Raw genomic sequence first — 55076 nt, 5'->3', positions numbered from 1 at the left:
TCGCGCCGTGGAATCCCGAGCGTGATGGCGATGACGCGCAGTTCGAAGTACGGGCCTTCATCTCCGGTGACGGCATGCCGGAAGACCCGGCTACCGGCAGTTTGAATGCCGGGATTGCGCAATGGTTGCTCGCCGAGGGGCTGGCGCCAGCGTCTTATGTGGTCAGCCAGGGCCTGACGATGGGCCGGGCGGGGCGCATTCAGGTGGATCAAGTGGGCGATGAAATCTGGATTGGCGGTGCGGTGGTGACGTGTATCAGCGGCACCCTGACGCTATAACCCGCCCTGTAGCAGCTGCCGAGCCCGCGAGGCTGCGTCCGGCCGCGAAGCGGTCGCAGTCCGGTTACCGCGGCTTGACTGAAGAATACGGTGGCAGGTTTAGCGACCGCTTCGCGGCCGGACGCAGCCTCGCGGGCTTGGCAGCTGCTACAAGATGTGTATTGCAGGTGGGGATTATTGCCGAAGCGGTAAGGGTTTTTTCCGCGCACCGGGTTTGTGCCTTGCGCCTTGCAGGGCATAAGCTTCGCCCCCTACGACGAACGTCTCATCCTCCGATTTTCAGGAATGCCCATGTCCAGTCAGTTCCCCGAAGCACGTCCTCGTCGCTTGCGCCGCAACGCGAGCCTGCGCAGTCTGTTCCAGGAAACCGAGTTCAATCTGAACGATCTGGTGCTGCCGATTTTTGTCGAGGAAGAGATCGACGATTTCGTGCCGATCAACAGCATGCCCGGTGTGATGCGTATTCCGGAGTCGAAACTGGCCGGCGAGATTGAGCGCTACGCCCGCGCCGGCATCAAGTCGGTCATGACGTTCGGCGTGTCGCATCATCTGGACAGCAGCGGCAGTGACACCTGGAGCGACAACGGGCTGGTGTCGCGCATGTCGCGAATCGCCAAGGATGCCGTGCCGGAGATGATTGTGATGTCCGACACTTGCTTCTGCGAATACACCGACCACGGTCATTGCGGTGTGATGCACAACCTCGAAGTCGATAACGACCAGACCCTGATCAACCTCGGCAAACAAGCCGTGGCTGCGGCGCGGGCTGGCGCCGATGTGATTGCCCCGTCAGCGGCCATGGACGGGCAGGTCCAGGCGATTCGCCGGGCGCTGGATGATGCGGGTTTCAGTCAGACAGCGATCATGGCCTATTCGACCAAGTTTGCTTCGGCGCTCTACGGCCCGTTCCGTGAAGCCGGCGGCAGCGCGCTCAAGGGCGATCGCAAAAGCTATCAGATGAACCCGATGAACCGCCGCGAAGCGGTGCGCGAATCGCTGCTGGACGAACAGGAAGGCGCTGACGCGCTGATGGTCAAGCCGGCCGGCGCCTACCTGGACATCATCCGCGACATCCGTGAGGTTTCGCGTTTGCCGCTGTCGGCGTATCAGGTCAGCGGCGAGTACGCGATGATCAAATTCGCGGCGCAAGCGGGGGCGATTGATGAGGGTCGCGTGGTGCGAGAAAGCCTTGGCGCGATCAAGCGAGCGGGGGCGGATTTGATCTTCACTTACTTCGCGATGGACCTGGCCCTGGCCGGGATCTGATCCCCAACACATTCCCCCTGTGGGAGCGAGCCTGCTCGCGATAGCGGTGTATCAGTTGTTAGAAATGTCGACTGTCACGACGCCTTCGCGAGCAGGCTCGCTCCCACAGTTGATTTGAGTTGAATCAGGTAGCGCCGAAGTAAGGCCGAATCCCGTGATGCTGAAAATACCGCTCAATCACCTTCGGATCGGAACACGTCTCGGCAATCGCCACATACGTATCCGGCCGCAACAGGTAAAACCCGTTGCGTCCCAACCCCGCCGCTTCAAACGCCGGCCGCCAGTAGAACACCTGCAACGGCAGATGATGCTCATTGCACCAAGCGATCATTTCGTCGCTGGTGTCGCCATAAACATGCACCTGCCAGACCGGATTTCTCAGCGATTCAAAGTTGTCGCCTTCACCATCATGCGCCCAAGGCAGGCGATCGCCGCCGTGAACGTGTCCGGCGACACCGGTGCTTAATGGCATACCACGATAGTTCAAGGTGATCTGCGAGACAGTGCGGAACAGGAACTCGCGGGACGTCTCGAACGAAGCCATTTTGGGGATTAAAAACGGTGCCAGCCGTGTACGCAGTACATCGGCCATGCGCCCTTCGGCGGTGACGAAAGTGAACACCCGGTCGGTGGTGGCGACCAGCTTGCGCGCAAAGGCGATGCGTTCGGTTTCGTAGGTGTCGAGCAGATTGGCCTCGGCGCCGCCACTCAACACCGCCGCGAGTTTCCACGCCAGGTTTATCGCGTCGCCAATCCCGGTGTTCATGCCCTGGCCACCGGCCGGGCTGTGAACGTGGGCCGCGTCGCCCAACAAAAACGCATGCCCGGTTCGAAAGTGGTCGGCGACCCGGTGATGTACGCGATAGGTCGAGAACCAGTTCACCTGTTCGATCTGCACGTTCAGGTGTTCGATGGCCCGGCTGCTGACGTCTTCAAAGCGCAGGGTTTCAGCCTGGTCCGCGCGCTCGTCGCGCACCGTGCCGATCAACCGGGCGCGACCCGTACCAGCGAGGGGGAACACGGCAAGGAAGTCCGCTTCATCAAGGTCCACATGCAATTCGCCATTGAACGTCGGCCCGCTGGCTTGTACGTCGGCGACATAGAAAATCTGCTGATAGGTCCCGCCCGGGAACCCCGTGTCCAGTGTCTTGCGCACCACTGACCGGGCGCCGTCGCAACCCGCCAGGTAGCAGGTCTGGCAGATTTCCAGTTGACCGTCGGGCAAGCGTAGTTGGACGGTGACGCCAGCGCCGGAGTCTTCGAAATACTCCAGCTCAGTGTTGCGCTCGACGTGGATGCCAAACGCCTCAAGGCGTGTTATCAGCAGTCGTTCGTGCTCGTCCTGCGGGTAGATTTCGAGGAAGGAGTAAGGCGTCAGGCCTTCGCCAATGCGGCTCAGGGGCAAACGCGCCACCGGTTCACCTTTGACCCAGAAATTCGCCGCCGCCACCCGATGACCGTTTTGCACCACGGCCTCGCTAAGGTCGAGCTGGCGATAAAGCTCCAGCGTCCGCGCCTGGACCGCGAGTGCCCGGGACGTAGTGCCGGGGGCGGAAGTCTTGTCGAGAATCCGCACGCGGATCCCCAGTTTGCTCAACCACAGCGCCAGTACCAGCCCGGTCGGACCGGCGCCGACGATCAGTACGTCGCTACGAGTCATCAGCCTGTTCTCCTCGGTGCCTGGCTCAAGTATGGTCCAGTCGCAAAGCGCGGGCAGGCTGGCTGCCCAACGGAAAATGCCCCGACAGGCGTGTCGATGGAACAGGCTGCGACGGCCGCAGTCATAGCCTGCGCCATGCCATTGATCGTATGGTTAACCCGGCTCAACGGATTTGATGGAGCACCATGCAAGCCAATCGATTGATTACCGGTGTTGTGGCGCTGTTGCTGCTGGCCGGTTGCGGCACTCAGCGGACACAGGAACCGCCAGTGCGCAAGCCCGCCGAGGTCAAGGCCGAAATCGTGCGCCTGCTGCCGGCCAGCACCACGGATCGCCAAGGCTGGGCCACGGACATCTACGCCGCATTCGCCGCGCAGAGCATTTATCCGTCCACGCAAAACCTGTGCTCAGTGCTCGCCGTTACCGAGCAGGAATCCACCTTCCAGGTCGACCCAGCTGTGCCGGGCCTGGGCAAGATCGCTCGGGAGGAAATCGACCGTCGCGCCGAGAAAGCCCACATTCCCGACCTGCTGGTCAGCGCTGCGCTCAAGGTGAAATCACCCAATGGCAAGAGTTACAGCGATCGTCTCAACGCAGCGCGCAGCGAAAAGGAACTCAGCGCGATTTTTGATGAGTTCATTGGCATGGTGCCCATGGGCAAAACCCTGTTTGGTGGCTTCAACCCGGTACACACCGGCGGACCTATGCAAGTCAGCATCGATTTCGCCGAGCAGCAATCGCGGGGTTACCCGTATCCGGTGAAGGGTTCGATCCGGCATGAGGTGTTCACTCGACGCGGTGGCATGTACTTCGGCATTGCCCACTTGCTCGGTTATCCGGTGAGCTACACAGAACCGCTGTATCGCTTCGCGGACTTCAATGCCGGTTGGTACGCCAGCCGCAATGCGGCGTTTCAGAATGCGGTGAGTCGGGCATCAGGCATCCCGTTGACGCTGGATGGCGATCTGGTCCGCTATGACTCGATCATGGCCGGCACCACCGAACTGGCGGTGCGCAGCCTCGGCAAGCAATTGGGGATGCGCAATATGACCATTCGCAATCAACTGGAGGAGGGCAAAAGTCTCAGCTTCGAGGAGACCGAACTCTACCAGCGCGTGTTCGCGTTGGCCGATCACGCCGAGGGCCGGCCATTGCCCCGCGCGGTGTTGCCGGGGATCGAGCTGAAGAGCCCGAAAATCACCCGAAAACTCACCACCGCGTGGTTTGCCAATCGGGTCGACGGGCGTTATCAGCGCTGCATGGTGCGGGCTGGCAAGTGACCCGATGCAAAAAACAGGCATAAAAAAACCCGGCGGGTGAGGCCGGGTTTTTCGTTGAGTACTGCGGTAAAACCCTTCATTTACACCGCGCGGCTTTCGATCAGACGGTCGGAGCCACCTTCGGCAACGCGGTTCTGCATCAGGTGATCGGAGCCATCAGCGGCAACACGGTTTTCGATCAGGCGGTCGGAACCGTCAGCGGCAATACGGTTTTCGATCAGACGGTCGGAACCATCGGAGGCAACACGGTTTTCGATCAGGCGGTCGGAACCGTCAGCGGCTACGCGGTTTTCGATCAGTCGGTCGGAACCGTCAGCGGCCACACGATTTTCGATCAAACGATCCGAACCCCCTTCAGCCACACGGCTTTCAATCAGACGATCCGAGCCGCCTTCAGCGACTACAGGTTGAGCAGAGGTAGCGGCAAAAGCGTTAACTGCAAAGACCGAGAAAGCGATGCTGAGGAGAGTTTGGCGTTTCATGATGGTGTGCTCCGGGGTGTTTATTGGTTGGTATGGAGCGGATGTTACGCCGAGGAATTTTTATGAGAACTTCATTGATGTGATGGTGAACATCGACGGTATTGATAGGCGGCGTGAGTGGCCCCACGCGGGCGGGATGGTTCAGTCGACGGAAGGTGCGGATGGGGTCAGCCGCCGCTTCTACACTGGGAGCGTGACCAGCAGATGACGCCTCTTATGACCCCATTCTTGTCTCGCCAGGAGGCCGCACCATGTACCAGCTTTACGGACACCAGAACTCTGGCGCGGCGGCGATAGAAGCGGCGCTGGAGTTGTGCGACATTCCTTACCGCTTTATCGACGTCGAGCTGTCCTCGGAGGCCGCCCAGACACTGGAGAAACTCAACCGGCTCAAGCAGATTCCGACCCTGCAACTGCCCGATGGCAGCGTTCTCACCGAAAGTGCGGCGATTCTGATTCATCTGGGGCTGACGTTTCCCAAGTCGAATCTATTGCCGAAACTGCCCGCTGACCGTGATCAGGCGATCCGGGGACTGGCGTACATCGTCAGCAATTGTTATGTGGCCATCGGCATTATCGATTACCCCGAACGCTGGTTGGCCGAGACAGATGAGGCGTCCAGGCAAAACCTCTTGGCCGGCGCCCGCGCGCGATTGCACTGGAGCTGGGAGGTGTTTGCCGATCAGTTTTCCGGCGAGTTGTATCTGGGCGATGAAGCGCCGGGCGCGCTGGATGTGCTGGCGGCGGTAGTGTCTCGATGGGCCGGCAGTCGAGAGCATTTACGCAGCGCCCGACCCGGTTTTTTCGCGTGGCTGGAACGCATCGACCGACACCCGACATTGGCACCGGTCTTCGCCCGGCATTGGCCGCCTGAGCACTGAAGATAAGGAGATAAACTGTGGGGCTTTTGTGGGAGCAGGGGCAAGCCCGGCTCCCACAGGGTTTTTCGGTGGGTACTAGTTATTCGCCGCGGATGTATTGCTCCAACTGGCGAATCAGTTCTGCCTGTTCAGCAATGGCTTCCTTGACCAGGTCGCCGATGGACAGCAAGCCAATCAGCTTGCCGTTTTCCACCACCGGCAGGTGGCGCAGGCGGCGATCGGACATGATGCCCAGGCACGTATCGACGGTTTGGTGGGTGTCTACGGTGATGACCGGGGACACCATGATGTCGCGAACCGGCGTGCCCACCGAAGAGCGGCCATGCAGCACCAGTTTGCGTGCGTAATCGCGTTCACTGATGATGCCCAGCACTTCATCATTTTCCACCACCAGCAAGGCGCCGACGTTTTTCTCGGCCATCTTCATCAACGCTTCCAGCACCATGTGATCAGGTTTGATCTGGTGCACTTCCTGATTTTTCTGATCTTTGAGCTTGAGCAGTTGGGCAACGGTTTTCATGGTGGCTTCTCGGGTGTTGTCGTTGTTCTTGAAGAATCGTAGACCCTGACGCGCAGGGCAAGGAAGAAAGCGGCAGATAACACTCAAAAAACGCCATTCAGCGGTTTTTCTTCGGTAAACCGCGTGGAAACCGCAGAGAGAAGTCGAAAGTGGCGTGCATGACCCGCTGACCCTTGATGACGCGTAGAATTGCAGCCTGAATCAATACGTGAGGTTGCAGTGGTGGATTTACAGCAGGGCTTCGTCCTGACCCGGCATTGGCGCGACACCCCGGCCGGCACGGAAGTCGAATTCTGGCTGGCGACCGATACGGGTCCCCGGCGTATCCGCCTGCCTCATCAACCGTCGGTGGCGTTCATTCCGGCCGTCCAGCGCGAGCAAGCGCAACAGGTGCTGTACGGCGAGAAAAACGTCGAGCTAAAGCCCTTGGCCCTGCTGGATTTCGAACACCGCCCGGTTCTTGGCCTGTATTGCCAGCAGCACGGTCAGTTGATGCGTTTGGAAACCGCGCTGCGCAAGGCCGGGGTCGATATGTTCGAGGGCGACGTTCGCCCGGCGGAGCGCTACATGATGGAGCGCTTCATCACGGCGCCGGTGATCTTTGGCGGTACGCCTGATGGCGAGGGCCTGCTGCTCGACGCGCAGATGAAACCTGACCCGACCTACCGGCCCAAGTTGCGGCTGGTCTCACTGGACATCGAAACCACCGCTCAAGGCGAGTTGTATTCCATCGCTCTGGAAGGCTGCGGCGAGCGCCAGGTGTACATGCTCGGGCCACCCAACGGCGACGCCAGCGCGGTGGATTTCCAGCTCGAATACTGCGACTCGCGAACCGTATTGCTGAAAAGACTCAACGAGTGGTTTGCCCGCTACGACCCCGACGCGATCATCGGCTGGAACGTGGTGCAGTTCGACCTGCGTATACTGCATGAACACGCCCGGCGCCTGGCGGTACCGCTCAAGCTTGGACGCGGTGGCGAAGAGATGCAGTGGCGTGAGCATGGCAGCCGCAATCATTACTTCGCGGCAGCGGCGGGACGATTGATCATCGACGGCATCGAATCCTTGCGTTCGGCGACCTGGAATTTTCCCTCGTTCAGTCTGGAAAACGTCGCGCAAACCCTGCTGGGCGAGGGCAAGGCCATCAGCACGCCGTATCAGCGCATGGACGAAATCAACCGCATGTTCGCCGAGGACAAACCGGCCCTCGCCACCTACAACCTCAAAGACTGCGAATTGGTGACCCGGATTTTCGCCAAGACCGAACTGCTGACCTTCCTGCTGGAACGCGCCAGCGTCACCGGTTTGCCGGCGGACCGCAGCGGTGGGTCGGTGGCGGCGTTCACCCACCTTTACATGCCGCTGATGCACCGTCAGGGCTTTGTGGCGCCGAACCTGGGCGGCAAGTCACCACAGGCCAGCCCCGGTGGTTTTGTCATGGACTCGCAACCGGGCCTGTACGAATCGGTGCTGGTACTCGACTACAAAAGCCTTTATCCGTCGATCATCCGCACCTTCCTGATCGACCCGGTCGGGCTGATTGAGGGTTTGCAGCATCCTGATGACAGCGACTCGGTACCGGGTTTTCGCGGGGCGCGTTTTTCCAGATCCCGGCATTGCCTGCCGGCCATCGTCGCCCGGGTCGCCGAAGGCCGCGAAACCGCCAAGCGCGAACACAATGCGCCGCTGTCCCAGGCGCTGAAGATCATCATGAATGCCTTCTACGGCGTGCTCGGCTCCAGTGGCTGCCGATTCTTCGACACACGCCTGGCATCGTCCATCACCTTGCGCGGCCACGAGATCATGCTGCGCACCCGACAGCTGATCGAAGCCCAGGGCCATACGGTGATTTACGGCGACACCGACTCCACGTTCGTCTGGCTGCGCCGCGCTCACGGCCAGGAAGAGGCCGCGCGAATCGGCCACGCGCTGGTGGACCACGTCAACCAGTGGTGGAGTGAACATGTGCGTGAGGAATACGGGCTGGAAAGCGCGTTGGAATTGCAGTTCGAAACCCATTACAAGCGCTTTCTGATGCCGACCATTCGTGGTGCGGAGGAGGGCAGCAAGAAGCGTTACGCTGGCTTGGTCACCCGCGCCGATGGCACGGATGAAATGGTCTACAAAGGCCTGGAAACCGTACGCACCGACTGGTCGCCCCTGGCCCGGCAATTCCAGCAAGAGCTGTATTCGCGGATCTTCCATCGCAAGCCTTATCAGGATTACGTACGCGATTACGTGCAAAAGACCCTCGCCGGCGAGTTCGACGAGCGTCTGATCTACCGCAAGCGTCTGCGGCGCACCCTCGATGATTACGAGCGCAACGTGCCACCCCATGTGCGCGCCGCGCGCATCGCCGATGACTTCAATGACCGGCAGGGCCGCCCGCGTCAGTATCAGAACGGCGGCTGGATCAGCTACGTGATCACCGTCGCCGGGCCCGAACCACTGGAGATTCGCAGCGCGCCTATCGACTACGACCACTACGTCACCCGGCAACTGCAACCGGTGGCAGACGCGATCCTGCCGTTCGTGGACGACGACTTCTCAACCCTGATTGGTGGGCAATTGGGCCTGTTTTAAGTCCAGCAACGACAGCGTCCAGGCATCCGGTATGCCGTGAAAATACTGCGCAAGGGCCTGATGAAAAACGCTGTTTTCTGGGGTGACCTGAGCAAACAGGGTCATTGACGAGTGAAACTTGAGGTCATCGGGATGGCCGAAAATCTCGGCGATCGAGCGCTGTTTGATGTTCAGGACCATTTCCGTGCAGGTTCGCAGTCGTGGACCCAGCAACGGATGTTCCAGATACGCCACGGCTTCCTCGTCGGAGCTAATGGCAAAGTATCGGGACATTTCGCTCCCGCCCAGGCCGGCCAGTTGCGGAAAGATGAACCACATCCAGTGACGACGTTTTTTACCGGCACTCAGTTCTTCCTGGACCCACTCGAATACCGGCTCTTGAGCCTTGATGAAACGTGGCAGGTTAAAAGCATCGAGCGCATCGGTGCTTCTCATGCAGAAACCCTCTGACAATACGTCGATGGGCTCAGACCATGGCCAATCGCTGTTTGCGTTGTGGCGCGTGAAACGCGTGGTCCAGCGCCTCCAGATCCCCGGGATCGAGCTGCAATTGCGGGGCTTGTGCATTTAAGTGTAGATGTTCAGGTTTGACCGCCTTGGGGATGGCAATCACACCGGTCTGCCGCAGAATCCATGCCAGCGCGACCTGGCCGGGTGTCACCCCGTGACGGGCGGCAATTTTTTCAAGCGCAGGATGGGCCAGCATTTCCCCGCCCTGACCGATGGGACAATACGCCATCAATGGCTGCCGCTGCTGTTGGCTCCAGGGCAGTAAATCAAATTCGATGCCGCGCTCTTCCAGGTTATACATCACCTGATTGGTGGCGCAGGCCGGTGAATTCAGTTCGTGCAGGTCGTCCAGATCAAAATTGGACACGCCCCAACGGCCAATCTTGCCGTCTTCACGCAGGCGTTCGAAGGCTTCAACGGTTTCCTCCAGGGGAAACTGGCCGCGCCAGTGCAGCAGGTACAAATCGATGTAATCGGTCTTCAAGCGCCGAAGGCTGCGCTCGCAAGCCAGGGGAATGCCTTGGCAGCTGGCGTTGTGCGGGTAGACCTTGCTGACCAGAAAGACCTTGTCGCGCAAGCCGCTAATGGCTTCAGCGACCACTTCCTCGGCACCGCCTTCTGCGTACATCTCAGCGGTATCGATCAGTGTCATGCCCAACTCGATGCCCAGGCGCAGGGCCGAGACTTCACGCGCTTGCGCCGAGGGATCCTCACCCATACGCCAAGTGCCTTGGCCGACGACCGGTACATTGACGCCGGCCAATTCAAGCGTGCGCATGTAAACCTCCTCTCTGTGCCTCGGTGAATACTGGATTGGCGGACCGTTGGCACCGCACTTTTTTGCTTTTGGTGGCTCTATCCTTGGGCAGCCGATGGCGATCCCCTCCGTTGGCCCATGCCAAGTTCAAGAACCCATGGCTCAAGTTTTACCCCTAATCACCCGAGCGATCCACCGCTGTTGCTTGCTCCTGGCTTACCTGGCGATGCTCTTTGTCACCGGTTGCAGCCAGCAGCAGGGCAATGACATCGTCAGCCAGTTCCGCGAAGGACGCCCCCAGGAGTTTCTCCAGACCAGCGTTGACCGCATGGCCACGCTGGCGATGCGTGACAACCTCAACAGCCTCTACGTGCTGATGAGCAAGCTCTACCTGCGCAATCCCGATGAGCTGAAGAAATCCGGCTTCCTCGACGCCCGAACGGCGGGGAAGCAAGTACGCATGGCCATCGAAGAGCAACAGCCACTGCCCACCCTCGGCGGCAAAAAAGACTTGGCGGCGCTCAGGTATGCGATGAGTCCGGAGTTTCTCGGTGACCGGGTCGGTGCCTTCATTTATGCCATCGGCAGCATGTTGGTGACCGCTCACGGCAATCGTCTGGAGTTCTACATGACGGATGCGATCAACCCGACGTTCGTCAGCAATGCCGCGCGCAACATCGAGATCGCCACGTGGATTCTCAGCCAACGACAAAACAAACAAGGCGAACCGTTGCTGTTTTCCAATGAGATCTCGGAGGAGGGCAGTAACCTGAGTTTTGCCGTGGAGTTCGGCAAGATCGTTGCGCGCCTGGATTTGCTGACGCAGATGCTGGACGAACGGTACCGACGCATCGGCTTGAACTACGCGCAGAGCCTGCTGTTTCTGAACTTCCTGCCGGTGCAATAGGGCTGACACCACTCCCCTGTGGGAGCTAGCTTGCTCGCGATTGCAATCTGACACCCACCATCGATGTTGCCTGATACACCGCTATCGCGAGCAAGCTCGCTCCCACAGGAATTGGGGTGGTGGTTACGTCTCGGATATAACGATAGTCCGCATCGATATAAGTGGTTATAAGAAAAATCGCTATGCTGCGGGCCAGATTTCTCCTGTGCTTTTGTGGACGTATCAATGGATTTAGTGAACATCGGGTTGGTCGTTGCCGGGTTGGTGGTTGGCTTTATTGTTGGCATGACTGGCGTCGGTGGTGGGTCGTTGATGACCCCGATTCTGCTGTGGTTCGGCATCAACCCGGCGACGGCGGTCGGTACCGATCTGCTGTACGCGGCGATCACCAAATCCAGTGGCGTGCTGGTTCACAGGAAAAACAACAACATCGATTGGGCGATTACCGGCTGGCTGACCCTGGGCAGCGTGCCGGCCGTGGCGTTGACGCTGTGGTTCCTGAGCAGCTTGCACACCGCTCCCGAAACGATGAATGCCATCATCAAACAGGCGCTGGGCTTCGTTCTGTTCGCCACGGCGCTGGCCATTCTCTTCAAGAAGCGCCTGCTTGAGTTCGCGCACAATCGCGCCGGCGGCAACTACAACCCCAGCGGCAAGCGCCTCAACGTGATGACGGTGATCACCGGCCTGGTGCTGGGCACCATGGTTGCACTGACGTCCATCGGTGCGGGCGCCCTTGGCACCGTGGCCCTGTTCATCCTGTATCCGCTGCTGCCGACCCGTCGCCTCGTCGGTACGGAAATCGCCCACGCCGTACCGTTGACCCTGGTCGCCGGGCTTGGCCATGCAAGCATGGGCAACATGGACTGGCATGTGCTGGGTTACCTGCTGATTGGTTCGCTGCCGGGTATCTGGTTGGGCAGTCATCTGACCGGCAAGATCTCCGATGAACTGTTGCGCCCGTGCCTGGCGACGATGTTGGTGCTGATCGGTTACAAACTGGCGTTCTGATTCCCACTGATTCGCCAGTGTCACTCGCGGGTGAATATCTCCAGCAGATGCCCATCAGGGTCATCGAAATACACCCGCCGTCCTCCTGCGTAATCATTGATTTCCTTCAGCCGCTGCTTGCCCGGGTCCGCCCACCACGGCTGGCCGCGTGCTTGCAGGCGCGCGAAGGCTTTGTCGAAGTCGTCGTCACCGATCAAAAACGCATAGTGCTGGGATGCAATCGGCGGCTCGTTGTTGTAGAAATCCAGCGACACGCCGTTGTCGAATGTGACGATCAACATCGGGCCGAAAGGCGTGGGTGCGGGCAGCCCGAGGAGATCGGCGAGGAAGTTCGCCGATACCTGCTTGTCGTGGCACCAGACAATGGTGTGGTTCAGCTGAGCGCTCATGGAGAAGTCCTCACGGCGGTTCAGGTGGATCGTTATGGCTTTGAGATTAGCCCAGCCTGTTGCGCAATGACCGCCCTGACCTAAGCTTGGGTCAAGGCGAAACACAATTGCGGTACGTCACCCGGAACGAACGCCGCGATGCGCAATCATTAGAGCGTGGTTATCAAAAGGAGATGCGCATGCTCATCAGGTTTTTGACCCTGACAACCTTGCTGGCTTTCGCCGGTCCCTTGCTCGCAGCCGAAAGCGATTCACCGTTGGACATGGACAAAGGCCGGTCCCGGCCACTGATTGTCATCGCGACCAGCACCGTCGACCCCGTCTGGACGGGTCTGAAAACGTCTCTGAACGATCCCGCCAACAAGGAGGGTATCGCCCAGCGAAATATCAGGGTGTACACCGTGCTGAACATGTTCGGGCAGCTCGACGGCAAGGATCTCGGTCAACAGGACACCATGGCACTGATCCGCGCCCTCAAACTGGGTGCGGGGGCGTTGCCCAAAGTGATCCTGATCGGCAAGGACGGTGAAAAGAAGCTTGAGAGTTCGGGGGAAGAATCAAAGTCAGTCGATTTGAAGAAGATATTCGAGACCATCGACGCGTTGCCCGCGGCGGAGAAAGAAGCGCCCCCGCCCACGGTAGCGACCCCTGTTGCAGCCGAACCGGCCAAAGATGCCAAAGGCACCAAGGCCGCCAAGCCTGGCAAATCGGGTAAAACCGCCAAGCAGCCGGAAATGCCTGATGACTGAACCCTCCTAAAAAATCGGGGCGTCCTAGGATCATGTGCGCTGGCCTGCGAAGGCTTCGGACATTTCCTGCAAGACGCGTCGTACTTCATGAACTGTTGCGTCTCCCTCACTATCGATAACCTCTGTCGGGCCGCTGCAAAATCAGCGGCCGGATGTGGAAGTCCGGTGGTTGCCGAGAACGCGTATGCACCTGTAAACACATGTTTGCGTTTTTTATGCCAACATTGTTGCTTATGGCAGCTTTGCGCAGGAGCACTCTTGAGTGCACTGGGTTTCTCTCGGTATCCCGGACTTCCACACCTGCGTACGGCTGCCACCCTCTCTGTGGAAGTGAGATCGGCAGTTTATTTAATTACCGAGGTTCTTCGCACATGAAAAAACTAAGTCCCAATCCCCCCCAAGTCTCAGCAGAAGCTGAAACTCTCGATCCCGTCCAACTTTCAGAAACCACAGAGCGCACCGTCAGCGCGCGTTTGCGAAACCCCGGCCACGCCGACCCAATTAGCCACGTCTTCACGATCACTCCAGACGTCGACTCACCAACCCTTCTATGTCATGCCTGCGAAACCCTGGCATCGCTGAATGTCCTGATTACGGATCTGGCCTGCAAGCTGGAAGGCTCGAAACGCAATGTTGCGCTATCGATACAGCAATTGGCGGTCATCGCCGAGTTGTTGGTGAACCAGGCGCTGGATAATGTTGACCCACCCGAAGGTGCGCCTGTCGTTCATCCACCTGTACGGCATTGAGAGGGGGGATCACTGATGGCTAGATACATGCCGATTACGGGCATCGATTGCCAAATTGCTTCGTTGCTGATTGATACGGATGCTCCGGTGGATGTGTTACATGAAACCGCAGCGTATCGCATTCGTAGCGTGACCCAACTGCTGGAAACCTTGTCCGTCGCGGAGGGAGTGGGCCGTGATGCTTTGCTGTTACAGGATTTTGCGCGGGTGTTGGCGATTCCGCTGCGCGACGGTTGTGATTTGATGGATGTCATCGGACGACGATTGCAGCCTCAGTAACGACAATGGGCGATCTAAACAATCGCCCATTTTTTTTGCGCGTGAAGTATCCGTCTTTGCTGGCTTCGGAAGTTTCATTCAAGTTGCGTAGCACTTGATGAACTAGTGCCCTACAGCGCACACCGTTAGCCTTCATGGAAGTCCGCGATATTTAGGGACTTAAGGACGAAAACATCCGTGGAAAGAAGGAGCCTCGCCTGTGAAAAAGTTCAACAAGTCTCAACTACTGCAAACCCAAATCCAAGCCGATAATACTGCCCCTGCGAAAGTGTGCGATACCGCGAAAACGGTGGTCACTCCGCATCCCAAGCATATTCCCTCGCCCCGGCAGATATTCGCCATTATCCCCGGCGTCGACACACTGACCCTGCTGAATGAGGCCTGCGAAATGCTCGCCACCCTGAATGTTCTGATCGCCAATTTTGCCAGCAAGCTGGACGGCCCGAATCTCAATGTACTGCTGTCGATCCAGCAGTTGGCGACGGTCGCCGAGATGTCGCTGAATCAGGTGCGAGACAATCTTTATCCGCGAGACGATGCACCTGCCAGCCAGACGCCGACCTGGCATTGAGCAAACGCAATAACGACAATGGGCGACCTTGAAGGGGTCGCCCATTTTTCGTCGATTCCGAATCCTCGCCACCGTCAAGCGCAGTGGATTACTCCATCAAGGCGTTCAATATCGTGTGGGCGATCTTGATTCGCTCCGGGTTCGGGTAGTTTTTGTTCGCCAGAATCACGATGCCAATGTCCTTCGAGGGGACAAATGCGATGTAGGCACCGAAGCCGCCGGTTGAACCGGTTTTGTTGATCCACACGCTTTCTTGTTCAGCTTGCGGTGGATTGAGCCAATGGACGGTATGAGCGTTCATCGCCATCTCCGTCGAGTTCCCGGCGAGCAGTCGATCCAGCGTGACCGGGTAAGGGTAGAGCTCCCAACCCAGCCCCTGTGTCATGTCGCCCACGGTGTAATAACCGGTATGGGTTGTGGCGATGGCTTGCTGCAACGGCTTTTCCAGTTTGCCGGGTTTCATGTTCGCATCAACATAACGCAGCAGGTCCGAGGTGCTGGTTTTCACGCCGTAGGCTTCGGAGTCCAGCGCGCCCGGCCCGACGCGCACGGGCTTGTCTTCCTTGTTGTAACCCTGAGCGTATAGCCCCATCTGGTCTTGGGGGACCGTGAGGTAGGTGTGCTTCAGGCCAAGTTTCGGTAATAGGGTCTTTTCCATCAGGACATCGAACGGCTGACCCATGCTGTAGGCGGCGAGGTAACCGGACAGCCCTATGCTTGGGTTCGAATACTGGCGATGGGTGCCCGCCGGATAAACCGGTGTCCACTGCTTGAAGTAACCCAGCATTGTCTCTGGATGGTCAGCTTCACTAGGGAACTGCAGCGGTAATCCGCCGGCGGTGTAGGTCCCCAGTTGCAGCACGCTGATGTGGTCGAATGTACTGCCTCGCAATATCGGCAAAACAGCGCTGGCAGGTTCGGACAGGGATAGTTTGCCGTTGGCCTGCGCGTAAGCGGCCAGCGTGGCAGTGAAGGTTTTGCTGACCGAGCCGATTTCGAACAGGGTGTTCTGGCTGACCGGTCTGCGGTTCTCTTTGGACGTTACACCGTAATTAAAGTAATGCGGCTGGCCATTTTGGGTGATCGCCACAGCGAGCCCGGTAATGTTTTGTTGCTGCATCACCGGAACGACGGCGGCATTGACCAGCGTTTCGAGCTGCTGCTCGGACGGTGTCGCGGCGATGCACGGCGCTGCGCCGAGGGTGAGTGCAAAAGCACTGTAGAGCCCAAGCCTTGGCAGTTTGTCTGTGTACATGTCTGATCCACTCTTCATGAGTTGTGATGATGGTAACCCGCTACACTCCATGCGCTCATGCAAAACGGGCTAGCGAACAGGCGGGCCAAATCTAGGCAGTCTGCCGAGCGTCGGCAAACGACGATATTTCGGGCTAGCCATTAGAAAAACTATGGAGTCGGCATGATTCGTCCTCACTTGCCACTGAATGCATTGCGCGCTTTCGAGGCATCCGCACGTCATTTGAGTTTCACACGCGCGGCAGTGGAGTTGTTCGTCACGCCAGCGGCAGTGAGTCATCAGGTCAAAAGTCTTGAAGCCCAGTTGAATGTGACGCTGTTCAAGCGCTTGCCACGCGGGCTGCTGCTGACCAGTGAAGGTGAAACCTTGCTGCCGGTGTTGCGCGAGTCTTTCGATCGAATCGCCGAAACGCTTGAGCGCTTTGAAGGTGGACACTATCGAGAGGTGTTGACGGTGGGAGCAGTGGGGACCTTTGCGGTCGGTTGGCTGTTGCCACGGCTGGCGGACTTCCAGGCGAAACATCCATTTATAGATTTACGACTGTCGACCAATAACAACCGGGTGGATGTGGCCGCTGAAGGTCTGGATTACGCGATTCGATTTGGTGCTGGCGCGTGGCACGGGATTGAAGCGCTGCGGTTGATCGATGCGCCGTTGTCGGTGTTGTGCGTTCCCGAACTCGCCCGGCAATTGCGATCGCCTGAGGATCTGCTGAAACAGACCTTGTTACGTTCCTATCGCACAGACGAATGGCCTGAGTGGTTTTTGGCCTGTGGGTTGCCAGCCAATGCGCCGTCCGCCAAGAGCATTGTTTTCGATTCTTCGCTGGCGATGATGGAAGCCGCACTCCAAGGCGCCGGCATTGCGTTGGCGCCGCCCCTGATGTTTTCTCGGCAATTGGCTTCGGGTGCCATCGAACAACCTTTTGGCATCGGAATCACCACCGGTAGCTACTGGCTGACCCGCTTGCAGTCGCGCACAGAAACGGCGGCGATGACGGCGTTCAAAGACTGGCTAGTCCAATCAGTCGAGATGGATTAGCGAACGCCACACTGGCGGGCAACCTCCCTCGTCACTAAGTCAGTGTTACAGGCCGATCATTACTGGCTAGCACCGACATCGCGCATCAACAAGCCAAACTTCAGGTCCACCGAGTCCGGGATCGGCAAATACACCGTGTGCCCGTCCCCCGGAGCGACTTCAATCGGCTCGCCTTTGATGTTTTGCAATTGATGTAAGTCGAAATGGAAGTTGCCCTGGGGTGTCATCAATTCCATGTGATCGCCCAGGCCAAAGCGGTTCTTCACTTTGACCTCCGCCAGCCCCTCACGCCGCTCACCGGTCAATTCACCGACAAACTGCTGGCGCTCCGACACCGAGCTGCCGTGCTGATAGTTCTGATATTCGTCATGCACATGCCGACGCAAAAAACCTTCGGTGTAGCCGCGCTGCGCCAATGACTCCAGATCGGTCATCAGGCTACGGTCGAATTCACGGCCGGCGACGGCATCGTCGATAGCCTGGCGATACACCTGCGTGGTGCGCGCGCAATAGAAATGGGATTTGGTCCGTCCTTCGATCTTCAGCGAGTGCACGCCCATGTGCGTCAGACGCTCGACATGTTGAACGGCGCGCAGGTCCTTGGCATTCATGATGTAGGTGCCGTGCTCGTCTTCGAAAGCCGGCATCAGTTCGTCCGGTCGATTGGCTTCCTGCAACAGGAACACCTGATCGGTTGGGGCGCCAATACCGAGGGTCGGTTCAGGCTGATACTGCTGGACGATCTCGCCGAGCTGGTTTTCCGTGGCCTCTTGCGCCGAATATTTCCAGCGGCAGGCGTTGGTGCAACTGCCCTGATTGGCATCGCGCTTGTTCATGTAACCCGACAGCAGGCAACGTCCGGAATACGCCATGCACAACGCGCCGTGGACAAACACCTCCAGCTCCATGGCCGGCACTTGCTGGCGGATTTCTGCGATTTCTTCCAGGGACAGTTCCCGCGACAGGATGATCCGGCTCACGCCCTGTTGCTGCCAGAACTCGACACTCGCCCAATTGACGGTATTGGCCTGCACCGACAGATGAATCGGCATCTGCGGGAAGTGCCGCCGCACCAGCATGATCAGACCCGGATCGGACATGATCAGCGCGTCCGGTGCCATGGCGATCACCGGTGCCAGATCCTTGAGGAAGGTCTTGAGCTTGGCGTTGTGCGGCGCAATGTTCACCACCACATAAAAGCGCTTGCCATGCGCCTGGGCTTCCTGGATCCCAAGGGCCAGGTTGGCGTGATCGAATTCGTTATTGCGCACCCGCAAGCTGTAGCGCGGCTGGCCGGCGTACACCGCATCGGCGCCGTAGGCGAAGGCATAACGCATGTTTTTCAAGGTGCCGGCGGGGGCGAGCAGTTCGGGGGCAAGGGGAGTCATGGCAATGTCAGTCGCAAAAGGCTGAGAGCATAGGCGCCTTGCCCAGGGAGTTTATTGATCTGGATCCAGGCTTTGTGAACAAACGCATGGCACTCGCGCGAACCGTGGAGGACTAAGCATTAGGACAGCTCAACTTATAAGCACCTGCGCACTGACACGGATCGGACATGAACGAAAAAACCGTACGAAATAAATCGCTGGTGATTTTGTTGGGGGTGGTCACTGTCGCGTTCATCTGGATCTTGCTGCCGTTCTACGGCGCGGTGTTCTGGGCGGTGATCCTTGGCATCCTCTTTGCGCCGATGCAGCGTCGACTGCAATTGAAGCTGGGTTGGGAGCGCAACATGACGTCGCTGCTCACACTGAGTATCTGCCTGGTGATTGCGATCCTGCCGGTGATCATCCTCGCCTTCTTCCTGGTTCAAGAGGGGGCGGTACTGTACAAAAACATCGAAAGTGGGGAGTTGGACATAGCGGGGTATGTGTCCCACTTCAAACACAGCCTCCCTCCGTACTTCCAGCATTTGCTCGATCGGGCGGGGGTGGGTGAACTGAGCGGGCTGCGGGAAAAAATCATCAAGAGTGCGGTAACGGGTAACGAGTTTATTGCCACTCAGGTGTTCAGTTTCGGCCAGGGAACATTTGAATTTGTGGTGAGCTTTTTCATCATGCTCTACCTGTTGTATTTCTTTTTGCGCGACGGTGCCGACCTGGCACGCCAGGTTCGCGCGGCCGTGCCGTTGCAGGAACACCAGAAACGTCGGTTGCAACTCAAGTTCAATCGGGTAGTGCGGGCCACAGTGAAGGGTAACTTATTGGTGGCGATCACACAGGGCGCCTTGGGTGGTTTGATTTTCTGGTTTCTGGACATCCCGAGCGTGTTGCTCTGGGCGGTGCTGATGGCGTTTTTGTCGCTGTTGCCAGCGGTGGGGGCGGGGATTATCTGGGCGCCGGCGGCGGCGTTTTTCCTGCTCGGCGGGTCGATCTGGCAGGGCGTGGTGTTGGGGCTGTACGGGATTTTTGTGATCGGCCTGGTGGATAACGTGCTGCGACCGATCCTGGTGGGCAAGGACACCAAGATGCCGGACTACCTGATCCTCATCTCGACCCTGGGCGGGTTGGCAGTCTTTGGCCTCAACGGCTTTGTCATCGGGCCACTGATCGCCGCCTTGTTCATATCGAGCTGGGCCATTTTCCTTGAAACCAAACCGAAGGTGCAGCTGCCTTAGGCGCTGAGCCGACCTTGGTCGATACGCTGTGACAAGGCCTGGGCGTCCGGCAGCGAGGTGAGCGGACCGCTGATGGCCTCGCCGTCCTGCACCAGATACCAGCAGGCAAGCAGCCCCCGCGCTCTAAGCGGGGCGGGAACGGCGCTGCCAATTACGGACATGATTTGAACCTGGGACATAAGTACCTCCATCAATCGATGGGGCTACCTTACGGACCCGGCTCAAAAACGGAAAATCAACGCTTTCGATAGTCGTCATTGACGCCGATGACTGTTCGCCTCAGTCGACGACCAGATCGAGCATATGAACCACTTCGTGCTCATTGAGCAGGCCTTTGCGCACCAGGTTTTCCGCCAGCAGGGAAAGGAACTTGGCGCTGCGATGGCCTTCCAGGTGCTTGAGTTCGGTCAAAGCGTTGTACACCTTGCTGGAAGTGCACAAACCGACAATGCGGTGCGGGTTTTGTGTGGGCATGAGGTCGTCCTTGTTGTTATTGACCTGTTGTTTGCGGACAGATCCAAGCTTGCGGACCTGACATGACATAAATATGACCGTTTGGCGCAAGACGGGGGTGATTCAAGTCAATATTGCCAATTTGAACCGCCGATGCTGTTCCCACAGCGACATTGAAGCGATTTATCCGGACGTTCGCTGATAAAAGGTCATAAAAAGCCCCGTTGCTAAGGCGGGGCCGGGTGATTACCAGTGACCATTACCGTGGCCACGGCCATAGTAACCGCGTGGCGGGCCGTAATAACGCGGCGGGCCGTAGTAACGCGGTGGACCGTAGTAAACCGGTGCAGGGGCGTAATAGACGGGTTGTTGCACGTAGACCGGCGCTGGTTGGTAGTAAACCGGTGGCGGTTGGTAATAGACCGGTTGTTGTTGTACATAGACCGGCCGATTGGCGTTAATCAGGGCCGAACCGACGAGGGCTGAACCGACGATCGCGCCATAAATCGCTGGACCTTGCCAGCAGTTACCACAACCACCGCCATGGGCTTGCGCCGGCGCTGTGATTGCGAGTGCACCGATCAGAAAGGCAACTGCAGGAATTGAACGAATCATGATAATTCCTCGGCTCCTCGACCCGGCGCTTGCGTCTGCAATAGACCCAAGGATTCTCGCGGGGGATACCTCTAAGACAGCATTTCTTCGAAAATCAGCACAGTCGTCAGGTAAATTTTGTGTAAGGTCTGTACCGGTTTCCTGACGGCCCGCGCTATCTCGCGCTGCCTGTACAGTAATGATCGATCAGACCCGATGGAATGGCTAATCCCGTCCATCTGAAAGTGCTATTGAAGGAGAAAGTTTCATGCAGATGAACCCCAACCGAGACACTCAGCTGTGCATGTCGCTGTCCGCGCGCCCCGGCAACTTTGGCCTGCGGTTTCACAATCATCTGTATGAACAACTGGGCCTGAACTTCTACTACAAAGCGTTCAGCAGCCAGGATTTGCCCGGTGCCGTGGGTGGTATTCGGGCCCTGGGTATTCGTGGCTGCGGCGTGTCGATGCCGTTCAAGGAAGCCTGCATCGCACTGGTGGATGAACTGGACGCCTCGGCGGCGGCCATTCAATCGATCAACACCATCGTCAACACGGATGGCCATTTAAAGGCCTACAACACGGATTACATTGCCGTCGCGCAACTGCTCAAATCCCACGAAGTCCCCAAGGACTCGACCTTTGCCCTGCGCGGCAGCGGCGGCATGGCCAAAGCGGTGGCCAGCGCCTTGCGCGACGGAGGCTATAAAAACGGCTTGATCATCGCCCGTAATGCACGCGCCGGGCGTGCATTGGCTGACTCCCTGGGCTATCAGTGGCAAGCGGAACTGGGCGCACAGCGCCCGCACATGCTGATCAACGTCACACCGATCGGCATGACGGGCGGCCCGGAGGCCGATCAACTGGCGTTCGATCCTGAAACCATTGCCGCTGCCGAGACGGTCTTCGATGTGGTGGCGATCCCCTCGGAAACACCACTGATTGTGCGGGGACGCGCAGAAGGCAAGCAGGTGATTACCGGGCTGGAAGTGGTCGCCATCCAGGCCCTGGAGCAATTTGTGCTGTATACCGGCGTCAGACCGACAGATGAGCAGTTCCACAAAGCCGTGGAATTTGCCCGCAGCTAGGAGAAGCCCCATGCATCCGCGCATTCTCAACCTGAATCAGATCGATCTTGAACCATTGCCCGAAGCGATGGCCCCCACTGGGGACACGGCTGGCCGATACCAACAACGGTTAGCCCGCGTGGGCCAGCAACTGGGCGCTCAGAAACTCGGGTATCGGTTGTATGTGTTGGAACCGGGCATGCGAGGCAGTCCGTTTCACAGTCATCGCGTCAACGAGGAGATGTTTTACGTCGTGGCCGGGGCAGGGGAGATTCGTCTCGGGACCGAGCGTTTCCCGATTCGCGCCGGTGACGTGATCGCGTGCCCGCCGGGTGGTCCGGAAGCGGCGCACCAGATCATCAACACCAGCAACGCTGAGCTGCGTTATCTGGCGGTGAGCACCCAGCAATCGCCGGAGATCTGCGAGTACCCCGATTCCGGAAAATACGCGGTGATGGATGATTTCAAGATGGATGCCGAGGGCAATGCTTCAGGCTTTGTCGCCATCGCCCGCCCGGGCGATGGGGTGGATTACTGGGACGGTGAGTAATAGCCTGGCGTACGCAGATCCTGTAGCAGCTGACGAGCAGCGCGAGGCTGCTTCTGCGGTATGCCTGACAACACTCAATTGCCGGGATTACGACGGCTGCGCCGCCGAACGCAGCCTCGCGCTGTTCGGCAGCTGCTACAAGGGGTTGGGTTGTTATTCGAGGCGTGCCAGGCGCTCTTCCAGCGCGGCGATGCGCGCTTCAAGTTCTTCGATTCGTTCAATCGAAACGCCGCTGGCAGCGCCGCGTTCCACCGGGTTCTGCCGTGCCGCGAGGATAACCTCGATATCCGCCGGATCCCCCAGCGCATGCATATACCGGTCTTCTCGCTGTCCGGCCTGTTTTGGGATCAGCAACGCCAACCCCCGAGCAATCAAACGCTCCAGTTGATGAACCACCTGTTCGGTGTCTTCAAATTCATGCATGCGGCCGCTGCGGGTCAGCAGTTCATTGACCGTCTGCGGCCCACGCAGGAACAACAACCCGGTCAGTATCACCTGCGCCGGCACCAGCTCCAGGGCCTTGTCGACCTTGTGTTCCCAGCGATCCGCGCGACTGCCCATCACCAGTTTGGTGAAGCCGCGTCCTTCCAGCGCCCGCAGGCTCTGGCCGACCTGGCCCTGAGTCAGGTTCATCACCGGTTCTCGGCTGGTTTTCTGGTTGCAGGCGATCACCAGGGCATTGAGGGTCAGGGGATAGGTTTCCGGGCTGGTGGCCTGTTTCTCGATCAGCGAGCCCAGAATGCGGATTTCCGTGCTGTTAAGCCGCGGCTCGTCGAAGGTTGTTTCTTGCTCAGTGCTCATGGTGGCGCATCCTTACCCGGTTCATGTTGTTCACTTGCGTGAATGCACTTTAGATTGACGGGCGCCAATGGCAACAGAATTTGTTGTGCCCCACGGTCACGGTGTCGATGATGACGAAGGCCGTTGCAGCGGGGAAGGTGCGCGACAGCGGAAAAAGACCCGTCCCGGAAGGGGCGGGGATGGCTATAATCGGCCGACGTTTTCCCCTCCTGTCACCACACGAGACTGCCATGACCATTTCCCTGTACGACGCTTCCGTTCCTGTTTTCAAGCAAATGCTCACCGCCCTGAGTGACGTGCTGAAAAAAGCAGAAGCGCACGCTACCGAAAAGAACATCGACCCGAACGCGTTCCTGCAAGCCCGCCTGTACCCGGACATGTTCCCGCTGGTGCGTCAGGTGCAGATCGCCGTTGATTTCGCCAAAGGCGTTTCCTCGCGCCTGGCCGAAGTTGAATTGCCGAAGTACGACGACACCGAAACCACCTTCGCCGAGCTGCAAGCGCTGCTGAGCAAGGTTCTGGCCTACATCGCCGAGATCAAGCCGGAGCAGATCAACGGCAAGGAAGGCATCGAGATCGTGACCCGTCCGGGCACGCCTAAAGAGAAGCGCTTCAGTGGCCAGGCTTACCTGCTGAGCTACGGCCTGCCGCAGTTCTTCTTCCACGTCACCACCACTTACGCATTGCTGCGTCATAACGGTGTGGAAGTGGGCAAGCGCGATTACATGGGCGCGTTCTAAACCGTCCGGGTACAAAAAAGCCCCCGCAGCCTTGGGTTGCGGGGGCTTTTTCATGTGTAAGCATTCTTCACCTACACCGCAGTTCCATGTGGGGGCGAGCCTGCTCGCGATGGCATTGTGTCAGTCAACATTGATATTGAATGTAACGACGCTATCGCGAGCAGGCTCGCTCCTACAGGGATTTGGGTTAGGCCACTCGTTGGGCTTTTTCTTCTTCACCCAGGCAAGCAGCGGCGGTGAACAGCACGTCAGTAGACGAGTTCAGCGCGGTTTCCGCCGAATCCTGCAACACACCAATGATGAAACCGACCGCTACCACCTGCATGGCAATCTCGCTCGGGATGCCGAACAGGCTGCACGCCAGTGGAATCAAGAGCAACGAACCACCCGCCACGCCTGAAGCACCACACGCGCAGATCGCCGCGACAACGCTCAGCAGAATCGCGGTCGGAATGTCCACGGCAATGCCCAGGGTGTGGACTGCCGCCAGGGTTAGCACGGTGATGGTGATCGCCGCGCCGGCCATGTTGATGGTTGCGCCCAGCGGGATCGACACCGAGTAGGTGTCTTCATGCAGGCCCAAGCGCTTGCTCAGCTCCAGGTTGACCGGAATGTTCGCCGCCGAACTGCGGGTGAAAAACGCGGTAATACCACTCTCGCGCAGGCAGGTCAGCACCAGCGGATACGGGTTGCGGCGCAGCTTCCAGAACACGATGGCGGGGTTCATCACCAGTGCCACGAACAGCATGCAGCCGAGCAGCACCGCCAGCAAATGCGCGTAACCGATCAAGGCCCCAAAGCCGGAGGTGGCGAGGGTCGAGGCCACCAGGCCGAAGATCCCCAGCGGTGCGAAGCGAATCACCAGCCGCACGATCAGCGTCACGCCGTTGGACAGGTCGCCCAGCACTTCACGGGTGGTTTCGCCGGCGTGGCGAATGGCGATGCCCATGCCGATGGCCCAGGCCAGGATGCCGATAAAGTTGGCATTCATCAGCGCGCTCACCGGGTTATCGACCACGCTCAGCAACAGGCTTTGCAGGACCTCGCTGATACCACCCGGCGCGGTGACCGCGACGTCGTGGGTGGCGAGTACCAGGCTCGACGGGAACATCATGCTGGCTACCACCGCGACCACGGCGGCGGCAAACGTCCCCAGCAAATACAAAAACAGAATCGGCCGGATGTGAGTTTCCTGGCCGTGCTTATGGTTGGCGATCGACGCCATGACCAGCACGAACACCAGAATCGGCGCGACGGCTTTCAGTGCCGAGACGAACACTTTGCCGATGAAGGCGCAGGACTTGGCCACGTCCGGCGCGAACAGCGCCAAGGCAATCCCGGCGAGCAGGCCGATGATGATTTGCGTGACCAGACTCAAGCGTTTCAGGCGTTTCAATAGCGAAGGGGATGAAGCGTTCATAAAACGGCATCTCTGATTTTTTATAAGTGCAGGTTTTCGCAGGTGTGCAGCAACAAACAGGGCAGGCTGCAGGCAGGAAACCGAAAAGGAGCCACAGGGTGTACGTTTTTCAGGGTGCGGATTTTATCACAGCGTAGGGCTGATCCTTCAGGCCTGTGACGATCTGCCACCCGCGCAACCAACGAGATAAGCAGGTTCGTGCAACCCGGTTTGGAAACACTCTGTTAAGATTCGCCATCCTTTTTTTCAAGTCTGCCAGTGGGCCTTCGGGCTATTCGCTGGTGTCGTCGTTTTCTGGAGTTGTGCATGCTGTTGCCCATTCTTCTGTTGTCTGCCGCCGGTTTCACGGTGCTGACCACGGAGTTCGTCATCGTCGGCCTGTTGCCGGCGATTGCCCGAGACCTTGAAGTCAGCATCCCGCAAGCGGGTTTGCTGGTGACCTTGTTCGCCTTTACCGTGGCAGCCTTCGGACCGTTCCTGACCGCGTACTTCGCACGCTTTGAACGCCGCAAGCTGTTCATCTCGGTGTTGATCATGTTCGGTCTGGCCAACACCCTTGCGGCATTTGCGCCGAATATCTGGGTCATGGCTTTCGCCCGCTTGATTCCCGCACTCGGGTTGCCGGTGTTCTGGGCCCTGGCCAGTGAAACGGCGGTGGACATTGTCGGCCCCGACTATGCGGGGCGCGCCATCGCCAAGATCGGCTTCGGCATTGTGTGTGCCACGGTGTTCGGCATTCCGGTGGGCACGCTGATTTCCGATGCATTCGGCTGGCGCAGCGCCTTTGGCATTCTCGCGGTCATTGCCTTTGCCAAAGCCTTGCTGCTGTTTATCTACCTGCCGAAAACCGACCTGCACCAGCATCAAGTGAGTTTCCGTTCGCAATTCAAAATCCTGCGCAGCCCGCTGATGGTGGGCCATGTGCTGCTGTCGATCGTGGTCTTCAGCGGCATGTTTACCGCGTACACCTACTTGGCGGACATTCTTGAACGCCTGGCCGGTTTCGACGGCGCGGTGGTTGGCTGGTGCCTGATGGGCTTCGGCGCGGTCGGGCTGATCGGTAACTCGCTGGGTGGCCGCGCGGTGGATCGCCATCCGCTGATCGCTTCGGTGATGTTCTGCGCGTTCATGATTGCCGGCCTGGTGGCGCTGGTGCCGAACATTCATTCGCCCCTCGGTCTGGCGGCGGCGATGGGGATTTGGGGCGTGACGCAGGCGGCGTTGTTCCTGGTCAGCCATGTACGCCTGATCAAGGCCGCGCCCGAGGCTCCGGCGTTCGCTGCGTCGCTGAACATCGCCGGGGCCAACCTCGGCATCGGCCTGGGCGCCATGGTCGGCGGCCGGGTGATCGACAGCGTTGGTCTGCAAGGCCTCGGTTTTGCGGCGGCCGGTTTTATCCTCGCCTCGATTCTGCTGGCGATTGCGCTGATGACCTTCGAGCCGCGTGAAGTCTGCGCCTGAGGCTTACAGTTCGGTAAACAATTGGCGTCTGGCACCTTCGGTAATGGCCACAATGCCGGGGTGCTTGACCTTGCGCTCCACGGAAATGGCGTAGAACGACTCGGTCACGGCGTCGGTCTGGCCAATCACTTCCACGCCGTATTGGCGTTTCACTTCATCGGCAATCACGCTCGGGCCGATGAAAATGCCACTGCCGGACTGCCCGAACGCCTGCATCAACGCGCTGTCATCGAACTCGCCGACGATGCGCGGCTGGATCTGTTGTTCGGCGAACCAGCGCTGCAAGCGGTTGCGCACCACGGTTTCCGGCCCCGGAATCAATAGTGGTGCGCCGTGCAGGCTGCGGGGGAAATCCTGGCCATACCGCGCGGCCAATTCAGCCGTGGCGAAGAAGCTGATCCCGCATTCCCCGAGTTTCTGGCTGTAGCCCTTGATGTCCAGGTGCGAGGGCATCGGGCTGTCGGAAATCACCATGTCCAGACGCTGGATCGCCAGGTCGGCGAGCAAGCGTTCGAGTTTGTCTTCGCGACAGGTGATGCGTAGCGGCTCGTGCAATTCCATGGTCGGCGCGATCAGCCGATAAACGATGGACTTGGGCACCACGTCCGCGACACCGACCCGAAACTGAATCTGCTGTTCGTTGGGCTGTGCTCGCAACATCAATTCCAGTTCACCTCCCAACTGAAACATCTGCTCGGCGTAGGGCAGGGCCTGACGGCCCGCCTCGGTGAGTTCCAGTTGCCGGCCCACCTTGCGAAACAACTCGATGCCGTAGGTTTGCTCAAGCAGGGAAATCTGCCCGCTGATGGTCTGGGGGGTCAGGTTGAGCTGCTCGCAGGCGCGCACGATGCTGCCGGTCTTGGCCACCACCCAGAAGTAATGCAATTGCCGATAATTGAGCATGCTGATCTACAGTTCGTAAAAACCGAAGTATAACCGCTGAAAATACGAATTTTCCTGAAGTGTTTGCGTCCCTAGAATGCGTCGCTATCAGCGGGCCATGGTTTTGGTGCCGTTTGTTCTAACGAGGGAAGCATCATGAAGCTCACAACCACAGCGGTGCTGTTTGCGTCTTTACTGGTATTGGCCGGTTGCGACCAGGCCGAAAAAAGCGCTCAACAACTGATGGGCAAGGCTGCCGAAAGCGCCAAACAGGCGATTGACGACACTCACAAAGCCGCCGAACAGGCACTCAGTGACGCCACTGGCGGCTTGATCAGCAAAAAAGACCCATCGGGCGAAAACAAAGAAAAAACCAATTCCTCGTCCCAGGAAATCTAACGTTTAACACGAGTCAGGACTGACCCATGGAATACCTTTTAGAACTTGCTGCAAGCCCTGCCGCCTGGGTCGCCCTGGCTACCCTGGTGGTGATGGAAATCGTGCTCGGTATCGATAACCTGATCTTTATCTCGATCCTGACCAATAAGCTGCCGTTGCAGCATCGACAGAGGGCCCGTCGAATCGGTATTGGCATGGCGCTGATCCTGCGTCTGGCACTGCTGAGCACCATCGCATTCATTGTCCAGTTGACGGAGCCTGTGTTTGAAATCCTTGGTCAGGCGTTCTCCTGGAAGGACATGATCCTGATTGCCGGTGGCCTGTTCCTGTTGTGGAAGGCGACCACCGAGATCCATCACAGCATGGACCCGGCACCGGAAGATCCGAAGACGGCGACGTCGACCGTGACCCTGGGCTTTGCCGCTGCGATTGGTCAGATTCTGATGCTGGACATGGTGTTTTCCATCGACAGCATCATCACTGCTGTCGGCATGACCGAGCACTTGCCGATCATGATCATCGCGGTGGTGGTGTCGGTACTGGTGATGTTGTTGGCGGCTGACCCACTGGCCAAGTTCATCAACGACAACCCGACGGTGGTCATGCTGGCGCTGGGCTTCCTGATCATGATCGGCATGACGCTGATCGCCGAAGGCTTCGGCGCCCACGTACCGAAAGGCTACGTCTATGCGGCCATGGTGTTCTCGGCAACGATCGAGGGCTTGAACATGATGTCGCGCCGGGCCAGGCAGAAGCGCATGGCCACTGAAGCTTGATCGACGATAAATGAAAAGGCCGCCTGAATACGATGTGTTCAGGCGGCCTTTTTTTTGAAGACTGAAATGGCTATTCAGTGCGCGGAGGCGTGGTGTTCCGCCGGTTTTTCGCTGTCGGTCACAGGTGTCGATTGAACCGGGTGATGATGGTGCCGCCGGGTAATGCGCAGGACTCCCCATAACATGGCAGCGGCAACGGCCAGCCAGCCAGAAATCAACATCACGATCGTCATTGCCAGGCTCATCGTGCCTCCTCTTTGCCCTGCATCGGGCACACACGTTTTGCAATTAACAGTCTAGCCGCTGCTGTGTGTCAGGCAATTGACCGAAGGTCGCCTGTCACTAACCAGTTCGCTCTATTGGAAGCACGCAACTGCCGGTTAAGGCTATACCGCCGTCACGCGGCGTCTTATGATCGACGGCCAAGCCGGGAGCCTGTTGCCTGGCGTCTGAACAAGAGTGTGAAGATGGAGCGGGTATTTTCTCGAATTCGAGCGGCGGCGCTGGTGGTTGGCTGTGTTGCCGGGTTGGCGGGCTGCGCCGGGAGCGTTGCGCCTGAAGTCCAGCGTCTGCCGGAGCGGGTGGAGCTTAGCGGTACCTTCTACCGTGGGAACGCCTTTCAAAGCGGACCGCAAGTGCTGGCCAGCCTGCTGGCACAACAGGGCATCGTGATTACCCCGGGCTTGCTCGAAAAACCCCTGAGTTTGCCGGGTGCCGAGGACAAGTTGCAGCAGAACATGCAGAACCTCGCCCGTGAATACGGGATGGTCGTCTACCCCCTCGACAGCACATTGCCCGCGCTGCTGACCCAGGTCGCCGCTGGCTTTCCGGTGATGGTGCGCTTTACCGAAGGCACGCCGCTCTGGTCTGGGCCGCGCTACGCCATTCTCGCCGGTTACAACCGTAAGAAGCAGACCGTGTTGCTGCGCGTGGGGATGGATCGCCGGGATTTGATGAGCTTCAGTTCGTTTGAATCCTCGTTCAAGGACGCTGGCGGCTGGGCCGTGCTGATCCAGAAGCCGAATCAGATTCCGGCCAATGTCGATCAGCAGCGTTGGCTCAAAGCGGCCAATGATCTGGGGCAGGCCGGCCAGGAGCAAGCGGCTGCGCGGGCGAAGAAGGCCCTGACCGCGCAGTAGATGTCCGTTCGTCATTCCGCAGGGCACTGCCGTGCGTACTCGCTCTCTAAAGGACAGCGCGCGGATTTATCCGGGCCACACCCAAGGAGGCGCCCATGGCACATTCCACTACACCTGAAGGCCCGCACTCGTCCGAGCATTCTTCGGGCGATGAGTTGGGGTTCGATCCCGATTCGCCGGATCTTGCCGACCCTCAGGTCGATCCCATCGGTCCCGCCAAGGCGCCCAGGGACGTGAAGCCGGGTGACGACCCAAAGGCGCCAGCGAAGCCTTACGACCCTCTCGCTGATCTGAAACCCTGAGCCTGATGAGGTGCTTATGTCTACCGATTCGAGTTTCGATGACAAACGTCCGGACAGTGTGCCGACAACCCCCGAAAAGGACCTGGACCCGGTGATGGATCCGGACAGCCCGCTACGCGATCCTTTGGCCAGGCCGGTGGTGGTGCCGACTGAGCATCCCAAGGGCTTGAGGGACCCGAACGCGGGGGACGGCATTCCGGATGACGATCAAATGCCGCTGCCCAACGACTGACCTCCGCCCAATTAAAAAGCCCCGAATATTCGGGGCTTTGTTTTGAGTGCGCGCTTGTCTATTTCGAGGCTTCAATCACCCCGGTCTGACGACTTTTGAGGTTTTTATCGGATTTGTACTGCAAGGCTACCGAAGGCACATCTGCGGCCTTGCCGGACTCTACCCAATTGCGAATACGGGTAGCGTCGGCAAAGTGGGTGTACTTGCCATAGGCGTCAAGGATGACCAACGCAACCTTGCGGTTACCCATGCTGGTAACCAGCACCAGGCAGTGACCCGCCGCGTTGGTAAAGCCGGTTTTTGTCAGCTGGATGTCCCAGTCCTGCTTGCGGACCAGATGGTCGGTATTGCGGAACTGCAAGTTGTAGTTGGGCTTGCGGAACGACACGATTTTTTCCTTGGTCGTGCTCAGCTCGGTCAATAGCGGGTGCTTATGTGCCGCCACCAGCAGTTTGCTCAAGTCGCGGGCGGTGGACACGTTTCGCGGAGAAAGGCCGGTGGGCTCAACGAAGTGGGTGTTGGTCATGCCCAGCGCCCTGGCCTTGGCGTTCATCGCGGCGATGAAGGCCGCATAGCCACCCGGATAATGGTGGGCCAGGCTCGCCGCTGCGCGGTTTTCCGATGACATCAGTGCAATCAGGAGCATCTCCCTGCGTGGCATTTCACTGTTGAGTTTGACCCTGGAGTACACACCCTTCATTTCCGGCGTGTCGCTGATGTTGATGTTGATGATTTCGTCCATGTTCTGCTTGGCTTCAACCACGACCAGGCCTGTCATCAGTTTGCTGACAGACGCAATCGGTACCACCACGTCAGGGTTGCTGGCGAAGATGACTTTGTTGGTCTGCATATCCATGACCAATGAACTGCCGGACGCGAGTTTGAGATTTTTCGTGTCTCGGGGGACGGCGGTCGTATCGCCAGCGCTGGCGATTGGCGTGATCAAAGTTCCTGTAACTGCAAAAAATAGGCTCAGGATAGATAGAAGGATTTTCACGCTGGCAGACTCATTATGTGTTGTTAAGCCGTTATGTAACGGGCTATTTCGTAAAAAGCGCGACATTCTGGAGTATGGCTGAATAACTGTCGATGGTTGTTCCAGTAAGGGATTAAAGTCTTCAGGATTGTGAAAAAAACGTCATTTTCCGGCGGGTGGTCGGATTTTTCTTCGGGCAAAAAATAACCCCGCCGAGGGCGGGGTTGTTCAACTCACTGTGTGCGTCTGCTTTGGCGCTTAGCTGTGCAGGGTTTCCGCCGCGTACAGCGTGTTTTCCAACAGGCAGGCGCGGGTCATCGGGCCCACGCCACCCGGCACGGGTGTGATCCAGCCGGCGCGGGGCAGGGCGGTTTCGTAAATCACGTCGCCGACCAGTTTGCCGTCGTCCTGGCGGTTGATGCCGACGTCGACCACGATTGCGCCTTCCTTGATCCATTCACCCTTGACCAGGCCGGGTTTGCCAGCGGCAACCACCACCAGATCGGCGCGACCTACGTGGCCGGCCAGGTCCTTGGTGAAGCGGTGGGTCACGGTCACGGTGCAACCGGCCAGCAACAATTCCATCGCCATCGGGCGGCCAACGATGTTGGACGCGCCAACCACCACGGCATCCATCCCGTAAAGATCGACACCGGTGCTTTCCAGCAAGGTCATGATGCCTTTAGGGGTGCAGGGGCGCAGCAGTGGAATACGCTGGGCCAGACGACCGACGTTATAAGGATGGAAGCCGTCGACGTCTTTGTCCGGACGAATGCGCTCCAGCAATTTGGAGGCGTCCAGGTGTTCAGGCAAGGGAAGCTGAAGCAGAACCCCATCGATTGCCGGGTCGTCGTTCAGGCGATCGATCAGATCGGTCAGCGCTTCTTGAGTGGTTTCGGAAGGCAGGTCGTAGGCTTGGGATATAAAGCCGACCTCTTCACAGTCTTTACGCTTGTGCGAGACATAAACCTGAGAGGCGGGATCGCTGCCGACCAGAATCACCGCGAGGCCGGGTGTGCGCAAGCCTTGCTCGCGACGTTCGGCGACTCGTTTGGCGATCTGCTGGCGCAGGCTGGCGGCGATCGATTTGCCGTCGATTAGTTGTGCAGTCATTGCGCGTGATTAACCATCGAGAGGGGAAAAAAAGAGAACGCATTCTCGCATGTCATGAGGTGAGGGCAAAGGCGCTTGGTCTGCAAATTCCCCTAACTCCTTTAATTAAATGAATTTTTTTTAAAAAGGATTTGACGACCTTCAGGGGGCTCTATACTATTCGTCGCACTTGTCGGGCACAGCCTAGCACTGGTTAGGAAAGTCGAGCGGGACCACGGTTCTGCGAGGCTGGAAAGCACTTAGTTTGTAGTCCTCCAAGAGTACAAATTAACAAGGCGCCCGTAGCTCAGCTGGATAGAGCATCCGCCTTCTAAGCGGATGGTCGCAGGTTCGAGTCCTGCCGGGTGCGCCATTAGGCAGCTTTGGCACAAGTAGCGCAATATGGTGGGCGTAGCTCAGTTGGTAGAGCACGGGATTGTGACTCCCGTTGTCGAGGGTTCGATCCCCTTCGTCCACCCCATATTTCGAAAGGCGCCAGATTAACAGTCTGGCGCCTTTGCTTTAACAGCTTCAATCCGCGGATGTGGTGGAATTGGTAGACACACTGGATTTAGGTTCCAGCGCCGCGAGGCGTAAGAGTTCGAGTCTCTTCATCCGCACCAAATAAAGCTTCACTCATGCCGATTGGCTTGGTTGGGGTTGAACAAAGAAGACGTTGTCTGGCTTCTTTGGAAATGCAAGATGGTGGGCGTAGCTCAGTTGGTAGAGCACGGGATTGTGACTCCCGTTGTCGAGGGTTCGATCCCCTTCGTCCACCCCATATTTCGAGAGGCGCCAGATTTAACAGTCTGGCGCCTTTTTTGTTTCAGCGGTTCGAGTGATTGGCGGCTGCAGGTTTTGAGTCGCAGGGGCAGGGCGTTTCGTCGTATTTATGTTTCTCGATGATGCCGCGCTGCCCGCCGGCCTTGCTCGCAAGATCGGCTGTCAGGGAGATGATTGGCAACCGCTTCTATATATAGAAGGGTTGGCGCAGGGCCCTGGCGTGATTGGCTGTATTTGCCATCGGGGCGAGGTGCATCCGTGCATTCGCACCTATAAATTGCCTGCTGCGTTTTTACCCGTTTTCAGTAGGGTGACTTCTTGAGTTTGACCCACTAGAATGCATGCCCTTGATTCTGGGGTCGGAAACGGCCGGCTAACGTCTGTGCAACGAGGAATATCCATGCAAGTTTCTGTTGAAAATACTACTGCTCTTGAGCGCCGCATGAGCGTCACCGTGCCGGCTGAGCGCATCGAGAGCCAGGTCAACAAGCGTCTGCAGCAGACCGCCCAAAAGGCCAAGATTGCTGGCTTCCGTCCAGGCAAAGTGCCAATGAGCGAAATCAAGCGCCGTTTCGGTGCTGATGCGCGTCAGGAAGCCGTGGGCGATGTCATCCAGTCTTCCTTCTACGAAGCTGTGGTTGAGCAGAAGCTGAACCCGGCTGGTTCGCCTTCGATCGAGCCTAAATCCCTGGAAGCTGGCAAGGACCTGGAATACGTCGCCATTTTCGAAGTATTCCCTGAGTTCACCGTTGCCGGCTTCGAAGGTATCACCGTAGAGCGCCTGAGCGCTGACGTGGCTGATGCCGATCTGGACAAAATGCTGGACATCCTGCGCAAGCAGAACACCCGTTTTGAAGTGGCCGATCGCGCTGCCCAGAACGAAGACCAGCTGAACATCGATTTCGTCGGCAAGGTTGACGGTGAAGTGTTCGCTGGCGGTTCCGCCAAGGGTACTCAGCTGGTGCTGGGTTCCGGCCGCATGATCCCTGGCTTTGAAGACGGTCTGGTTGGCGCTAAAGCCGGCGAAGAGCGTGTTCTGAACCTGACCTTCCCAGAGGACTACCAGAACCTCGACCTGGCCGGTAAAACTGCCGAGTTCACCGTTACCGTGAACACTGTTTCCGAGCCAAAACTGCCAGAGCTGAACGAAGAATTCTTCGCTCAATTCGGCATCAAGGAAACCGGTCTGGAAGGCTTCCGCACCGAAGTTCGCAAGAACATGGAGCGTGAACTGCGTCAGGCGATCAAATCCAAGGTCAAGAATCAGGTAATGGACGGTCTGCTGGCCACCAACCCGATCGAAGTGCCTAAGGCTCTGCTGTCCAACGAAGTTGACCGTCTGCGTGTGCAGGCTGTTCAGCAGTTCGGCGGCAACATCAAGCCTGACCAGTTGCCGGCCGAGCTGTTCGAAGAGCAAGCCAAGCGCCGCGTTGTACTGGGTCTGATCGTGGCCGAAGTGGTCAAGCAATTCGACCTCAAGCCTGACGAAACCCGCGTTCGCGAAATGATTCAGGAAATGGCTTCGGCCTACCAGGAGCCTGAGCAGGTCGTGTCCTGGTACTACAAGAACGACCAGCAGCTGAACGAAGTCCGTTCGGTTGTGCTGGAAGAACAAGTTGTGGATACTGTTCTGCAGAAAGCTAGTGTGACCGACAAGTCGGTCTCTTACGAAGAAGCAGTCAAGCCGGTAGAAGCTCCAAAAGCCGACTGATCGTTTTTGCGCTAAGAAGTAATCACCATAAGCCAGCCTTCGTGCTGGCTTATGCGTATTCAAGACATAACTATTTGGGAGTGACTGCAGAGCATGTTCCGTAATTCGTATATTCAGCAGAACTCTGATATCCAGGCCGCAGGCGGCCTGGTCCCGATGGTTGTCGAGCAGTCTGCTCGTGGCGAGCGCGCCTATGACATCTACTCGCGCCTTCTCAAGGAGCGAGTGATCTTTCTGGTTGGTCCGGTAGAGGACTACATGGCCAACCTGATCTGTGCGCAACTGCTGTTCCTTGAAGCGGAAAACCCGGACAAGGACATCCATCTCTATATCAACTCCCCGGGCGGTTCGGTGACGGCGGGCATGTCGATCTATGACACCATGCAGTTCATCAAGCCAAACGTGTCGACCACCTGTATCGGTCAAGCGTGCAGCATGGGCGCGTTCCTTCTGACGGCCGGTGCCGCCGGCAAGCGTTATTGCCTGCCGAACTCGCGTGTGATGATTCACCAGCCACTGGGCGGTTTCCAGGGCCAGGCCTCGGATATCGAAATCCATGCCAAGGAAATCCTCTTCATTCGTGAGCGTCTCAACACGTTGATGGCCAAGCATAGCGGGCACACTCTTGAAGAAATCGAGCGCGATACCAATCGCGACAACTTCATGAGTGCAGAAGCTGCGCGTGATTACGGGTTGATCGATGAAGTGATCAGCCAGCGCCCGGCTTAAAAATAAGCAGCTCAAAATAAGGTGGGTCGGCTGGTCTGATCACCGGCGGGCTTGAAAAAGCCCGCAATAGCCTTCATCTTGTGTTGCAAGCCTATCGGATTTGGATCGAACGAATGACTGACACCCGCAACGGCGAGGACAACGGCAAGCTGCTCTATTGCTCCTTCTGTGGCAAAAGCCAGCATGAAGTGCGCAAATTGATTGCCGGCCCCTCGGTCTTTATCTGCGACGAGTGCGTCGACCTGTGCAATGACATCATCCGAGAGGAGGTGCAGGAAGCCCAGGCCGAAAGCAGCGCGCATAAATTGCCTTCGCCTAAAGAAATCAGCGGCATCCTTGATCAGTACGTGATTGGTCAGGAGCGTGCGAAAAAGGTTTTGGCAGTAGCGGTCTACAACCACTACAAGCGCCTGAACCAGCGTGACAAAAAGAATGACGACGTCGAACTCGGCAAGAGCAACATCCTGCTGATCGGCCCGACAGGCTCGGGTAAAACCCTGCTTGCCGAAACACTGGCTCGTTTGCTGAACGTTCCGTTCACCATTGCCGACGCAACCACCCTCACCGAGGCGGGTTATGTGGGTGAAGATGTCGAGAACATCATTCAGAAGCTGCTGCAGAAGTGCGATTACGACGTAGAAAAAGCCCAGATGGGCATTGTCTACATCGATGAGATCGACAAGATCTCGCGCAAGTCTGACAACCCGTCGATCACCCGGGACGTTTCCGGTGAAGGCGTGCAGCAGGCCCTGCTCAAGTTGATCGAGGGTACGGTCGCTTCCGTTCCACCTCAAGGTGGTCGCAAGCATCCGCAGCAGGAATTCCTTCAGGTCGACACCCGTAACATCCTGTTCATCTGCGGTGGTGCGTTCTCCGGTCTGGAAAAGGTTATTCAAAACCGTTCCACCAAGGGCGGCATCGGTTTCAACGCGGAAGTGCGCAGCAAGGAAGAAGGCAAGAAAGTCGGTGAGTCCCTGCGTGAAGTCGAGCCTGACGATTTGGTCAAGTTCGGTCTGATCCCGGAATTCGTTGGTCGTCTGCCGGTACTTGCCACGCTGGACGAGCTTGATGAGGCTGCATTGATGCAGATTCTCACCGAGCCGAAAAATGCTCTGACCAAGCAGTATGCCAAGTTGTTCGAGATGGAAGGCGTGGACCTGGAATTCCGGGCTGACGCACTGAAATCGGTCGCCAAACGTGCTCTGGAACGCAAGACCGGTGCCCGTGGACTGCGTTCGATTCTCGAAGGCGTATTGCTCGACACTATGTATGAAATCCCCTCGCAGTCCGAGGTGAGTAAAGTAGTGATCGATGAAAGCGTTATAGAAGGCAAGTCCAAGCCACTGTATATCTACGAAAACAGTGAGCCTGCTGCCAAGGCCGCGCCAGACGCCTAAGCGTCACGCAGCTGGAATAAAGAAGGGGCCTTCGGGCCCCTTTGCTTTTACTGCCTTTTATCCCTGTCTTTGCGCTTGTTTTTTTTGAAGACAGCCCCCATCTTGGTTTCAAGCTTACTTCCATCTGTTTACGGCCTTATGGCCGCCGTAGAGGCGAAATCATGAAGACAACCATCGAATTGCCTCTCCTGCCATTGCGTGATGTTGTGGTTTATCCGCACATGGTAATCCCGCTGTTCGTGGGGCGCGAGAAATCCATCGAAGCCCTCGAAGCTGCGATGACGGGCGACAAGCAGATCCTTCTGCTGGCTCAGAGAAACCCTGCTGACGACGATCCCGGTGAAGATGCACTTTATCGCGTAGGGACTATTGCGACCGTTCTGCAGCTGCTCAAGCTGCCTGACGGCACGGTCAAGGTTTTGGTCGAAGGTGAGCAGCGGGGCGCCGTAGAGCGCTTCAGCGAAGTGGACGGCCACTGCCGTGCCGAAGTCTCGTTGATCGACGAAGTCGACGCGCCTGAACGCGAGTCGGAAGTGTTTGTGCGTAGCCTGCTGGCTCAGTTCGAACAATATGTGCAGTTGGGCAAGAAAGTCCCGGCTGAAGTCCTGTCGTCGCTCAACAGCATCGACGAGCCAGGCCGCCTGGTCGACACCATGGCCGCACACATGGCCCTGAAGATCGAGCAGAAGCAGGAAATCCTCGAAATCATCGATTTGTCGGCCCGGGTCGAGCACGTTCTGGCGCTGCTGGATGCCGAGATCGACCTGCTGCAAGTTGAAAAACGCATTCGCGGTCGCGTCAAAAAACAAATGGAGCGCAGTCAGCGCGAGTACTACCTGAATGAGCAGATGAAGGCCATTCAGAAGGAACTCGGTGACAGCGACGAAGGCCACAACGAAATCGAAGAGCTGAAAAAGCGCATCGATGCCGCCGGCCTGCCGAAAGATGCCTTGGCCAAAGCCCAGGGTGAATTGAACAAGCTCAAGCAAATGTCGCCAATGTCCGCGGAAGCGACCGTGGTGCGTTCTTACATCGACTGGCTGGTTCAGGTGCCGTGGAAGGCCCAGAGCAAAGTGCGTCTGGACCTTGCGCGCGCAGAAGACATCCTTGATGCAGACCACTATGGTCTGGAAGAAGTCAAAGAGCGGATCCTCGAATACCTCGCCGTGCAAAAACGCGTGAAGAAAATTCGGGGGCCGGTGTTGTGCCTGGTCGGCCCACCTGGCGTGGGTAAAACCTCGCTGGCGGAGTCGATTGCTCACGCCACCAACCGCAAATTCGTGCGCATGGCCCTCGGTGGCGTGCGTGACGAAGCCGAAATCCGTGGTCATCGCCGTACTTACATCGGTTCGATGCCAGGAAGATTGATTCAAAAGATGACCAAGGTGGGCGTCCGCAACCCGCTGTTCCTGCTCGATGAAATCGACAAAATGGGCAGCGACATGCGTGGCGATCCGGCGTCGGCGTTGCTGGAAGTGCTCGATCCCGAGCAGAACCACAACTTCAACGATCACTACCTGGAGGTCGATTACGACCTGTCCGATGTGATGTTCCTGTGCACCTCGAACTCCATGAACATCCCACCGGCGTTGCTGGACCGGATGGAAGTGATTCGCCTGCCGGGCTACACCGAAGACGAGAAAATCAACATCGCCGTCAAATACCTCTCGCCCAAGCAGATTACTGCCAACGGCTTGAAGAAAGGCGAGCTGGAATTCGACGCCGAAGCGATCCGCGACATCATCCGCTACTACACCCGCGAAGCCGGTGTGCGTGGGCTGGAACGCCAGATTGCCAAGGTGTGCCGCAAGGCGGTCAAAGAGCATGCAATGGAAAAACGTTTCTCGGTGAAGGTCACTGCCGAGATGCTCGAACACTTCCTGGGCGTGCGTAAATTCCGCTACGGCCTCGCTGAGTCGCAAGATCAGATCGGTCAAGTAACCGGGCTGGCATGGACACAAGTGGGCGGCGAGTTGCTGACCATCGAAGCCGCTGTCGTACCGGGTAAAGGCCAGTTGATCAAGACCGGTTCCCTGGGTGATGTGATGGTCGAATCGATCACCGCAGCGTTGACCGTTGTCCGCAGCCGGGCCAAGAGCCTGGGAATCCCCCTGGACTTCCACGAGAAGCGCGACACGCATATCCATATGCCGGAAGGGGCAACCCCGAAGGACGGTCCTAGCGCCGGTGTGGGCATGTGCACGGCCCTGGTGTCGGCATTGACCGGGATTCCGGTGCGTGCGGACGTCGCCATGACGGGTGAAATCACTCTGCGTGGTCAGGTGCTGGCGATTGGTGGCTTGAAAGAAAAACTGCTCGCGGCTCACCGTGGCGGAATCAAGACTGTGATCATTCCTGAAGAGAACGTCCGCGATCTGAAGGAAATTCCGGACAATATCAAGCAAGATCTGCAGATTAAACCAGTTAAATGGATTGACGAAGTCCTGCAAATTGCGCTGCAATACGCGCCGGAGCCGCTGCCAGATGTGGTTCCAGAGATTGTTGCAAAGGATGAAAAACGCGAGTCTGACTCTAAGGAAAGAATTAGCACGCATTAGTACGCATTTGCCTGGGGGGCTTCCTTGACAGTTTTTTAGAGCCCTTGTTATAAAGCGGCTCTTAAGTGTCTGTAGGCCATTCAGCACACACGTTTTTTGCTTTCACCAAAAAAAACTTAGAATCATACTCAAATAGATATAAGGGGACTTAGAGTGAACAAGTCGGAACTGATTGATGCTATCGCTGCATCCGCTGATATCCCGAAAGCTGCTGCTGGCCGTGCGCTGGACGCAGTAATCGAATCCGTCACTGGCGCTCTCAAGGCTGGCGACTCTGTTGTTCTGGTTGGTTTCGGTACCTTCTCCGTAACTGATCGTCCAGCTCGCATTGGTCGTAACCCTCAGACCGGTAAGACACTGGAAATCGCAGCTGCCAAAAAACCAGGTTTCAAAGCCGGTAAAGCACTGAAAGAAGCTGTCAACTAAGTTCGATTCAGGTTTTTGCCTATCCGGGTCGGGGTCATGCCTGACCTGGCAGCGGAGCGGTAGTCCAGTCGGCGAATTGCCGGTCCGAGACACCGAGGGTCGCACGTTCGATCCATCGATCCGCTCCGCCAGTTACGAGAAGGCGCATCCCCGGATGCGCCTTTCTTCTATCCGGATTCTACCCACGCTCCACGGTTGCCTAATTTTGAAGTTCAACCGTTTCTGGGGGACGCATGCTGCAGAATATCAGGGACAATTCACAAGGCTGGATTGCCAAGACCATTATCGGGGTCATCGTTGCACTGATGGCTTTGACCGGTTTCGACGCCATTTTTCAGGCCACGACGAACAGCAATGACGCGGCCAAGGTCAATGGCGAAGAAATCACCCAGAACGAGCTGAGCCAGGCGGTTGATATGCAACGCCGTCAACTCATGCAACAGCTGGGCAAAGATTTCGACGCTTCCTTGCTCGATGAAAAAATGTTGCGCGAATCAGCCCTCAAAGGCTTGATCGATCGAAAATTGCTGCTGCAAGGCGCACAAGATTCGAAATTCGCATTCTCCGAAGCCGCTCTGGACCAGGTGATCCTGCAGACGCCTGAATTCCAGGTCGACGGCAAGTTCAGCCCTGAGCGTTTCGATCAGGTGATCCGTCAACTTGGCTACAGCCGTATGCAGTTCCGCCAGATGCTGGCTCAGGAAATGCTGATTGGTCAACTGCGCGCTGGCCTGGCCGGTAGCGGCTTCGTCACCGACGCTCAGGTGCTGGCCTTTGCCCGTCTGGAAAAACAGACCCGCGATTTCGCTTCCCTGAACGTCAAGGTTGACCCGGCGTCTGTGAAGCTGACTGACGAAGAAGTCAAAGCCTACTACGACGAACACGCCAAGGAATTCATGACGCCGGATCAGGTGATCATCGATTACCTGGAATTGAAGAAGGCTTCCTTCTTTGATCAGGTCTCCGTCAAGGACGAAGACCTGCAAGCGGCGTATCAGAAAGAAATCGCAAACCTGTCCGAACAGCGTCGGGCTGCGCACATTCTGATCGAAGTGAACGATAAAATGACCGAGGCGCAAGCCAAGGCCAAGATCGAAGAAGTGCAGGCGCGTCTGGCCAAAGGCGAAAAATTCGAGGCCCTGGCCAAAGAGTTCTCCCAGGATCCGGGTTCGGCCAACAACGGCGGTGACCTTGGTTACGCCGGTCCTGGTGTCTACGACCCGGCCTTCGAAACAGCCCTGTATGCGTTGGCCAAGGATCAAGTCTCCGATCCGGTTCGCACCGACTTCGGTTTCCACCTGATCAAGCTGTTGGGTGTGGAAGCACCTGAAGTGCCGACGTTTGCCAGCCTCAAAGACAAGCTGACACGCGAGCTGAAAACCCAGCAGGTCGAGCAGCGTTTTGTCGAAGCGACCAAGCAACTGGAAGACGCCTCGTTCGAAGCGTCCGATCTGGCCCAGCCGGCTCAAGACCTGAAACTCACCGTTCACACCTCCAAGCCATTCGGTCGTGAAGGCGGTGAAGGGATTGCGGCCAACCGTGCGGTGATTACCGCTGCGTTCAGTCCTGAAGTGCTGGATGAGGGTGCCAACAGCACCGCCATCGAACTCGATCCTGAAACCGTGATCGTGTTACGTGCCAAGGAGCACCTGAAACCCGCACAACTGCCGCTGGAAAGCGTAAACGTCGCCATCCGCACGCAATTGGCCAAGGAGCACGCCAGCTCTGCCGCCAAGACCAAGGCTGAACAGCTGATTGCCAGCCTGCGCGACGGTAAGACCCCGCTGGACACGGCAATTGATGGCCAGAACTGGAAAGTGACCGAAGCAGCTACCCGCGCTCAGGAAGGGGTCGACCCAACTGTGCTGCAAGCGCTGTTCCGGATGCCCAAGCCTGCCGCCAAGGACAAGCCGACTTTCAGCAACGTGACCCTGGCCGACGGTAGCCTGGTGATCGTGCGTTTGAACAACGTGAACGAAGCGGCCGCGCCGACTGAAGAAGAGAAGGCTCAATACCGTCGCTTCCTCGCCTCGCGCATTGGCCAGCAAGACTTCGCGGCTTACCGCAAGCAGCTGGAAAGCGAAGCCGATATCAAGCGTTATTGATGCCTGATTGAGCGTGTCGCCACACAAAGACCCCGGCCGAAAAGCCGGGGTTTTTTGTGTCTGAAAGGATAGCGAACCGGTCATCCGTCGCCGGAGGCGGGGGGGAGCGACCTTTTTGCGCCCATGGCAGTCTTTACACGTGTAACTGTTTTAAGACACTAATCGATGCGCCGCCAGGCATCGATCTGTTGCACAATACGCCCCGGACCGTTTTCCTCAGGATGTTCAATGTTTAAATCAATTCCCATGCGTCTCGTCGGGCTGGCACTGGTGCTCGCCGCTGCCGGCTGCTCGTCCAAGAAAGCCGCGATCTATGAGCATGAGAACTTCGCCGACTCCGGCACCTTTTCACGCAATTACCCCGTGACCGATGTGAGGAGCTGCGAGGCGGCACGCCGTGCCTTGCTCAGCCAGGGTTACATCATTACCAGCAGCGACCCCAAGCTGATCAGCGGGCACAAGAGTTTCCAGCAGACCGGCGAGACGCACATGGAGATCAGTTTCAGTGTGGTCTGTGCCGATGACGGCAGCGACGGTCACCACGCGACCATGTTCGCCAACGCCTTGCAGGACCGTTATGCGCTGAAGAAAACCAATAACTCCGCCAGTCTGGGTGTTGGTGTGTTGGGCTCGGTATCTATGCCGATCGGCTCTTCCGACGACTCGATGGTCAAGGTCGCCAGCGAAACCGTCTCGTCGGCCAAGTTCTATGAGCGTTTTTTTACCTTGGTCGAATTGTTCCTGCCACCGGAAGCGAAGAAAGCCGCGCACATCGTCGAGAAGCCGAAGACCGACCTGGGTGTGCCTGAAGCCAAAGCGGCGCCGGCAGCCTTGGCACCCACTCCGCCAGCTGCGCCGGAACCTGTGCCAGCTCCAATCCCGGCTGCCGAACCTGCCCCCACCCCAGTAGCCTCGGAACCGGTTGCGCCACCGGCGGAAACCGCGCCGATTACCCCTATGCAAGTCAGCGATCCGGCACCGTCCACAGAAACGATCACACCGCCGCCACCGTCGGACTTGCCGCCGCCAAGCGAGCCCATTCCGGCCATGCCGGTTACTGGTCAGTAATCGTTTTTCGACGGGATCGGGTCAGACGACACCGATCCCGTAGGCGCATTACATTGATCTGCATCAGCCAGGCCGTAGTCCTACAGCCTCTATCGAAAAAAACCGGTGATAAATTCCTGACCGCCTGCTACGTTTTATCAAGTAGCCGCTGAGCGGTGCGCCTGCGTCATTTTTCTTTCACAGGGGCACTTTATGCTCGGGGCGTTGGTCATTTATTCAGGCAATTTTTAAACGAGCGCTGGGGGATTCAAAAATGGACGATTATCAAGAAGAGCTGCTCGAGTATCAGGCGTTTGAACTGGACCCGCTGGAACCCGCCGAAGACGCTACCGAGCTGTAAGCGTCATGCGGAGTGGCGATGACTGCGGCGGAACTCGCCCGGTGTCTGGCCATTCCAGCGTTTGAAAGCCCGTTGAAAGGCTTCAGCTGAAGCGAAACCCAACAGGTAGGCGATTTCTCCGAATGCCAGTTCGGTATCGCGGATGTAGGTCATGGCCAGGTCGCGACGTGTATCGTTGAGAATCGCGCGAAATTGCGTGCCCTCTTCGGCGAGTTTGCGGCGCAAGGTCCAGGTGGGCAGCTTCAGGCGTGCCGCCACTTCTTCCAGGTCGGGTTCCCGGCCACCATTGAGTAACGGCCCCAGTAACTGAGTGATGCGTTCACGCAGACTACGGGTGCGTGTCAGTTGCTCCAGTTCCCGTTCGCACAGTTGCAGCAAATGCCGCCAGGTACTCGGACAGTGCACCGGGTTGCGTTGGGCGAGGCTGGCCAGGTTCAGACGCAGTTGGTTGTGCTCGGCGCCAAACTGGATCGGGCAATCGCCCAATATGGCATACGCCTCGCGGTAGTCCGGCGCGTCGAATTCGATTTCGATGCGTTCTGCGCGTAGCGGGGCGGGGCTCAGGCTGGACAATTGCTGCAACCAGCCGGCGATGATCGAGTCCACCACAAAGCGGTTATAGGCGTTGTACGGGCTGATGGAGTAGAAGCGCAGCCAGGCGCCCTGAGCGTCCTCATGAAAGCTCGACTGACCGCGATAGTTGGAGCCGTACAAGGCTTCGAAACGAATCAGGCAGCGCGCGGCTTCACGAACCGTCGGCGCCTGGGCGGCCGTGACACCAGCCAGACCGGCCTGGCTCAGACGACTGAGCTGGCCCATGCGCAAACCCAGTGCCGGGTCATCCGTCAGTTGGATCGCCCCGTGGCCCAGGCGCATGTAGCGCGGGATCGACAGACGGGCTCCGGGCTCCGCCAATCTGGCCGCATCCAGGCCGTATTGATCGAGCAACGGTTGAGGGTCTACGCCGTGGCTGTGCACCGCCTCGGCCAGACTATGGACGAAACCCACCGACAAATCCCCGAGGCGCATCGGCAACGGTTTCATGGGTTACAACCAGAGGTTCAGCAGCCGCGCGCCACGGGCGTTGCCGTCAGCGAACTGGTGACCGTTGTTGTTGAGAAAACTTTGCCCGGCGCTGCCTTGATCCCAGAACTGGCCGCGCAGGAACACGCTCATACCGGCGATGGCCTGGCTGCCTGGCGGTTGCGCGGTCAATGTCAGGCGATGCCAGGCCTGACCTTCACTGAGTTCACCGGGCTTGAGGCTGACGGATTGGGGGGGCGGCAATCCCCGGTATCCCCGCCACGGTTTATCCCAGGTGTCACGTCCGACGACGAACGCTGGCACTGCCACCAGTTGCACACCCTGATCGTCGAGCTTGCGGTAATTCTCCGGGTACCAGCTGTCACTGCCGATCAAAACGCCCAAGCGTCCGGCGGGTGTATCGATGACGTTGAGTGTCTGTTGGCCCTTGGTATTGGTGTCGTCAGGCTTCTCGAACACGGGATGCAGCTGGCGTTGCGGCTGGCCAATCGGCAAGCCATCGCGACCAAAGATCACGCTGCTGTTGTACAGCGCGCCGCGCCCGATGTTCAGCCGGCCGTCGATGACGCTGGGCTCCGGAAGCACGATGGTGCCCGCCACCACCGTCACGTCAAATTCCTTCGCCAGCCCGCCGAACAGTGCCTGGTAACTCTTGGCCATGCCTTTGGCTTTCATCCGCAAATGGGCATCGTCCAGGCGACTGCCGCCCTCGGCGCTGATCAGCGCGCGAACGAACTGCAAGGGATTGCTCACCGCGAGCCAGTTCATGGCTTCCTTGATGGTCGTGGCCTGGTACAGCTCATCTTTCTCACCGCTGACCATCAGCCAGGTGCCGACATGCTCGGGCAGCACGACGATGGTCTTGTCATTCAGCAGGCCATGGTCCCGGGCCTGCTGCAAATAGGCGGCGAGTTTGCGGTGCAAACGCTCGGGGCTTTGATAGTCGGTCGGGAACAGCTCGGGCTGGATGCCCAGCAGGTTGCCGCGATCAGCGGGTGTGCCTTGATCGACGGCGAGGTTGATGCGCAGGTCCGACAAGTAGTGGCCCACCGGACGGTCCGATGCCCACATGGCGTAGGTGGTCAGGCCGGCAATGATTGCCATGGAAAAGGTCAGGTACAGAAGTTTGCGCATGGGGAGCGGTCAACGGCCGTGTGCAGGATTCGCGACTAGGGTAGGGCCCATGCGCGCACTTGCCAAGGGGGCGTGCACATTTGGATCAATAAGTTGTCAGTTTCGGTCATTGAGTGACAGGAGCGCGACTCTTAACCTGTCGAGCATGACTGATGGGAGCCAAAGAGCTCCTGCACTTTTTCCGTGAACGCTCGATGTGGAGTTACAAATGGCCGCCGCTCATTACCCGCACCTGTTGGCCCCGCTGAACCTGGGTTTTACTACGCTGCGCAATCGCACCCTGATGGGCTCGATGCACACCGGTCTTGAGGAAAAACCCGGCGGTTTCGAACGCATGGCGGCGTACTTTGCCGAGCGAGCGCGCGGTGGCGTTGGCCTGATGGTCACAGGCGGCATCGGACCTAACGATGAAGGCGGGGTGTATTCCGGGGCGGCCAAACTGACCACCGAGGAAGAAGCCTTCAAGCACCAGATCGTGACTCGCGCCGTGCACGAGGCGGGTGGCAAGATCTGCATGCAGATCCTCCACGCCGGGCGTTATGCCTACAGCCCGAAGCAGGTCGCGCCGAGCGCCATCCAGGCGCCGATCAACCCGTTCAAGCCCAAAGAGCTGGACGAGGAAGGCATCGAGAAACAAATCAGCGATTTCGTCACCTGTTCGACTCTGGCGCAACAGGCCGAGTATGACGGCGTCGAGATCATGGGTTCCGAAGGTTATTTCATTAACCAGTTCCTCGCGGCCCATACCAACCACCGCACCGACCGTTGGGGCGGCAGCTATGAAAACCGTATGCGCCTGCCGGTGGAAATCGTCCGCCGCGTGCGTGAAGCAGTGGGTCCGAACTTCATCATTATCTTCCGCCTGTCGATGCTCGACCTCGTCGAAGGCGGCAGCACCTGGGAAGAAATCGTCACCCTGGCCAAGGCCATCGAACAGGCCGGTGCAACGATCATCAACACCGGTATTGGCTGGCACGAAGCGCGGATTCCGACCATCGCCACCAAAGTGCCGCGTGCGGCGTTCAGCAAAGTCACTGCCAAGCTGCGTGGCTCGGTGAGCATTCCGCTGATCACCACCAACCGCATCAACACCCCGGAAGTGGCCGAACAGATTCTGGCTGAAGGCGATGCCGACATGGTGTCCATGGCGCGTCCGTTCCTCGCCGACCCGGAATTCGTCAACAAGGCCGCTGAAGGCCGTGCCGACGAAATCAACACCTGCATCGGTTGCAACCAGGCATGCCTGGATCACACCTTCGGCGGCAAATTGACTAGTTGCCTGGTCAATCCGCGCGCTTGCCATGAAACCGAGCTCAATTACCTGCCGGTGCAGCAGATCAAGAAAATCGCCGTGGTCGGTGCCGGTCCTGCGGGGCTTTCCGCTGCGACGGTGGCTGCCGAGCGCGGGCATCAAGTAACGCTGTTTGATTCGGCCAGTGAAATCGGCGGTCAGTTCAACGTCGCCAAGCGCGTACCGGGCAAGGAAGAGTTCTTTGAAACCCTGCGTTATTTCAATCGTAAATTGCAGACCACCAACGTCGAGGTGTGCCTGAACACCCGCGTTGACGTGGCGCAATTGGTCGAGGGAGGTTACGACGAGATCATTCTCGCCACCGGCATCGCGCCAAGAACCCCGGCGATACCCGGCGTTGAAAACGCCAAGGTGTTGAGTTATCTCGACGTGATCCTTGAGCGCAAACCGGTGGGCAAGCGTGTCGCGGTCATCGGCGCCGGCGGTATCGGTTTCGACGTGTCGGAATTCCTCGTTCACCAGGGCGTGGCCACCAGTCAGGACCGCGAAGCGTTCTGGAAGGAGTGGGGCATCGATACTCACCTGGAAGCGCGCGGCGGTGTCGCGGGGATCAAGGCTGAGCCGCATGCACCTGCTCGTGAGGTATTCCTGCTGCAACGCAAAAAATCCAAGGTCGGCGACGGCCTCGGTAAAACCACCGGCTGGATTCACCGCACCGGGCTGAAGAACAAGCAGGTGCAGATGCTTAACAGCGTCGAGTACCTGAAGATCGACGACGAAGGCCTGCACATTCGTATTGGCGAAACTGGCGAGCCGCAAGTGCTGCCGGTGGACAACATCGTGATCTGCGCCGGGCAGGATCCGCTGCGTGAGTTGCAGGACGGTTTGGTGGCGGCGGGGCAGAACGTGCATTTGATTGGTGGCGCGGACGTGGCGGCAGAGCTCGATGCCAAGCGCGCGATCAACCAAGGGTCGCGGTTGGCCGCTGAGTTGTAATCAACAGGTCTAGCGTGCCAATGGCTATCGCGAGCAGGCTCGCTCCCACATTTGATCTTCAGTGCGACATAGATCGAGTGTGGGAGCGGGCTTGCTCGCGAAGGCGTCCTTAGAGCGACTAGAATGCCAGCTCTTTACCCAGAGCTGGCATCGATGCTCCTCCCTCCCAACGACTGGCTACCCCAGGCCCCCCTCGAACCCCTCAAGCTCGACTGGCTCACCACCGCCGGTATCGAAGTCGCCACTTTGCGCCTCGACCAGATCGACCCGCTGATCAGTGGCAACAAGTGGTTCAAGCTCATCGAGCACTTGCACGCAGCCGACCTCGCCGGTGCCAACGGCATCATCAGCCTGGGCGGTGCGCACTCCAATCATCTGCACGCATTGGCCGCCGCCGGCAAACGCTTCGGTTTCCGCACCGTCGGCCTGTTGCGCGGTCATCCGCAGGAAACCCCGACGGTGAAGGACTTGCAGGCATTCGGCATGCAATTGCATTGGTTGGGTTATGGCGGTTACCGGGCGCGGCATGAAGCGGGTTTCTGGCAACCCTGGCAGGCGCAATACCCCGATCTGCATCCGGTGCCCGAAGGGGGCGGCGGCCTGCGAGGAGCAAGCGGCTGCATGCGATTGAAGGCAATGGTCGACGACCAACCGGGTTGTCTGGGGTGGGGCGGCCACGACGGCTGGTGGTTGGCCTGCGGAACCGGCACCACTCTGGCCGGCCTGGTGCTGGCCGAGGACGGCGAGCGCATGGTGTACGGCGCAATGGCGGTGCCCGACGATCACGGCGTTGCGCAACAGGTCGAGTCGATCCTGAAAGAAGCGGGTGTGAGCCAGCACAACTACCAACTGCTGGACGCCAGTCGAGGCGGCTTTGCCAAAGTCGATCAGCCGTTACTCGACTTCATCGATCAAACCGGACACGTCAGCGGTTTGCCTCTGGAGCCGTTGTACACCGGCAAAGCGCTGCTGATGCTCAAGCAGCAAATCGAGGCCGGAGCATTCAAAAAGGGCACGCGGCTGATCTTTATTCATACCGGAGGCTTGCAAGGATTGCGGGGGTTTCGATAAGCACACGCTCGGCGCTCATTTGCGTTTAGGCATCATCCGCAACAAGGTGTTATCCCGCACCACATAGTGGTGATAGATCCCGGCCACGGCGTGCAAGCCGATCAGCCAGTAGCCGATGGTGCCACCGAGTTCATGCCAGTCCTGAATCTGCTTGGCCAGCGCTTTGTCTTCCGCTACCAGCATCGGCAGGTCAAAGCCGTAAAACATCACTTGATTACCCTTGGCGCTGGTCACCAGCCACCCCAGAATCGGCATCGCGATCATGAAAATGTACAACGCCCAGTGCATCAACTTCGCGAGCGTGGTTTGCCACGGCGGTGAGGCGGGGAAAATCTGCGGTGCGGGGCCCAGGCTGCGGGCGAATAACCGCAGCCAGACCAGCACGAACACGGTCAGGCCCAGCATGAAGTGCGATTCGACGATCAGCGTTCGGCCGCCACTGCCTTTAGGAAAGAGCCCACGAAACTCGATGCTGGCGTAAACCAGCGCCAGCAAGACCAGCATCACCCAATGCAGCGTGATCGATACGGTGCTGTAGCGTGATTCCGAATTCTTCCATGGCATACGGTGTTCCTCACAGGCCGGGTCTAAAGCCACCGCTCCTGTCCGACGGTGTTCCTTAACTGTAATGCGCTTTGAGGGATTTGCCTGTGGCTAATCGTCGTTGCAACGCTCTGGATCAAGTGATCGGCCAAAAAAAGCGCCAGTTCCGCAAAGAACTGGCGCTTTTATAAACGGCAAATCGCAGATTCAACTGCTCTGCGGCATCTCCCCCTTGGCCAGGCGCTTGTTGATGTCGACGATCACCTGCGGCAAATCAGTGAGGGTGTCGATCATGTAATGCGGCCGCGAGCCGTTGAACATGGCATGGATACGCTTGCGTTCGCCGGCCAGTTGATCGCTGCCCAGGGCGAGATACTCTTCGTAGTTCAGGCCCAGCGCGTTACCTGAACAGATCAGCGCCACGGTCCACATGCCGGCACGACGACCTTCGAGAATGCCCGGCACGGTGTCGTCGATCTTCACGCAGGCAGCGACATCGTCGATGCCCAGCGCAATGACGTTGGCCAGGGCCTGAGCCGGCCATGGGCGACCGTTGGGGACTTCATCGGTGGCGACCACGTGGTCGGCGACGTAGCCGTTGGCGGCGGCCAGCTCGACCACTTTGTCCATCACCTGTTTCGGGTAGCCGGAACAGGAACCGATCTTGATCCCTTGCTGGCGCAAGTGGGCGATGGTGTCCAGTGCACCGGGAATCAGCGCCGAGTGTTCGGCGATTTTTTCGATTTGCAGCGGCATGAAGCGTTGGTAGATGGCCGTGACATCCTCATCGGTCGGTGCGCGGCCGAACACGGCGCGATAACGCTCAGCGACTTGCGGTTGATCGCACAGGGTGCGGATGTGGTCCCACTTGCCCATGCCCATCGGCCCGCGGGCTTCTTCGATGGAGACCTGGACGTCGAACTCGGCGAAGGCTTCGACAAAAATCCGGGTGGGTGCGAAGGAACCGAAGTCGACGACGGTGCCGGCCCAGTCGAGGATGGCGGCTTGCAGTTGGGTTGGGTTTGCGTAGTTCATGTCTCAAATCCTGTATTTGGAAAAATGAAGATCCGTGTAGCAGCTGCCGAGCCTGCGAGGCTGCGTTCGACTGCGAAGCAGTCGTAAACCCTTTACACAGTGTTTTCCTGAAAGACCGCGGCGCCTGAATTTACGACTGCTTCGCAGTCGAACGCAGCCTCGCAGGCTCGACAGCTGCTACGCAGATTGTTGTGAATCAGAGTTCGAAGACTTCCATCTCGCGCAGTACGTCGGCGACTGCGGCCACCGCCGCGTGCATCTGGGCCTGGTTGACGTGGCCAATGCAGCCGACACGGAAGGTTTCAACCTGGGTCAATTTGCCGGGGTAGAGGATGAAGCCCTTAGCCTTGACCCGTTCGTAGAATTCCTTGAACTGGTAACGCGGGTGTTTCGGGGCGTGGAACGTGACGATGATCGGCGCCTGGATCGCGGCGGGCAGGAAGCTGCGCAGGCCGAGTTTGGCCATCTCATCGAGCAGCACGTTGCAGTTGTCGGCGTAGCGTTGATGCCGCGCCGGCAAGCCACCTTCTTCGTGGTATTGCAGCAGGGCCTCGTGCAGCGCCGCGACCACATGGGTCGGCGGGGTGAAGCGCCATTGGCCGGTCTTGGCCAGGTAGGTGTGTTGGTCGAACAGGTCCATTGCCAGCGAGTGCGAGTTGCCGGCGGCGTTGGCCAGGGATTCTTTGCGAGCGAAAACGAACCCCATCCCCGGCACGCCTTCCAGGCATTTGCCCGATGCGGCGATCAGGGCGTCGAACGGCACCTGTTGCGCATCAATCGGCAGGGCGCCAAAGGAACTCATGGCGTCGATGATCAGGCGTTTGCCGTGTCGGGCAATGACGTCGGCGATTTCCGCCAGCGGGTTGAGGATGCCGGTGCTGGTTTCGCAGTGAATCAGTGCGACGTGAGTAAGGCTGGGGTCAGCGTGCAGCAGGCGGTCGACGTCCGCGGCGGTGGTCGGTTCGTCTTCAGCGGTTTCGAAGGTGCTGAAGGACCGACCCAGCACTTCGCAAATCTTCGCCAGGCGTTTGCCATAGGCGCCGTTGATCAGCACCAGCACTTTGCCGTCGCGGGGCACCAGCGTGCCGATGGCCGCTTCGACCGCGAACGTGCCGCTACCTTGCAGGGGCACACAGTGGTGGCTGTCACCGCCGTTGAGGATGGCCAGCAATTGTTCGCACAGGCTGGCCGTCAGTTGGTTGAAGCGGTCATCCCATGAACCCCAGTCGACCATCATCGCCTGGCGAGTGCGGGCCGAGGTGGTCAGTGGTCCGGGGGTGAGCAGGATGGGGTCGGCAGTGCTCATTCTCGTGTCCTCGCAATCGATGGGATGAAGTTACGGGGCATAAATTGCAATTTGCCGTGCTATCAATCAAATTGTTTGTTGTTATGCCAGCCATCAGTGAGAGTTATTCATGAACCTGTTCCAGCTTCGCGCCTTTGATGCTGTGGCCCGCGAAGGCAGCTTCACCCGCGCCGCCGCACGGTTGTTCATCAGCCAGCCGGCGGTGACCGGGCACATCAAGTCCTTGGAGGAGCGCTACCAAATCACTTTGTTGCGCCGTAATGCACGACGTGTGGAGCTGACGGACGAGGGCACCAAACTGGCCGCGATCACCCGGGCCATGTTCGGCCTGGCGGAAGAGGCGCAGGTAATGCTCGAAGCGAACCGGCAGCTGCTGACCGGGCGCCTGGAAGTGGCGGCAGACGGTCCGCACCTGGTGATGCCGATGTTGGCCAGCCTGCGGGCGCGTTATCCGGGCATCACCGTGAACCTGCGGCTGGGCAATGCCCAGGAAACCCTGGCGGCGTTATTGTCCGAGCATGCCGATGTGGCGGTGCTGACCGAGGTTGAACCGCGCAAAGGCCTGCATTTGCAGGCGCTGAGCGAGTCGCGGATGTGTGCGTTGGTGCCTGTAAATCATCCTTGGGCCAAGGCAAACAGCGTGAAGCTCAAGGAACTGGATCAGGTGATCATGGTGATGCGTGAGCCGAGTTCGATTACCCGGCGCACGTTCGATCAAGCCTGCAATCAGGCCAGGGTCAATCCACGGGTGTTGCTGGAGCTGGACAGTCGTGAAGCGGTGACCGAGGCCGTGGCGGCTGAGCTGGGGGTTGGTGTGGTGTCGTCGGTGGAGGTCAGCCATGACCCACGGGTGGCGGCGGTGCCGATCGTGGGTGAGGGGTTGGTTAACCGGCACATGATCGGGTGCATGGAGCGACGGCGGGATTTGCGCCTGATACAGGCGTTTTTTGATTTGGCGCCAGTGTGAGGTTGATTCCCTGTGGCATGCATCTAGCGATTGATCAGCCAATCGAGCAGCAAACGACCGTCGCGGCGTGACGGGTAAGCGGCAAGAGGCTTGATCGGGTTGCCTGCGGTGGCGCATAACACCGGGCGATCCGGGTCACTGTCGAGAAAGCTGATGAGCACCTCAGTACCGGCGAGGGGCAGCCGGGAGGGATCAATCCGACCATCCGCCGTGGCAAGGGCCACGGGAAGCCATAGGCCGGAGGATTCATCGGCGTCGTCTTCCCGCGTTGGCCACAGCCGCACCTGTATTCGATTTTGCTCATCCAACGCTGCCGGTTGCCCGACCGTACCCAGCACTAGCGCGATCTGATAGCCCGGAATGCTCGGCCGGGGCTGTGAGCGCGCGGGCCTGAATTCCGTTGACCAGGGAATGGCGGTGAACTGATTGCTGTAGCGCCGTGGGCGTTGGTCGGCGAGGATTGACGGCTGTTGCCCCTGGTGTTGGACGTTGGTGATCAGCCACTGATCGTTGAAGCCTGACAGTGGATTCTCCGCCACTTGTACGATGCTTCCACTGCGCAAGTCAGCTTGATTGCTTTGGCCTTCAATCTGTCGATGCTGGCAGCGCAAACGCTCCAGTTCCCGGCGATTGAGCTGCTCGCGGTGTGCCTGCTCGGGGGTGGGGCGAGCAATCGAAGCGGATGTTCTGGAGAAGGTGTGGTTGGCTGCACCATCACCGGTGGCTTTAGTGCCGCGATTGTGGGCGATTCGACGTTCGGGTTGGGCGCGCGCATTATGCCGCTGGAACAGCTCGTGGAAGACCGGCAGAAAATTCTCGTCACGGGGCTCGGACTGAAAGGGCAGCAAGAGCGAGTCTTCGGGGAATTTCTGGGTGTCATCGGCCAGCACCAGGACATGCCCGTCACGCTGATGTTCGAAGTGATAGTGGATGCCTTCTTCTTCGCAGAGCCGCTGCATCAACGTCAGGTCGGTCTCTTCGTATTGAATGCAAAACGGCCGGGGCGGGTAGTGCACGTCGGACAGTTCCAGGCGATAGCTGGCCTCGGGCAGTGCATGTTCCTCAAACAATTGACGCAGGATGGCCGGCACGCTGAGGCGATGAAAGACCCGACGGCAACGGTGGCGGTCGAGGTTTTTAACGTAAGGCACCAGCACCAGGTGGTAGCCGATGCGATGCAGGCCGCGATGTTCACGGCTGGCGCTGTGAACAATGCCGTGAATGACACTGTGATCTCCAAGGGTGAGAAAGGCCGGTTGTTGCAGCACGGGGTCGAGGTTCATCGCCGGTGCCAGGCCAATGACTTCAATGTCGAATCGATAGGGCTGGTTCAGGCCTTCAGTGCCACTGAACTGCAATACCTGCAGGCTCAATCCGCTGTCGAGGAGGGTCAGGGTGTAGAGACTTTCCTTGTCGTTGTGCATCGAACGCGCTTCTGCCATGGAGTACGGACGCGAAGGGTACGAAACCACGCCGCTCAATAGTCACCGCAAATCGGCGTTTCAGAATCGCCCTACGAGTACTGGCGAAAAAGTCGATCCGTGATGCCGGTCATTCAGTCCGCATTTTTTGGTCGATTGCCAACTTTAGGCCGTATAAACTTGCGCAACGCGTCGGCCAATAGATGTCTCGGCGCCACAGATCAAGAGAGTGAGTAATGGGCGCACAGTGGAAGGTTAAACACAAAGAAGCGGCATCCAACGCCAAAGGCAAGATTTTCGGCAAACTGGTGAAAGAAATCACCATTGCTGCGCGCAACGGCGCCGATACCGCCACCAACGCACACCTGCGACTTGTGGTTGAACAGGCCAAAAAGGCCTCGATGCCCAAGGAAACTCTGGATCGCGCGATCAAGAAAGGCGCGGGTCTGTTGGGCGAAACCGTGCAATACCATCGCGTGACTTACGAAGGCTTCGCACCGCATCAGGTGCCGCTGATCGTTG

The 55076-nt window shown here is 58.4% G+C and carries 56 protein-coding genes, 4 tRNA genes and 1 pseudogene (2 of these 61 cut by a window edge); 38 read left to right on the top strand and 23 right to left on the bottom strand.

Annotated features, from left to right (window positions below; all coding sequences use genetic code 11):
• Both J2Y56_RS10320 and hemB read left to right on the top strand, forming a co-directional pair.
• A protein-coding gene (locus J2Y56_RS10320) for a PhzF family phenazine biosynthesis protein (RefSeq protein WP_007944804.1) crosses the window boundary here: on the top strand, window positions 1-278 show its 3' end. 565 nt of this gene lie to the left of the window's left edge; only the last 278 of its 843 coding nucleotides appear in the window; the start codon falls outside the window, past its left edge; it ends in the stop codon at window positions 276-278.
• A 291-nt stretch (window positions 279-569) separates the two neighbouring features.
• Window positions 570-1544, top strand: a complete 975-nt coding sequence (gene hemB / locus J2Y56_RS10315; RefSeq protein WP_007944803.1) for a porphobilinogen synthase — start codon at window positions 570-572, stop codon at window positions 1542-1544.
• Window positions 1545-1668: 124 nt separating this feature from the next.
• On the opposite strand, the gene J2Y56_RS10310 is transcribed toward hemB, so the two are convergent.
• Complete coding sequence (locus J2Y56_RS10310) at window positions 1669-3204, bottom strand: FAD-dependent oxidoreductase (protein WP_007944802.1); 1536 nt, start codon at window positions 3202-3204, stop codon at window positions 1669-1671.
• 185 nt (window positions 3205-3389) lie between these two features.
• Between J2Y56_RS10310 and J2Y56_RS10305 the strand changes: the two genes are divergently transcribed.
• Window positions 3390-4484, top strand: coding sequence for a DUF1615 domain-containing protein (locus J2Y56_RS10305; protein ID WP_007944801.1), 1095 nt, complete (start codon window positions 3390-3392; stop codon window positions 4482-4484).
• An 80-nt stretch (window positions 4485-4564) separates the two neighbouring features.
• Here J2Y56_RS10305 and J2Y56_RS10300 read toward each other — a convergent pair whose 3' ends face one another.
• On the bottom strand, window positions 4565-4966 hold the full coding sequence (locus J2Y56_RS10300) for a hypothetical protein (RefSeq protein WP_007944800.1): 402 nt from the start codon (window positions 4964-4966) through the stop codon (window positions 4565-4567).
• A 251-nt stretch (window positions 4967-5217) separates the two neighbouring features.
• Between J2Y56_RS10300 and J2Y56_RS10295 the strand changes: the two genes are divergently transcribed.
• The gene (locus J2Y56_RS10295; protein ID WP_007944799.1) at window positions 5218-5847 is read left to right on the top strand and encodes a glutathione S-transferase N-terminal domain-containing protein; all 630 of its coding nucleotides are present in this window, start codon (window positions 5218-5220) and stop codon (window positions 5845-5847) included.
• A 79-nt stretch (window positions 5848-5926) separates the two neighbouring features.
• Here the strand turns inward: J2Y56_RS10295 and J2Y56_RS10290 are convergent, their stop codons facing one another.
• Window positions 5927-6367, bottom strand: coding sequence for a CBS domain-containing protein (locus tag J2Y56_RS10290; protein ID WP_007944798.1), 441 nt, complete (start codon window positions 6365-6367; stop codon window positions 5927-5929).
• A gap of 222 nt (window positions 6368-6589) precedes the next feature.
• Here J2Y56_RS10290 and J2Y56_RS10285 point away from each other — a divergent pair, with 222 nt between their 5' ends.
• Window positions 6590-8950 (top strand): DNA polymerase II, encoded by a 2361-nt coding sequence (locus J2Y56_RS10285; RefSeq protein WP_162131641.1) that lies wholly within the window; start codon window positions 6590-6592, stop codon window positions 8948-8950.
• Here the strand turns inward: J2Y56_RS10285 and J2Y56_RS10280 are convergent.
• Together J2Y56_RS10280 and J2Y56_RS10275 are read right to left on the bottom strand one after the other, a co-directional pair.
• Window positions 8915-9385, bottom strand: a complete 471-nt coding sequence (locus tag J2Y56_RS10280; protein ID WP_007944795.1) for a DUF1810 domain-containing protein — start codon at window positions 9383-9385, stop codon at window positions 8915-8917. The genes J2Y56_RS10285 and J2Y56_RS10280 overlap by 36 nt on opposite strands.
• A gap of 31 nt (window positions 9386-9416) precedes the next feature.
• On the bottom strand, window positions 9417-10238 hold the full coding sequence (locus J2Y56_RS10275) for an aldo/keto reductase (protein WP_310349973.1): 822 nt from the start codon (window positions 10236-10238) through the stop codon (window positions 9417-9419).
• Between the two features lie 136 nt (window positions 10239-10374).
• Here J2Y56_RS10275 and J2Y56_RS10270 point away from each other — a divergent pair, with 136 nt between their 5' ends.
• Together J2Y56_RS10270 and J2Y56_RS10265 are read left to right on the top strand one after the other, a co-directional pair.
• The gene (locus J2Y56_RS10270; protein ID WP_007944791.1) at window positions 10375-11124 is read left to right on the top strand and encodes a hypothetical protein; all 750 of its coding nucleotides are present in this window, start codon (window positions 10375-10377) and stop codon (window positions 11122-11124) included.
• A 225-nt stretch (window positions 11125-11349) separates the two neighbouring features.
• Window positions 11350-12135 (top strand): sulfite exporter TauE/SafE family protein, encoded by a 786-nt coding sequence (locus tag J2Y56_RS10265; protein ID WP_007944787.1) that lies wholly within the window; start codon window positions 11350-11352, stop codon window positions 12133-12135.
• A gap of 20 nt (window positions 12136-12155) precedes the next feature.
• On the opposite strand, the gene J2Y56_RS10260 is transcribed toward J2Y56_RS10265, so the two are convergent.
• Window positions 12156-12524, bottom strand: a complete 369-nt coding sequence (locus tag J2Y56_RS10260; RefSeq protein ID WP_007944786.1) for a VOC family protein — start codon at window positions 12522-12524, stop codon at window positions 12156-12158.
• 179 nt (window positions 12525-12703) lie between these two features.
• Between J2Y56_RS10260 and J2Y56_RS10255 the strand changes: the two genes are divergently transcribed.
• The 4 genes from J2Y56_RS10255 (at window position 12704) to J2Y56_RS10240 (ending at window position 14872) form a co-directional block, all read left to right on the top strand.
• Window positions 12704-13273 (top strand): DUF4174 domain-containing protein, encoded by a 570-nt coding sequence (locus J2Y56_RS10255; RefSeq protein WP_007944785.1) that lies wholly within the window; start codon window positions 12704-12706, stop codon window positions 13271-13273.
• Window positions 13274-13644: 371 nt separating this feature from the next.
• Complete coding sequence (locus J2Y56_RS10250) at window positions 13645-14022, top strand: DUF6124 family protein (RefSeq protein ID WP_007944784.1); 378 nt, start codon at window positions 13645-13647, stop codon at window positions 14020-14022.
• A gap of 15 nt (window positions 14023-14037) precedes the next feature.
• A complete protein-coding gene (locus J2Y56_RS10245; RefSeq protein ID WP_033049088.1) occupies window positions 14038-14301 on the top strand; it encodes a hypothetical protein in 264 nt (87 codons plus the stop codon).
• Window positions 14302-14500: 199 nt separating this feature from the next.
• Window positions 14501-14872, top strand: coding sequence for a DUF6124 family protein (locus J2Y56_RS10240; RefSeq protein WP_007944782.1), 372 nt, complete (start codon window positions 14501-14503; stop codon window positions 14870-14872).
• A gap of 88 nt (window positions 14873-14960) precedes the next feature.
• Here J2Y56_RS10240 and ampC read toward each other — a convergent pair whose 3' ends face one another.
• Window positions 14961-16127: a class C beta-lactamase gene (ampC, locus tag J2Y56_RS10235; RefSeq protein ID WP_310349971.1), complete on the bottom strand. Its 1167-nt coding sequence runs from the start codon at window positions 16125-16127 to the stop codon at window positions 14961-14963.
• Between the two features lie 162 nt (window positions 16128-16289).
• Between ampC and J2Y56_RS10230 the strand changes: the two genes are divergently transcribed.
• Complete coding sequence (locus J2Y56_RS10230; RefSeq protein ID WP_007944779.1) at window positions 16290-17168, top strand: LysR family transcriptional regulator; 879 nt, start codon at window positions 16290-16292, stop codon at window positions 17166-17168.
• Window positions 17169-17227: 59 nt separating this feature from the next.
• On the opposite strand, the gene yegQ is transcribed toward J2Y56_RS10230, so the two are convergent.
• Window positions 17228-18556, bottom strand: a complete 1329-nt coding sequence (gene yegQ / locus J2Y56_RS10225; RefSeq protein ID WP_007944778.1) for a tRNA 5-hydroxyuridine modification protein YegQ — start codon at window positions 18554-18556, stop codon at window positions 17228-17230.
• A gap of 167 nt (window positions 18557-18723) precedes the next feature.
• On the opposite strand from yegQ, the gene J2Y56_RS10220 reads away from it, so the two are divergent.
• Window positions 18724-19785: an AI-2E family transporter gene (locus tag J2Y56_RS10220; RefSeq protein ID WP_007944777.1), complete on the top strand. Its 1062-nt coding sequence runs from the start codon at window positions 18724-18726 to the stop codon at window positions 19783-19785.
• On the opposite strand, the gene J2Y56_RS10215 is transcribed toward J2Y56_RS10220, so the two are convergent.
• From J2Y56_RS10215 to J2Y56_RS10205, 3 genes are all read right to left on the bottom strand, one after another.
• Window positions 19782-19964, bottom strand: coding sequence for a hypothetical protein (locus tag J2Y56_RS10215; RefSeq protein WP_007944774.1), 183 nt, complete (start codon window positions 19962-19964; stop codon window positions 19782-19784). The two genes, J2Y56_RS10220 and J2Y56_RS10215, sit on opposite strands and share 4 nt — an antisense overlap.
• A 100-nt stretch (window positions 19965-20064) precedes the next feature.
• Window positions 20065-20259 (bottom strand): hypothetical protein, encoded by a 195-nt coding sequence (locus J2Y56_RS10210; RefSeq protein WP_007944773.1) that lies wholly within the window; start codon window positions 20257-20259, stop codon window positions 20065-20067.
• Window positions 20260-20484: 225 nt separating this feature from the next.
• Entirely contained in the window at window positions 20485-20853 is a 369-nt protein-coding gene (locus J2Y56_RS10205; RefSeq protein ID WP_007944772.1) for a hypothetical protein, read from the bottom strand.
• 247 nt (window positions 20854-21100) lie between these two features.
• On the opposite strand from J2Y56_RS10205, the gene J2Y56_RS10200 reads away from it, so the two are divergent.
• Both J2Y56_RS10200 and J2Y56_RS10195 read left to right on the top strand, forming a co-directional pair.
• Window positions 21101-21919, top strand: a complete 819-nt coding sequence (locus J2Y56_RS10200) for a shikimate 5-dehydrogenase (protein WP_007944771.1) — start codon at window positions 21101-21103, stop codon at window positions 21917-21919.
• A 10-nt stretch (window positions 21920-21929) separates the two neighbouring features.
• The gene (locus J2Y56_RS10195) at window positions 21930-22448 is read left to right on the top strand and encodes a cupin domain-containing protein (protein ID WP_007944769.1); all 519 of its coding nucleotides are present in this window, start codon (window positions 21930-21932) and stop codon (window positions 22446-22448) included.
• A 153-nt stretch (window positions 22449-22601) separates the two neighbouring features.
• Here J2Y56_RS10195 and J2Y56_RS10190 read toward each other — a convergent pair whose 3' ends face one another.
• On the bottom strand, window positions 22602-23249 hold the full coding sequence (locus J2Y56_RS10190; protein WP_007944768.1) for a YceH family protein: 648 nt from the start codon (window positions 23247-23249) through the stop codon (window positions 22602-22604).
• Window positions 23250-23479: 230 nt separating this feature from the next.
• Between J2Y56_RS10190 and J2Y56_RS10185 the strand changes: the two genes are divergently transcribed.
• Window positions 23480-23989, top strand: coding sequence for a DUF1993 family protein (locus tag J2Y56_RS10185; RefSeq protein WP_007944767.1), 510 nt, complete (start codon window positions 23480-23482; stop codon window positions 23987-23989).
• Window positions 23990-24176: 187 nt separating this feature from the next.
• On the opposite strand, the gene sstT is transcribed toward J2Y56_RS10185, so the two are convergent.
• A complete protein-coding gene (gene sstT, locus J2Y56_RS10180) occupies window positions 24177-25409 on the bottom strand; it encodes a serine/threonine transporter SstT (RefSeq protein WP_007944766.1) in 1233 nt (410 codons plus the stop codon).
• A 306-nt stretch (window positions 25410-25715) separates the two neighbouring features.
• On the opposite strand from sstT, the gene J2Y56_RS10175 reads away from it, so the two are divergent.
• The gene (locus J2Y56_RS10175) at window positions 25716-26870 is read left to right on the top strand and encodes an MFS transporter (protein WP_007944765.1); all 1155 of its coding nucleotides are present in this window, start codon (window positions 25716-25718) and stop codon (window positions 26868-26870) included.
• A 3-nt stretch (window positions 26871-26873) separates the two neighbouring features.
• Here the strand turns inward: J2Y56_RS10175 and nhaR are convergent, their stop codons facing one another.
• The gene (gene nhaR / locus J2Y56_RS10170; protein WP_007944764.1) at window positions 26874-27773 is read right to left on the bottom strand and encodes a transcriptional activator NhaR; all 900 of its coding nucleotides are present in this window, start codon (window positions 27771-27773) and stop codon (window positions 26874-26876) included.
• Window positions 27774-27908: 135 nt separating this feature from the next.
• Here nhaR and J2Y56_RS10165 point away from each other — a divergent pair, with 135 nt between their 5' ends.
• The gene (locus tag J2Y56_RS10165) at window positions 27909-28151 is read left to right on the top strand and encodes a hypothetical protein (protein ID WP_007944763.1); all 243 of its coding nucleotides are present in this window, start codon (window positions 27909-27911) and stop codon (window positions 28149-28151) included.
• A 26-nt stretch (window positions 28152-28177) separates the two neighbouring features.
• Window positions 28178-28927 carry a TerC family protein gene (locus tag J2Y56_RS10160; RefSeq protein WP_007944762.1) on the top strand — a complete coding sequence of 250 codons (750 nt, stop codon included), beginning with the start codon at window positions 28178-28180 and terminating at the stop codon, window positions 28925-28927.
• A gap of 74 nt (window positions 28928-29001) precedes the next feature.
• Here the strand turns inward: J2Y56_RS10160 and J2Y56_RS10155 are convergent, their stop codons facing one another.
• Window positions 29002-29172 (bottom strand): hypothetical protein, encoded by a 171-nt coding sequence (locus J2Y56_RS10155; protein ID WP_007944761.1) that lies wholly within the window; start codon window positions 29170-29172, stop codon window positions 29002-29004.
• A gap of 166 nt (window positions 29173-29338) precedes the next feature.
• Here J2Y56_RS10155 and J2Y56_RS10150 point away from each other — a divergent pair.
• The 3 genes and pseudogenes from J2Y56_RS10150 (at window position 29339) to J2Y56_RS10140 (ending at window position 30600) form a co-directional block, all read left to right on the top strand.
• Window positions 29339-30066, top strand: a pseudogene (locus J2Y56_RS10150) (peptidase C39 family protein).
• Between the two features lie 95 nt (window positions 30067-30161).
• A complete protein-coding gene (locus tag J2Y56_RS10145) occupies window positions 30162-30368 on the top strand; it encodes a DUF6021 family protein (protein WP_007944759.1) in 207 nt (68 codons plus the stop codon).
• 16 nt (window positions 30369-30384) lie between these two features.
• Window positions 30385-30600 (top strand): hypothetical protein, encoded by a 216-nt coding sequence (locus J2Y56_RS10140; RefSeq protein WP_007944758.1) that lies wholly within the window; start codon window positions 30385-30387, stop codon window positions 30598-30600.
• 58 nt (window positions 30601-30658) lie between these two features.
• Here the strand turns inward: J2Y56_RS10140 and pbpG are convergent, their stop codons facing one another.
• The gene (gene pbpG / locus J2Y56_RS10135; protein WP_224790207.1) at window positions 30659-31546 is read right to left on the bottom strand and encodes a D-alanyl-D-alanine endopeptidase; all 888 of its coding nucleotides are present in this window, start codon (window positions 31544-31546) and stop codon (window positions 30659-30661) included.
• Between pbpG and J2Y56_RS10130 the strand changes: the two genes are divergently transcribed.
• Entirely contained in the window at window positions 31455-31679 is a 225-nt protein-coding gene (locus J2Y56_RS10130) for a hypothetical protein (RefSeq protein ID WP_224790214.1), read from the top strand. The genes pbpG and J2Y56_RS10130 overlap by 92 nt on opposite strands.
• 155 nt (window positions 31680-31834) lie before the next feature.
• Here the strand turns inward: J2Y56_RS10130 and folD are convergent, their stop codons facing one another.
• A complete protein-coding gene (folD, locus tag J2Y56_RS10125) occupies window positions 31835-32689 on the bottom strand; it encodes a bifunctional methylenetetrahydrofolate dehydrogenase/methenyltetrahydrofolate cyclohydrolase FolD (protein WP_007944755.1) in 855 nt (284 codons plus the stop codon).
• Window positions 32690-32964: 275 nt separating this feature from the next.
• Here folD and J2Y56_RS10120 point away from each other — a divergent pair.
• From J2Y56_RS10120 to J2Y56_RS10070, 11 genes are all read left to right on the top strand, one after another.
• Window positions 32965-33041: transfer RNA gene (locus J2Y56_RS10120), tRNA-Arg, on the top strand.
• Window positions 33042-33073: 32 nt separating this feature from the next.
• A tRNA-His gene (locus J2Y56_RS10115) sits at window positions 33074-33149 on the top strand.
• 57 nt (window positions 33150-33206) lie between these two features.
• Window positions 33207-33291, top strand: a tRNA-Leu gene (locus tag J2Y56_RS10110).
• A gap of 82 nt (window positions 33292-33373) precedes the next feature.
• Window positions 33374-33449, top strand: a tRNA-His gene (locus tag J2Y56_RS10105).
• Window positions 33450-33851: 402 nt separating this feature from the next.
• On the top strand, window positions 33852-35162 hold the full coding sequence (tig, locus tag J2Y56_RS10100) for a trigger factor (RefSeq protein ID WP_007946890.1): 1311 nt from the start codon (window positions 33852-33854) through the stop codon (window positions 35160-35162).
• A 93-nt stretch (window positions 35163-35255) separates the two neighbouring features.
• On the top strand, window positions 35256-35891 hold the full coding sequence (clpP, locus tag J2Y56_RS10095) for an ATP-dependent Clp endopeptidase proteolytic subunit ClpP (protein WP_007946892.1): 636 nt from the start codon (window positions 35256-35258) through the stop codon (window positions 35889-35891).
• Between the two features lie 113 nt (window positions 35892-36004).
• On the top strand, window positions 36005-37288 hold the full coding sequence (gene clpX / locus J2Y56_RS10090; protein WP_007946893.1) for an ATP-dependent Clp protease ATP-binding subunit ClpX: 1284 nt from the start codon (window positions 36005-36007) through the stop codon (window positions 37286-37288).
• Window positions 37289-37449: 161 nt separating this feature from the next.
• Window positions 37450-39846, top strand: a complete 2397-nt coding sequence (gene lon / locus J2Y56_RS10085; protein WP_007946894.1) for an endopeptidase La — start codon at window positions 37450-37452, stop codon at window positions 39844-39846.
• Between the two features lie 153 nt (window positions 39847-39999).
• Window positions 40000-40272, top strand: coding sequence for an HU family DNA-binding protein (locus tag J2Y56_RS10080; RefSeq protein ID WP_002552737.1), 273 nt, complete (start codon window positions 40000-40002; stop codon window positions 40270-40272).
• A gap of 233 nt (window positions 40273-40505) precedes the next feature.
• Window positions 40506-42377, top strand: coding sequence for a SurA N-terminal domain-containing protein (locus J2Y56_RS10075; protein ID WP_007946895.1), 1872 nt, complete (start codon window positions 40506-40508; stop codon window positions 42375-42377).
• A gap of 228 nt (window positions 42378-42605) precedes the next feature.
• Window positions 42606-43445, top strand: coding sequence for a DUF2242 domain-containing protein (locus J2Y56_RS10070; protein WP_007946896.1), 840 nt, complete (start codon window positions 42606-42608; stop codon window positions 43443-43445).
• A 343-nt stretch (window positions 43446-43788) separates the two neighbouring features.
• Here the strand turns inward: J2Y56_RS10070 and J2Y56_RS10065 are convergent, their stop codons facing one another.
• Window positions 43789-44829 carry an AraC family transcriptional regulator gene (locus J2Y56_RS10065; RefSeq protein WP_007946897.1) on the bottom strand — a complete coding sequence of 347 codons (1041 nt, stop codon included), beginning with the start codon at window positions 44827-44829 and terminating at the stop codon, window positions 43789-43791.
• Window positions 44830-44832: 3 nt separating this feature from the next.
• Window positions 44833-45963, bottom strand: a complete 1131-nt coding sequence (locus J2Y56_RS10060) for a carbon-nitrogen hydrolase family protein (RefSeq protein WP_007946898.1) — start codon at window positions 45961-45963, stop codon at window positions 44833-44835.
• Window positions 45964-46171: 208 nt separating this feature from the next.
• Here J2Y56_RS10060 and J2Y56_RS10055 point away from each other — a divergent pair, with 208 nt between their 5' ends.
• The gene (locus tag J2Y56_RS10055) at window positions 46172-48211 is read left to right on the top strand and encodes an FAD-dependent oxidoreductase (RefSeq protein WP_007946899.1); all 2040 of its coding nucleotides are present in this window, start codon (window positions 46172-46174) and stop codon (window positions 48209-48211) included.
• A 153-nt stretch (window positions 48212-48364) separates the two neighbouring features.
• On the top strand, window positions 48365-49282 hold the full coding sequence (locus J2Y56_RS10050) for a 1-aminocyclopropane-1-carboxylate deaminase/D-cysteine desulfhydrase (protein WP_007946900.1): 918 nt from the start codon (window positions 48365-48367) through the stop codon (window positions 49280-49282).
• Window positions 49283-49297: 15 nt separating this feature from the next.
• On the opposite strand, the gene J2Y56_RS10045 is transcribed toward J2Y56_RS10050, so the two are convergent.
• The 3 genes from J2Y56_RS10045 to J2Y56_RS10035 form a co-directional block, all read right to left on the bottom strand.
• Window positions 49298-49846, bottom strand: coding sequence for a cytochrome b (locus J2Y56_RS10045; protein ID WP_007946902.1), 549 nt, complete (start codon window positions 49844-49846; stop codon window positions 49298-49300).
• A 186-nt stretch (window positions 49847-50032) separates the two neighbouring features.
• Entirely contained in the window at window positions 50033-50860 is an 828-nt protein-coding gene (gene phnX, locus J2Y56_RS10040) for a phosphonoacetaldehyde hydrolase (protein WP_007946904.1), read from the bottom strand.
• Window positions 50861-51056: 196 nt separating this feature from the next.
• Window positions 51057-52166: a 2-aminoethylphosphonate--pyruvate transaminase gene (locus J2Y56_RS10035; protein WP_310349965.1), complete on the bottom strand. Its 1110-nt coding sequence runs from the start codon at window positions 52164-52166 to the stop codon at window positions 51057-51059.
• A 109-nt stretch (window positions 52167-52275) separates the two neighbouring features.
• On the opposite strand from J2Y56_RS10035, the gene J2Y56_RS10030 reads away from it, so the two are divergent.
• Entirely contained in the window at window positions 52276-53133 is an 858-nt protein-coding gene (locus J2Y56_RS10030) for a LysR substrate-binding domain-containing protein (RefSeq protein WP_310349962.1), read from the top strand.
• Between the two features lie 23 nt (window positions 53134-53156).
• Here the strand turns inward: J2Y56_RS10030 and J2Y56_RS10025 are convergent, their stop codons facing one another.
• Window positions 53157-54557 (bottom strand): type VI secretion system tip protein TssI/VgrG, encoded by a 1401-nt coding sequence (locus J2Y56_RS10025; RefSeq protein WP_310349960.1) that lies wholly within the window; start codon window positions 54555-54557, stop codon window positions 53157-53159.
• Window positions 54558-54790: 233 nt separating this feature from the next.
• On the opposite strand from J2Y56_RS10025, the gene J2Y56_RS10020 reads away from it, so the two are divergent.
• Window positions 54791-55076, top strand: the start of a protein-coding gene (locus J2Y56_RS10020; RefSeq protein WP_007946909.1) for a YebC/PmpR family DNA-binding transcriptional regulator. 422 nt of this gene lie beyond the right edge of the window; the window shows 286 of its 708 coding nt (coding positions 1-286); it begins with the start codon at window positions 54791-54793; its stop codon lies off the right edge, out of view.

The sequence above is a fragment of the Pseudomonas sp. BE134 genome (assembly GCF_031456105.1).
GTDB lineage: Bacteria > Pseudomonadota > Gammaproteobacteria > Pseudomonadales > Pseudomonadaceae > Aquipseudomonas.
Note: the sequence above shows the minus strand (reverse complement) of the source record. Positions and strands in the feature narration are given on the sequence as shown.

Bases quoted from the DNA above. Each gene is read 5' to 3' on its own strand.
- J2Y56_RS10190 (WP_007944768.1), bottom strand. From the start codon at position 23,249: ATGAGCACTGAGCAAGAAACAACCTTCGACGAGCCGCGGCTTAACAGC.
- J2Y56_RS10145 (WP_007944759.1), top strand. From the start codon at position 30,162: ATGGCACATTCCACTACACCTGAAGGCCCGCACTCGTCCGAGCATTCT.
- J2Y56_RS10165 (WP_007944763.1), top strand. From the start codon at position 27,909: ATGAAGCTCACAACCACAGCGGTGCTGTTTGCGTCTTTACTGGTATTG.
- tig (WP_007946890.1), top strand. From the start codon at position 33,852: ATGCAAGTTTCTGTTGAAAATACTACTGCTCTTGAGCGCCGCATGAGC.
- J2Y56_RS10035 (WP_310349965.1), bottom strand. From the start codon at position 52,166: ATGAGCACTGCCGACCCCATCCTGCTCACCCCCGGACCACTGACCACC.
- folD (WP_007944755.1), bottom strand. From the start codon at position 32,689: ATGACTGCACAACTAATCGACGGCAAATCGATCGCCGCCAGCCTGCGC.
- J2Y56_RS10185 (WP_007944767.1), top strand. From the start codon at position 23,480: ATGACCATTTCCCTGTACGACGCTTCCGTTCCTGTTTTCAAGCAAATG.
- J2Y56_RS10175 (WP_007944765.1), top strand. From the start codon at position 25,716: ATGCTGTTGCCCATTCTTCTGTTGTCTGCCGCCGGTTTCACGGTGCTG.
- J2Y56_RS10260 (WP_007944786.1), bottom strand. From the start codon at position 12,524: ATGAGCGCTCAGCTGAACCACACCATTGTCTGGTGCCACGACAAGCAG.
- phnX (WP_007946904.1), bottom strand. From the start codon at position 50,860: ATGAACTACGCAAACCCAACCCAACTGCAAGCCGCCATCCTCGACTGG.
- yegQ (WP_007944778.1), bottom strand. From the start codon at position 18,556: ATGACTCCCCTTGCCCCCGAACTGCTCGCCCCCGCCGGCACCTTGAAA.
- J2Y56_RS10280 (WP_007944795.1), bottom strand. From the start codon at position 9,385: ATGAGAAGCACCGATGCGCTCGATGCTTTTAACCTGCCACGTTTCATC.
- clpP (WP_007946892.1), top strand. From the start codon at position 35,256: ATGTTCCGTAATTCGTATATTCAGCAGAACTCTGATATCCAGGCCGCA.
- J2Y56_RS10045 (WP_007946902.1), bottom strand. From the start codon at position 49,846: ATGCCATGGAAGAATTCGGAATCACGCTACAGCACCGTATCGATCACG.
- J2Y56_RS10265 (WP_007944787.1), top strand. From the start codon at position 11,350: ATGGATTTAGTGAACATCGGGTTGGTCGTTGCCGGGTTGGTGGTTGGC.
- J2Y56_RS10215 (WP_007944774.1), bottom strand. From the start codon at position 19,964: ATGTCCCAGGTTCAAATCATGTCCGTAATTGGCAGCGCCGTTCCCGCC.
- J2Y56_RS10290 (WP_007944798.1), bottom strand. From the start codon at position 6,367: ATGAAAACCGTTGCCCAACTGCTCAAGCTCAAAGATCAGAAAAATCAG.
- J2Y56_RS10140 (WP_007944758.1), top strand. From the start codon at position 30,385: ATGTCTACCGATTCGAGTTTCGATGACAAACGTCCGGACAGTGTGCCG.
- J2Y56_RS10255 (WP_007944785.1), top strand. From the start codon at position 12,704: ATGCTCATCAGGTTTTTGACCCTGACAACCTTGCTGGCTTTCGCCGGT.
- J2Y56_RS10230 (WP_007944779.1), top strand. From the start codon at position 16,290: ATGATTCGTCCTCACTTGCCACTGAATGCATTGCGCGCTTTCGAGGCA.
- J2Y56_RS10270 (WP_007944791.1), top strand. From the start codon at position 10,375: ATGGCTCAAGTTTTACCCCTAATCACCCGAGCGATCCACCGCTGTTGC.
- J2Y56_RS10205 (WP_007944772.1), bottom strand. From the start codon at position 20,853: ATGATTCGTTCAATTCCTGCAGTTGCCTTTCTGATCGGTGCACTCGCA.
- J2Y56_RS10295 (WP_007944799.1), top strand. From the start codon at position 5,218: ATGTACCAGCTTTACGGACACCAGAACTCTGGCGCGGCGGCGATAGAA.
- J2Y56_RS10070 (WP_007946896.1), top strand. From the start codon at position 42,606: ATGTTTAAATCAATTCCCATGCGTCTCGTCGGGCTGGCACTGGTGCTC.
- clpX (WP_007946893.1), top strand. From the start codon at position 36,005: ATGACTGACACCCGCAACGGCGAGGACAACGGCAAGCTGCTCTATTGC.
- J2Y56_RS10305 (WP_007944801.1), top strand. From the start codon at position 3,390: ATGCAAGCCAATCGATTGATTACCGGTGTTGTGGCGCTGTTGCTGCTG.
- J2Y56_RS10200 (WP_007944771.1), top strand. From the start codon at position 21,101: ATGCAGATGAACCCCAACCGAGACACTCAGCTGTGCATGTCGCTGTCC.
- J2Y56_RS10195 (WP_007944769.1), top strand. From the start codon at position 21,930: ATGCATCCGCGCATTCTCAACCTGAATCAGATCGATCTTGAACCATTG.
- J2Y56_RS10055 (WP_007946899.1), top strand. From the start codon at position 46,172: ATGGCCGCCGCTCATTACCCGCACCTGTTGGCCCCGCTGAACCTGGGT.
- J2Y56_RS10075 (WP_007946895.1), top strand. From the start codon at position 40,506: ATGCTGCAGAATATCAGGGACAATTCACAAGGCTGGATTGCCAAGACC.
- J2Y56_RS10130 (WP_224790214.1), top strand. From the start codon at position 31,455: ATGACCAATGAACTGCCGGACGCGAGTTTGAGATTTTTCGTGTCTCGG.
- J2Y56_RS10155 (WP_007944761.1), bottom strand. From the start codon at position 29,172: ATGAGCCTGGCAATGACGATCGTGATGTTGATTTCTGGCTGGCTGGCC.
- J2Y56_RS10220 (WP_007944777.1), top strand. From the start codon at position 18,724: ATGAACGAAAAAACCGTACGAAATAAATCGCTGGTGATTTTGTTGGGG.
- J2Y56_RS10030 (WP_310349962.1), top strand. From the start codon at position 52,276: ATGAACCTGTTCCAGCTTCGCGCCTTTGATGCTGTGGCCCGCGAAGGC.
- J2Y56_RS10160 (WP_007944762.1), top strand. From the start codon at position 28,178: ATGGAATACCTTTTAGAACTTGCTGCAAGCCCTGCCGCCTGGGTCGCC.
- J2Y56_RS10065 (WP_007946897.1), bottom strand. From the start codon at position 44,829: ATGAAACCGTTGCCGATGCGCCTCGGGGATTTGTCGGTGGGTTTCGTC.
- J2Y56_RS10250 (WP_007944784.1), top strand. From the start codon at position 13,645: ATGAAAAAACTAAGTCCCAATCCCCCCCAAGTCTCAGCAGAAGCTGAA.
- lon (WP_007946894.1), top strand. From the start codon at position 37,450: ATGAAGACAACCATCGAATTGCCTCTCCTGCCATTGCGTGATGTTGTG.
- J2Y56_RS10025 (WP_310349960.1), bottom strand. From the start codon at position 54,557: ATGCACAACGACAAGGAAAGTCTCTACACCCTGACCCTCCTCGACAGC.
- J2Y56_RS10300 (WP_007944800.1), bottom strand. From the start codon at position 4,966: ATGAAACGCCAAACTCTCCTCAGCATCGCTTTCTCGGTCTTTGCAGTT.
- nhaR (WP_007944764.1), bottom strand. From the start codon at position 27,773: ATGCTCAATTATCGGCAATTGCATTACTTCTGGGTGGTGGCCAAGACC.
- ampC (WP_310349971.1), bottom strand. From the start codon at position 16,127: ATGTACACAGACAAACTGCCAAGGCTTGGGCTCTACAGTGCTTTTGCA.
- J2Y56_RS10245 (WP_033049088.1), top strand. From the start codon at position 14,038: ATGGCTAGATACATGCCGATTACGGGCATCGATTGCCAAATTGCTTCG.
- J2Y56_RS10310 (WP_007944802.1), bottom strand. From the start codon at position 3,204: ATGACTCGTAGCGACGTACTGATCGTCGGCGCCGGTCCGACCGGGCTG.
- J2Y56_RS10050 (WP_007946900.1), top strand. From the start codon at position 48,365: ATGCTCCTCCCTCCCAACGACTGGCTACCCCAGGCCCCCCTCGAACCC.
- J2Y56_RS10210 (WP_007944773.1), bottom strand. From the start codon at position 20,259: ATGCCCACACAAAACCCGCACCGCATTGTCGGTTTGTGCACTTCCAGC.
- hemB (WP_007944803.1), top strand. From the start codon at position 570: ATGTCCAGTCAGTTCCCCGAAGCACGTCCTCGTCGCTTGCGCCGCAAC.
- J2Y56_RS10060 (WP_007946898.1), bottom strand. From the start codon at position 45,963: ATGCGCAAACTTCTGTACCTGACCTTTTCCATGGCAATCATTGCCGGC.
- J2Y56_RS10275 (WP_310349973.1), bottom strand. From the start codon at position 10,238: ATGCGCACGCTTGAATTGGCCGGCGTCAATGTACCGGTCGTCGGCCAA.
- sstT (WP_007944766.1), bottom strand. From the start codon at position 25,409: ATGAACGCTTCATCCCCTTCGCTATTGAAACGCCTGAAACGCTTGAGT.